Source organism: Amycolatopsis azurea DSM 43854 (assembly GCF_001995215.1).
Lineage (GTDB): Bacteria > Actinomycetota > Actinomycetes > Mycobacteriales > Pseudonocardiaceae > Amycolatopsis > Amycolatopsis azurea.
The window spans coordinates 192,169-248,693 of the sequence record NZ_MUXN01000028.1 but is presented as its reverse complement, the minus strand read 5'-3'; the positions used below and the strand labels follow the sequence as shown (position 1 = coordinate 248,693).

The window sequence follows — 56,525 nt, the reverse complement described above, 5'->3', positions numbered from 1 at the left end:
TCGGCGTGGGTGACCGGCGTCCGCCGCGTCGACGCGCCGACCCGGGCGGACACCCCGATCATCACCTGGGACGACCGCAACGGGCTGGTGAAGATCAACCCGATCGCCCCCTGGTCGGACGACGAGTTCAACGGCTACATCAGCGAACACGGGATCCTCGAGAACCCGTTGGTGTCCATCGGTTATCTGTCGATCGGCTGTGCGCCGTGCACCGCGAAGGTCGCACCGGGTCAGGACCCGCGCAGCGGCCGCTGGGCCGGGCAGGGGAAGACCGAATGCGGCCTGCACGGGTGAGAAGGGACGAAATGACCACGCTCGAACCGGCCACTGACGCCGCCACCGACAACCTGGCGGCATTGGAATCCGAGGCCATCCACATCTTCCGCGAGGTGGCGGGTGAGTTCGACCGGCCGGTGATCCTGTTCTCCGGCGGCAAGGACTCGACGCTCCTGCTGCACCTGGCGATCAAGGCTTTCTGGCCCGCCCCGGTGCCGTTCCCGTTGCTGCACGTGGACACCGGGCACAACTTCGACGAGGTCATCGACTTCCGCGACCGCGTGGTCGAGCAGCACGGGCTCCGGCTGGTCGTGGCGAAGGTCCAGGACTGGATCGACGACGGCAGGCTCGAAGAGCGCGCCGACGGGATGCGCAACCCGCTGCAGACCACGCCGCTGCTCGACACGATCGCCGAGAACAAGTTCGACGCCGTCTTCGGCGGCGGACGCCGCGACGAGGAACGTGCCCGCGCCAAGGAACGGATCTTCAGCCTGCGCAACGCTTTCGGTCAGTGGGAGCCGCGGCGGCAGCGCCCCGAACTGTGGAACCTGTACAACGGCAGGCACCGCCCCGGCGAGCAGGTCCGCGTCTTCCCGCTGTCCAACTGGACCGAGGCGGACGTCTGGAACTACATCGCGCGGGAGAAGGTCGAACTGCCGTCGATCTACTACGCGCACCGGCGCGAGGTCTACCAGCGCGATGGCATGTGGTTGGCCGAGGGCCCGTGGGGCGGGCCGCGGCCGGACGAGGTCGTCCAAGAACTGACCGTGCGCTACCGGACCGTCGGCGACGGCTCGTGCACGGGCGCCATCGAATCGACCGCCGCCACGGTGGACGAGGTCATCGCCGAGGTTTCGGCCTCCCGGCTCACCGAACGCGGCGCCACCCGCGCCGACGACCGGATGTCGGAAGCCGCGATGGAAGACCGCAAGCGGGAAGGGTACTTCTGATGTCCAGCCTCCTCAGGCTCGCGACCGCGGGCAGTGTGGACGACGGGAAGTCGACCCTGGTCGGGCGCCTCCTGTACGACACCAAGTCCGTCCTCGCCGACCAACTGGACGCGGTCACCCGCGCCAGTGTCGACAAAGGACTGTCCACTCCGGACCTCTCGCTGCTCGTGGACGGCCTGCGCTCGGAACGCGAGCAGGGCATCACGATCGACGTGGCATACCGGTATTTCGCGACGCCGAAGCGCAGTTTCGTGCTCGCGGACACCCCCGGGCACGTGCAGTACACGCGGAACACGGTGACCGGGGCGTCCACCGCGCAACTGGCCGTGCTGCTGGTCGACGCGCGCAAGGGCGTCATCGAGCAGACCCGCCGCCACGCCGCGGTGCTCGCCCTGCTGGGCGTCCCGAACCTGGTGCTGGCGGTGAACAAGATCGACCTCGTCGGCTACGACGAGGCGACGTTCACCGTGATCGCCGAGGAGTTCGCCGAGCACGCCGCGTCCCTCGGCTACGAACGGGGTTCCGTGCTCGCGGTGCCGGTTTCCGCGCTGGTGGGCGACAACGTGGCGGAGAAGTCGGACAAGACCCCGTGGTACTCCGGCCCGACCCTGCTGGAGCATCTGGAAACCGTGCCCGTGGCGCCGGATCCGCACGATTCGGCGTTCCGGTTCCCGGTGCAGTACGTGATCCGGCCGCGCACGGCCGACCACCCCGACTACCGCGGGTACGCGGGGCAGATCGCGGCGGGCACCGTCCGGCCGGGCGACGAGATCGTCGTGCTCCCGCAAGGCCTCCGCAGCCGGGTCGAGGGCATCGACACCGCCGACGGGCCGCTCGCCGAAGCCGGCGCGGGCACTTCGGTGACCCTGTTGCTCGCGGACGACCTCGACATCTCGCGGGGCGACCTGATCGCCGCCGCCGACCGGCAGCCGACGGTGACCGACGAGATCACCGCGACCCTGTGCTGGCTCTCGGCCAAGGCGCTCAAACCGGGCGCGCGGGTGCTGGTGAAGCACGGCACACGCACGGTGCAGGCACTGGTCGGCGAGCTCCACGCCCGGTTCGACGAGCAGACGTTGTCCAGTGTGGACGATCCGGCTACCTTGGAGCTCAACGACATCGGCAGGGCGACGTTGAGGCTGGCCGAAGAGATCGGCGTGGACGACTACGGCGTCAGCCCGCGGACGGGCGCGTTCCTGGTCATCGACCCGAAGGACGGCGACACCCTCGCCGCCGGACTCGTCGGCGAAAGGTTCGCATGACCCCACGCCAGACCCCAAGCTCCACTCCGCCACTGGTCGCCGTCGCCCACGGCAGCCGCGATCCGCGGTCCGCCGCGACCATCCGCGCCCTGCTCGACGTCTCCCGCGGGCTGGCACCGGGTCTCGACATCCGCGAGTCCTTCCTGGACCTTTCGGAACCGTTGCTGACCGATGCCTTGCGCGGGCTGTACGCCGAGGGACATCGCGAGGTCGTCGTGGTACCGCTGCTGCTCGGCGTCGCGTACCACGCCCGGGTCGACCTGCCCGCGCTCGTCGCCGAGGTGACCGCGGACTGTCCCGGCCTCGACGTGCGGGTTTCCGGGGTGCTGGGCATCGACCCGCTCATCGAGACGGTCGCGCTGGACCGGCTCACCGAGGCGGGCGCCGACCTCGACGATCCCAGCCTGGGTGTCCTGCTCGCCGGGGTCGGCTCGTCGAACGTCGCGGCGAACGACGCGGTCGCCGGGATCACCACCCGCTGGCACCTGCGTCGCGGACTGCTCGCGACACCGGCCTTCGCCAGCGCCGCGCAGCCGGACGTGCCCGCCGCGATCGCGCGGTTGCGGCTCAACGGCGCTCAGCGGCTCGCGGTCGCTGGCTGGTTCCTCGCGCCGGGGCTGCTGCCGGACCGGATCGCACGCCTGGCCCGCGAAGCCGACCCGTCGGTGATCGTCGCCGGGCCGCTCGGACCGGATCCGCGGATCGCCGGGCTCGTCCTGGAACGCTACGACGTCGCGGCGGCCCGGCTCGCCGCCTGATCATTCATCGACTGAGTAGCACGGCCTGTCCCGTTCGGACACTTGATGCCGATCATCGGTGGATCTCATTCCCAGTTCCGTGACGCCCCGCGTATGGGAACGGAGATTTCTTGACGAGTTACTTAACTTGCCGGTAACTCTCTAAACGCTGCGCAGCTCCCTTTCTCCCCCATCGAACCCCCTGGTAGGTGGAACATGAAGGCTGCCATCCGTGCCCTCGTCTGCGCTTCGGCCGTGCTCGTCTCGCTGGCCGGTCTAGCCGCCCCGGCTTCGGCCGCGACGACCGTCGTCTTCGACTGCGAGGCGAAGCCGCCGCTCGTCGGCAACAAGTACCTCAAACTGAACCAGGACGCCGACGTCACCGCGCCGGCCACCGTCGCGCCCGGTGCCGCGCTCGACGTCGTCATCGACCCGGCGGCCAACACCGTCCCGGCCGAGGTGAGCGGCTACAAGGTCAAGAACATCAAGGACTTCTCCCTGAAGATCCCGATCCCGGCGAACTCGACCTGGGTCGGCGCCGACCTCGCGGGCGGCTCGGGCATCGGTTCGACTCCGCCGAAGATCACCGTCTCGGGCAGCGTCGCGACGCTGAGCTTCCCCGGCCCGATCGCGGGCGGCTCGACGTTCGAACTGCCGACCGTGACCGCGCACCTCACCGCGGGCTCGTCCGGCACCATCGAGACGAAGCTGGGCGGCACCAGCTACGCCGACCCGGGCCTGACGTTCACCGCCGTGGTCAGCGCTGGCTTCGACGTTTCGGCGCCGACGGCCTGTTTCCCCAACCCGAGCCCGACCTTCACCACGACGACCATCGGCTGAGCAGCGCCTGCGCCACCACCCGCCATGGTGGCGCAGGCCACTGCCCGGCCCGACTTCGCCCGTGCGAAGGTGGGGCATGGCTGACGAACTGGTGCACTACGACGTGGTGGGCGGCACCGCCACGATCACCTTGGACTCCCCGCACAACCGCAACGCGCTCTCCGCCCAGCTGCGGCGTGAACTGAGCGAGTCGCTGGACAAGGCGCAGACCGACGACGCGGTACGGGTCATCGTGCTCACCCACACCGGGCCGGTGTTCTGTGCGGGCATGGATCTCAAGGAGGCCCGCGGCGCCGGTGCGGGCGACCAGGGCGTCAACGAGTTCCCGAAGATCCTCGAACAGCTGTGGACCAGCCCCAAGCCTGTCGTGGCGAAGCTGGCGGGCCCCGCGCGGGCGGGCGGCATCGGCATGGTGGCCGCGACCGACATCGCCGTCGCCGTGCACGAAGCGACCTTCGCCTTCTCCGAGGTGCGGATCGGCGTCGTGCCCGCCGTCATCTCGCTCACCGTGCTGCCGCGGCTCAACGCCCGCGCCGCCCACGAGCTGTTCCTGACCGGCGACACCTTCGACGCGAAGCGCGCCGTCGAGATCGGCCTGCTGAACTCGTCCGTCTCCGCCGACGAGCTCGACGGCGAGGTCGCCCGCTACGTCAAGGCGCTCGCCCTCGGCGGCCCGAAAGCGCTCGCGGCGACGAAGGACCTGCTCAGCAAGCCCCGCCCTGCGACACCCGGCGAAGGCTTCGAGGCTATGAACAAGCTGTCCGCCGGGTTCTTCGCGAGCGAAGAGGGCCAGGAGGGCATCACGGCTTTCGCGCAGAAGCGCAAGCCGAACTGGGTCCCCGAGGACTAGGACACGGCCTAATCAGGCAGGACGACGGTGAGGCGCCGGGAGTCCGTCCGATCCCCGGACGGACCCAGCGCCCGCTGCGCGTCCGAAAGCACGCTCCGGACAGCCAGGTAGGCCTTCGGGTCGCGGTCCTTGAGCACCGAGGAACCGGACCAGATCAGCACGTGCTCCCCCGCCGGGAGCCAGGACAGGTCGGTGAGGCAGTCGTAGAGCGCGTCGAGGTTCTTCCCGAAGTAGTCGGGGAAGGACAGGGCTTCGGCGATCGCGTCGAGCGCGGAGGCCTTGTCGACCGTCCGCGTGCCGTCGATCAGGTGCGGATACGCGCCCCGGGCGAACGCCTTGTCCGCCGCGTCCTTGCCCGCGCTCATCGGCTGGGGTCCACTACGACGAAGGACTTGTAGTGGTCTTCGGTGTAGTACAGCTCCTTGCCGGTGCCGGTCACCAGCCGCCTCGCCCCGCGATCCGGGCTGCCCGGCGTCTTGACCGTGTACTCCCGGTAGTAGCCGGAATCCTTGGCGGGCAGGACCTTCTCCCGGTTCTGGAAGGTGACGTCGTCATTGCGCGGATACGGGTACGGCCCGCCCGCGGTGATGAGCTTCCAGGTGTCGGAGGCCTGCGACGGCAACCCCGTGAGCGGTTTGACCGGGAGACCGGACTCCTCGCCCGCGACCTTGCCCTTGGCCGCGCCCGACGGTTTGGGCTGGGCTGACGAACTCGCCGGAGCCGAGGAGCTCTTCGTGTCGTCACCGCTGATGCCGTCCTTGACGAACCAGCCTGCGAGCACCAGCACGATCAGGCCGATCAGGGCGGCGGTGATCCGCCTACGGTTGAACATGGTTCGCCAGCTTAGGAGGACCGGTCGGAGTCGTTCGCATCGCGGGCCGCGCCGAAGACCCGGGCGACCTTCCCGAAGAGCGCGTCGAGCAACCAGGCCGCGACCAGGCACAGCGGCACCACAACCACCATGACCAGTACGAACTGCACGGGAAACGGGGCCTGCGCGAGCCACAGCTCGACGCCGTCCCACCAGTCAGCAAGCCCGTTGAACACCCGGTAAGCCTACGCTCGTGGGCCAGTGGTCCCGCCGGAAGGGCCGGGGTAGGTTGCTGGCATGTTCGCCGTTTACGCTTCCGAACCCAACGCCGAAAAGCCGCTGGACTCGCTCGTGATCGGCGAGCGACCCGAGCCCGAGGTGCCCGAAGGCTGGGTGCGGGTCAACGTCAAGGCAGCCAGCCTCAACATGCACGACCTGTGGACGCTGCGCGGGGTCGGCATCAAACCCGAGCAGTTCCCGATGATCCTGGGCTGCGACGGCGCGGGCACCCTCGACGACGGCACCGAGGTCGTCCTCCACTCGGTGATCAACGCCCCGGGCTGGCAGGGCGACGACACGCTCGACCCGAAACGCACCCTGCTCACGGAGAAGCACCAGGGCACCTTCGCCGAGCAGGTCGTGGTCCCGGCGCGCAACGTCGTGCCGAAGCCGGCGAGCCTGAGCTTCGCCGAAGCCGCGACCATGGGCACGGCCTGGCTGACCGCGTACCGGATGCTGTTCGTGAAGTCCGGGCTGCGGCCGGGACAGACGATGCTCGTCCAGGGCGCCTCCGGCGGCGTCTCGACCGCCCTCGTGCAGCTCGGGCGTGCGGCCGGATTCCGGGTTTGGGTCACTGGGCGTAGCGAAGAAAAGCGTGCGCTGGCAGAGAATCTGGGCGCACATCAGACCTTTGAGTCCGGCGCGCGGCTGCCGGAGCGGGTCGACGCGGTCTTCGAAACCGTCGGGAAGGCGACCTGGTCCCACTCGGTGAAGTCGCTCAAACCGGGCGGGATCATCGTCGTTTCGGGCTCGACCAGCGGCCCGGACGCTCACGCGGAGTTGCAGCGCGTGTTCTTTCTGCAACTGCGTATCGCGGGTTCGACGATGGGGACCAGGGACGAGCTGACCGATCTGCTCGCCTACCTGGAGCTCACCGGGGTCCGTCCGCAGATCGGCGCGGAATTGCCGTTCTCGGAAGCGGAAACCGGGTTTAAGAACATGCTCGACGGGGAAACCTCTGGAAAGGTCGTCTTCTTTCTTTGACACAGCCCGCATTGATCGGATGAGTGCGGATCTTGCCGTCGCCGTGATCAAGCGCGCACATTCGCGCACGCTCGCGCGTTCCACGCAGGTCAAACAGTCATTTCGCGGTCTTGTCAAGTGTCAAGAACGTTATGACTCAGCAAGATTCTCACGACCAAAGTTCGACCAAAATCCGACCTCTCGTGGTTAACCTGGAACCATGACCGCATCGCAGCGGCCCGAACCGGCGGACCCGGGGGGCCGGACCACCACCGACGCCGACCCGATCCGCGTCTCCTTCCGGCGCTACGCCGGTGTCCGCACCAGAGTGCTCGAGGTCGGGCCGCAGCCGCCCGCACCCGCCGACCGCACGCCTCGGCGGGTGCTCGGCAAGCGGGCCACCACGCGCGGACAGGCCAAGCCGACGGCACCGAGACTGGTGCTGCTGCACGGCTACTGCGACAGCGCCGACACCTGGCGCCCGGTCCTGGAGCTGCTCGCGGCCGCCGGTGTTCCGGCGGTCGCGGTCGACCTGCCCGGGTTCGGTGACGCTCAGCCACTCCGTCCGGGTCCGATGCTCCCGCAGCTGGACGCCTTCACCGCGGCCGTCATCAAGGAACAGGCCGTGCTCGGCACGGTGGTGCTCGCCGGCAACTCTCTCGGCGGCACGATGAGCCTGCGTGCCGCCGAGAACCACCGGTTGCCGGTCTCGGGCGTGGTGTCGATCGCCGCGCCCGGTTTCGTGGACAGCTGGCTCATCCGCACGGTGGCCCGCTACCCGCTGCCGCTGCGGATGTACTCGGCCCTGCCGCTGCCGATCCCCGGCTTCCTCGTGCGCGCCGTCGCCGAGCAGGTCGTCCCCCGGCTGCTGTACGCCGACTCCACCGCCGCGGACGCCGACCAGGTGCGCCGGTTCACTGCACTGTTCCCGGACTACCGCTCCACCACCACCCGGCTCGAACAGGCGAGGCAACTCGTCGAGGAGCTGGCGAACGCGTACCGGCTCGAAGAGGTCCGCATCCCGCTTCTGGTGGTCGTCTGCGGCAAGGACAAGCTGGTCAGCGCCGCTTCCGGGCGGCAGCTGCACGCGCTGGTCCCGCACAGCAGGCTGATGGTGCGCGAGGACTGGGGCCACTGCCCGCAGCTGGACGACCCCGTCGAGATCTCGGAGCTGCTGACCTACTTCTCCGCCGGCGCGTCCAGGCCGTCGAAGATCGCCGCTCGCGTGGCCGCCGAAGTGAGCGAGGACACCGTCGCCGGATAGGTGCGGAGTCCCGTCTCCCGCTACGGTGCCTTTCGGACTGTCGACCCGGTCCGAAAAGCACAACCCGTTGGGAGACGACGATGTCCGCACCGCGCAGCCTGGGCTCGGGATCCGGGGTATTCCGCCGCAAACCGATCGAGCAGATCGAAGAACTCAGTGGAGGCGGCGGGCTTCAACGCACGCTGGGCCTGCGACAGCTGACCGCGATCGGGGTCGGCGGCATCATCGGCGCGGGGATCTTCTCCCTGGCCGGCGCGGTCGCGAACAAGACGGCGGGCCCCGCCGTGCTGATCTCGTTCCTCATCGCGGGCATCGCCAGCGCGGCCGCCGCGTTCTCCTACGCCGAATTCGCCGGGCTGATCCCCCGGGCCGGCTCCGCCTACACCTACGGCTACACCGTGCTGGGCGAGATCGTCGGCTGGTTCATCGGCTGGGACCTGCTGCTGGAGTACACCGCGATCGTGGCGGTCGTCGCGATCGGCATCTCCGGCTACTTCAACGAGCTTCTGGGCTACCTGAACATCGACCTTCCGACGTGGATGCTGGGCGCTCCGGGAACCGAGAAGGCCGGCGTCGAACCGGGGTCCTACAAGATCAACCTGTTCGCCGTCCTGCTGTGCCTGCTGATCGCCTTCATCCTCAACCAGGGCATGAAGAACGCCGCCCGGTTCGAGACACTGCTGGTCTACCTGAAGGTCGGCCTGGTCCTGCTGGTGATCGTCGTCGGTGTCTTCCACATCAACACCGACAACTACTCGAACTTCTTCCCGTTCGGCCTCAGCGGCGCGTTCACCGGCGCGGCGACCGTGTTCTTCGCGGTGTTCGGTTACGACGCCATGTCGACCGCGGCCGAGGAATCGACCGACTCCCAGAAGCACATGCCGAAGGCGATCATCTACTCGCTCGCCATCTCGATGGTGCTCTACGTGCTGGCCTGCCTGGTCCTGACCGGGATGGTCAACTACAAGGACATCGACAGCGAAGCCGCCTTCTCCAGCGCCTTCGCCGGCCTCGGGATGAAGTGGCTCGGCCTGATCATCGCGGTCGGCGCGATCATCGGTATCACCACGGTGCTGTTCACCTTCCTCATGGGTGCGAGCCGAGTCGGCTACTCGATGAGCCGCGACGGCCTGCTGCCCAAGTGGTTCGGCAAGACCCACCCGGTGCGCAAGGTGCCGAACCGGATGACCTGGGTGCTCGGCGGAGCGTCGGCGATCATCGCCGGGCTGTTGCCCATCGGTGAGGCCGCCGAACTGACGAACATCGGCATCCTGCTCGCGTTCGTCGTCGTCTGCGTCGCGGTGATCGTGCTGCGCTACAAGCAGCCGGACCTGCCCCGGTCCTTCAAGACGCCAGGTATGCCGATCGTGCCGATCATCGGGATCGTCTTCTCGATCTGGCTGATCACGTTCCTGAACCCGGAGACCTGGCTGCGGTTCGCGGTCTGGTTCGCCATCGGCCTGATCATCTACTTCGCCTACAGCCGCCGTCACTCCGCGATGAACGCGAACAACGGCGACGCGAAGCAGGTCAGCGGAGACGACTCAAACGCGTAGCGGCTTCGCGGGCTTCGGCCTGGAGGCGTTCGATGATCGACGCCGCCGGGCCGGAGCCCGCGAGTTCGTAGGTCTGTCCCGCGTAAAGGGACATGATTTCGGGGTCCCCTGCCTTGCCCGCCGCCGCGCGGATCGGTTTGGTCAGATTGTTGACCTGCGGATACGCCGACGGCGCGGTGGCCGAGAAGTCCGCGACCGCGCGATTGACCAGCGACCGGGCGGGGCGTCCGCTGAACGCCCTGGTGAACGCCGTCGGCCTTCCGCCGTCCGCGAGTGCCCGGCGGTGCGCGGGCTGCGTCCCGGCTTCGTCCGCCCGCAGGAACGCGGTCCCCAGCTGGGCCGCGACGGCTCCCGCCGCCAGCACCGCCGCGATGTCGGCGCCGTGCACCAGCCCTCCGGTCGCGACCAGCGGCAGATCCGTCCGTGCCGAGACCAGGCGAAGCAGGCTGAGCGCGCCGTACTGCGCTCCCCCGCCTTCGGCTCCGGGCTCGTCGGCGAAGAGCCCTCGATGCGCCCCCGCCTCGAATCCCTGGACCACGAGAGCGTCCGCACCGACCGCGACGGCCTGATCGGCCTCCGCCGGGCTGGTGACGGTGACGACCACCTTGCTTCCGTTGGCATGCAGGCGTTCGACGTCCGCGGGCGAGGGGGCACCGAAGGTGAACGAAACGACCGGGACCTTCCGCTCCAGCACGACCTCGAGCTTCGCGGCGTAGGCGTCGTCATCCCAGCTCGGCTCTCCGGGCTCGACGCCGTACCGCTCGGCCTCCGCGCGCCAGCGCTCGACGTGGCCGCCGAGATCCGCCTCGCCCGCGCCACCCGGGACGAAGAGGTTCACGCCGAAGGGCTCGCTGGCGAGTTCAGCGGTCTTCGCGATCCGATCCTGGAGGGCGTCGGCACTCAAATAGCCGCCCGCCAAGAAGCCGAACCCGCCCGCCGCGGTCACCGCGGCCACCAGCTCGGGAGTGGTCGGACCGCCGGCCATCGGAGCCGCTATCACCGGGAAACGCAGGTCTTCGAACACGTTTCCGACGATAGTCCCCTCCCGGCGACACGGTATGTGACGTTCGAGTCACTCCAAGGTTCCTTCTTGGTGGTCTAGACCTTTAGGTCCGGAAGTGCGACGATCTGACCAGTCGTGACGTGGGTCACGTCCCCGCCCTTTGGAGGCCCCGGTGAAGACCTTGAGAGCGCGGCTGGGCCGCGCCTTCGTCGGGGTGGCGCTGCTCGCCGGCGTCACCACCGCAGCCGCCCCCGTCGCCGACGCGGCGACACCACCGTTGCAGGCGATCGTCCCGGTGCCGGTCTCGGTCCAAGCGGTCAACGGCTCCGACTACGCCCTGACCGGGAACACCAAGATCTACACCCAGGCCGGCTCGGCGCAGGCCAAGGCCGTCGGCGACTACCTCGCCGGGGTCTTCCGCACGTCCACCGGCTTCGCCCTGCCCGTCTCCGACGCGCCCTCGGGCACGCCCACCGACGGCATCTCACTCCTGCTGTCCGGCGCCGACGCGCGCGTCGGCGACCAGGGCTATCAGCTGAACTCGACGTCCGCTTCGGTCATCCTGCGCGCGACGACGGCACAAGGCCTGTTCGGCGGCGTTCAGACGCTGCGGCAGCTGCTGCCCGGCAAGATCGAAAGCCCCACGGTGCAGCAGGGCCCCTGGACGATCCCGGGCGCCAACATCCTGGACTACCCCCGCTTCGGTTATCGCGGCGCGATGCTCGACGTCGCCCGGCACTTCCACCCCGTCGCCACGGTGAAGCGGTACATCGACCAGCTGGCGCAGTACAAGATCAACAACCTGCACCTGCATCTGGCCGACGACCAGGGCTGGCGCATCCAGATCGACAGCTGGCCGCGGCTGGCCACCTACGGCGGCAGCACCCAGGTCGGCGGCGGCGCCGGTGGCTACTACACCAAGGCGCAGTATTCGGAGATCGTGAACTACGCGGCTTCGCGGTTCATCACGGTCATCCCGGAGATCGACATGCCCGGACACACCAACGCCGCCCAGGCCTCGTATGCGGAACTCAACTGCAACAACACCGCTCCCCCGCTGCGCACCGACACCGCTGTCGGCTACAGCTCGCTCTGCATCTCGAAGGAGATCACCTACACCTTCGTCAACGACGTCATCCGGGAGCTCGCCGCGCTGACCCCCGGACCGTACTTCCACCTCGGCGGCGACGAGGCCCAGGCGACCAGCGACGCGGACTACCGCACCTTCATGAACCGGGTGCTGCCGATGGTGGCCGCCGCGGGCAAGCAGGTCGTCGGCTGGCACGAGATCGGCAAGGCCACCCTGCCCGCCACGGCGACTCCGCAGTTCTGGGGCACGACGACGTCCAGCACGGAGGTCTCGAACGCCGTCGCCCGCGGCAGCAAGGTGATCATGTCGCCGGCGAACAAGGCGTATCTGGACATGAAGTACAACTCCAGCACGCCGATCGGGCTCTCGTGGGCGGGCTACATCGAGGTCCAGGACGCCTACAACTGGAACCCGGGCGCCTACCTCTCCGGTGTGCCCGAATCCGCCGTCCGCGGTGTCGAATCCCCGCTGTGGACCGAAACCGTGGTGACCCCGGCGAACATCGACTACCTCGCCTTCCCGAGGCTCCCGGCGCACGCGGAACTCGGCTGGTCGCCGTGGTCGACGCACGACTGGAACACCTTCCGGGTGCGCCTCGGCGCCCAGGCCCCGCGCTGGCAGGCACAGGGCCTCGGCTACTACAAGTCGAGCCAGGTGCCCTGGGAAACCGGATCCGGCAATCCGGGCACCTGCTCGCTCCCGGCCTGGGATCGCGCCGCCACCTACACCGGCGGCATGAGCGTCTCCCACAACGGGCACAAGTGGTACGCGAAGTGGTGGACGCGGGGCGAAGAGCCCGGCACCACCGGCGAATCGGGCGTCTGGCGCGACGACGGCACCTGCTGATCCCCTCCGCCCGCTCGGCCCCCTTCACCGGCCGGGCGGGCTACGGTGGATCCATGGCCGCAGACCTCGAACTCGTCCGCACTCTTTCCTTGCGCGAAAACGGACTCGCGACCGTCTCGACGGTTCGCGCGGACGGCACCGTCCACTCCTCGGTGGTCAACGCCGGGGTCTTCGAAGACCCGGTCACCAAGACACCGGGAGTAGCCTTCGTCGCGATGGGCGGGGTGAAGAAACTCGACCTGTTCCGCCGGGCGGGCCACGCCACGATCACCTTCCGGCGCGGCTGGGAATGGGCGGCGGTCCAGGGAAGCACACATCTCATCGGCCCGGACGACCCGGACGCGGACTTCCACCCCGCCGGGCTCCCCAAGCTGTTGCGCGACGTCTTCATCGCGGCGACGGGAACCCACGACGACTGGGACGAGTACGACCGCGTGATGGCCGCCGAGCGCCGCGTCGCCGTCTTCGTCACGGCGAACCGCGTCAGCGGGAATCGCTGACACGAAAGGCCGCCCGACAGCACGTCGGGCGGCCTTTCGCGGATTGAAGGCTACTTCTTCTTGGCGCCGCTGTCCTCTGTGGACAGTGCGGCCACGAAGGCTTCCTGCGGGACCTCGACCCGGCCGACGGTCTTCATCCGCTTCTTGCCTTCCTTCTGCTTTTCCAGCAGCTTGCGCTTACGCGAGATGTCACCGCCGTAGCACTTCGCGAGCACATCCTTGCGGATCGCGCGAATGGTCTCGCGGGCGATGATGCGGGCCCCGATGGCGGCCTGGATCGGCACCTCGAAGTTCTGCCGCGGGATCAGTTCGCGAAGCCTGTTCACCATGCGGTTGCCGTAGTTGTAGGCGTCGTCCTTGTGCACGATCGCGGAAAACGCGTCGACACCTTCGCCCTGGAGGAGGATGTCCACCTTGACCAGGTCCGCCGCCTGCGTGCCGGCCTCTTCGTAGTCCAGCGAAGCGTAGCCACGCGTGCGCGACTTCAGTGTGTCGAAGAAGTCGAAGATGATCTCGCCCAGCGGCAGGTTGTACCGCAGCTCGACCCGGTCCTCGGACAGGTAGTCCATGCCGAGCAGCTGGCCGCGCTTGTTCTGGCACAGCTCCATGATCGTGCCGATGAACTCCGACGGCGCGAGGATGCTCACCTTGCTGACCGGTTCGAGCACCTTGTCGATCTTGTTCCCGGTCGGCCAGTCCGAGGGGTTGGTGACGTGGATTTCCTTGCCGTCGTCCAGCACCACGTCGTAGACCACGTTCGGCGCGGTGGAGATCAGGTCGAGGCCGAACTCGCGTTCCAGGCGGTCGCGGGTGATCTCCAGGTGCAGCAGGCCGAGGAAGCCGCAGCGGAAGCCGAAACCGAGCGCCACCGACGTCTCGGGCTCGTAGTCCAGCGCGGCGTCGTTGAGCTGGAGCTTGTCCAAGGCCTCGCGCAAGTCCGGGTAGTCCGAACCGTCGACGGGGTACAGACCCGAGTAGACCATCGGCTTCGGCTCGCGATAACCGGCGAGCGGTTCCTTCGCGCCCTGACGTTCGGAGGTGACGGTGTCACCGACCTTCGACTGCCGGACGTCCTTCACTCCGGTGATGAGGTAGCCGACCTCACCGACCCCGAGCCCCTTGCTGGCTTTGGGCTCGGGCGAGATGATCCCGACCTCGAGGAGTTCGTGGGTGGCGCCGGTGGACATCATCTTGATCCGCTCGCGCGGCGTGATCTTGCCGTCGACGACCCTGATGTAGGTCACGACGCCCCGGTAGGTGTCGTAGACCGAGTCGAAGATCATCGCCCGGGCCGGCGCGTCCGCGTCACCCTGCGGCGCGGGGACCTGCTTCACCACCGCGTCGAGCAGGTCGCCGACACCGACGCCGGTCTTGGCGGACACGCGCAGCACGTCCGAGGGCTCGCAGCCGATGATGTGCGCGATCTCGGCGGCGTACTTGTCCGGGTCGGCGGAGGGCAGGTCGATCTTGTTGAGCACCGGGATGATCTGGAGGTTGTTCTCCAGCGCGAGGTACAGGTTCGCGAGCGTCTGCGCCTCGATGCCCTGTGCGGCGTCGACCAGCAGGACCGCGCCCTCACAGGCCTCCAAGGCCCGAGAGACCTCGTAGGTGAAGTCGACGTGCCCGGGAGTGTCGATCATGTGCAGGACGTGGTCCTGGCCGTCGACCTTCCAGGGCAGCCGCACGTTCTGCGCCTTGATCGTGATGCCGCGTTCCCGCTCGATGTCCATCCGGTCGAGGTACTGAGCGCGCATGGCCCGTTCCTCGACCACGCCGGTGAGCTGCAGCATCCGGTCGGCCAGGGTCGACTTGCCGTGGTCGATGTGCGCGATGATGCAGAAGTTCCGGATGAGCTCCGGGGGCGTGAAGGTCGTGTCGGCGAACGTCGTCAACGGGTTTCCTCGCGAAGGTCGGGGTGTGCCACCTCTATGGTCCCATGCCGCTCCGGGTGCGAGTGGGGGTCATCCCCGATGCGGCCCGTGGTGAGCTGTGGTGCCCTCGAAGTATGAGTACTTCACTGTCCCAAATGCTCGATCGCACGTTCGGCCATCCCAGGGGACTGCTCGGCCGGTTCGGTGGCCTGGCGATGGCGCACGGCAACGCTGCCACCGAACTTCGCGTCGTCGAACTGGCGTCGATCGAGTCCGGCGAAACCGTCCTGGTCGTGGGCCCCGGCCCGGGTGTCGGCCTGCGGGCCGCGGCCGAGAGCGCGGGCCGCGCGATCGGCGTCGACCCGTCCCCGGAGATGCTCGCCCGGGCCCGTCGCCGGTGCGGCGACCAGGTCGAGCTCAGACGCGGCACCGCGGACTCCACGGGCGAGCCGGACGAGAGCGTCGACGTGGTCCTGACCGTCAACAACGTGCAGCTGTGGGAGGACCGTGCGGCAGGGTTCGCCGAGTTGCTCCGCGTGCTGCGGCCCGGCGGCAGGCTGCTGCTGTCGTCGCACGAGAAGTGGTTGCCGGTGTCCCGGCACGAACTGGCCGACGAAGCGGCGGCCGCCGGCTTCACCGACCTCCAGACCTGGACCTGGGATCCGCCGGGTTTCGGCGCCTCCCTCGCCGCTCAGCTGCGCGCGATCAAGCCTCGGACCTAGCGCGGGTCGGTGCGCAACGGATGCTCACGCGGCACCTCGACCAGCACGATCCTGGTGCCATCCGGATCGGCGATCCACGCTTCGTCCAGGCCCCAGGGTTCACGGCGCGCTCCGCGGACCGGATCCAAGCCCTTCGCGGCGAGCTCCTCGAGCGCCGCGGGCAGGTCCCGGACCTGGAGCCATAACGCGACGTCGGGAGTCGGGCCGGTCTTCCCGGCACCGACGATCTCGATCGACCCGTTCCCGGCGAAGAACACCGTCCCGCCGGGGAACTCCTTGTCGATCGCGAGGCCCAGGGTGTCCCGATAGAACGCCGTCGACACGTCGAGGTCCTTCGGGTGGATCAACACCCTGCTGCTCAGCACGTCCATGGCTCAATCCCTACCGGATGGGTTCAGGCCATCGCAATCGCGGTGATGCCCGCCAGTACGACCGCCGACCCGAACATCCGGCGGGCGGCGTTCGCCTCGCCCAGGACCAGCCAGGCGGCCAGGCCGCCCAGGACGATGCTCAGCTCCCGCGCGGGTGCGACCAGGCTCACCGGAGCGACCTGGAGGGCGTAGAGGACCAGCAGGTAGGCGAAGGGAGAGAACAGGCCGACGATGAGGATCTCGCGCTTGTGCTCACGCCAGAGCCATGAAACCTCTTCCCGGTCCTTCAGCGCGTACGGCGCCATGAGCAGGCTCTGCACGATCGCGCCGGTTCCGAAGTAGATGATCGGCGGGACACCGAGGCCGGTGACCGAATGCGCGTCCCACAGGGTGTAGGCGGCGATCGTGAGCCCGGTCAGCAACCCGTACAGGACACCTTTGCGGCGAGCGACACGATCGGCGGCGTCGGCGTGGGCCGACGCTCGCCCGGTGCCGATGACCAGCACCCCGGCGACCACGAGGAACGCGCCCACCAGGCCGAGCACCCCGGGCCGCTCGCCGAGCAGCACGACGGCCGCGAGCACGGAGATCAGCGGCCCGGTCCCGCGGGCGACGGGATAGACGACGGACAGATCGCCGACGGCGTACCCCCGCTGGAGGACGACCCCGTAGGTGACGTGGAACACCGCGGTGACCGCGGCGGCGAGCAGCCAGGTCCACTGTGGACGTTGCGGCTCGACGGCCAGCGAGACCGCCATGACGGGGATGAGCAAGAGCGCGGAGAAGCTGTAGTAGGCCCAGACGAAGCGGGCCCCGCCGCGGCGGATCCGCTTGGCGGCCAGATTCCAGCCCGCGTGGATGACGGCGGCGATGATGACGAAGGACAGAGCGGTGACGTTCACAGCGGACCTTTCACGTTTTCCGCGCATGCGGAAAACACCGGTCCTCCAGGCTTTTGTCCCGTCAGATGAACGGCGACACTTCCGGCCTCGCCGATGGTGCCGCTCGGACCTGTCCCCCCTGCCCTGATTGTGCGTTTCGCTGAACGGGCAGGCGGCGGAACCCTAGGCACTACGATCTTCACCGTACCTCAAACACCCGCCCGGAGGTGGCCGCGATCCGCCCCGGGACGGCTGTTAAGCTTGCCCTTCACCGTCGTGTGGCATTCCGTCATGGAGGAAACCCGCGCCGCTTTCACGAGCGCGCAGGGCCGGTCACAGCGCGGCGGTGAAACCACCGAGAGATTCAAGAGGAGCGCCCCCGTGGCCAACATCAAGTCGCAGATCAAGCGCATCACCACCAACGAAAAGGCGCGTCAGCGCAACCAGGCGATCCGGTCCTCGGTGAAGACCGCGATCCGCAAGTTCCGCGAGGCCGCCGACGCCGGTGACAAGGCCAAGGCCCTGGAGCTGCAGAAGGACGCGGCCAAGAAGCTGGACAAGGCCGTGACCAAGGGCGTCATCCACGCCAACCAGGCCGCCAACAAGAAGTCCGCGCTCGCGAAGCGCGCGAACTCTCTCTGATCGGCTTTCGAAGGGCCCCGGTGACGCGAGTCACCGGGGCCCTTCGACGTTTCAGCGGCGTGCTTTCAACGACTCGTGCCGTGGGCGTCGACGACCTCCAGGACGGCGCGTTCCAGCGCGTACTCCGGATTGGCCGCGACCCCCTTGACCTCGGCGTTGAGCCGGGCGACGACCCGCATCGCGGTGGCAAGGCCGTCCTGCCCCCAGCCGCGAGCCTGCCCCTGCGCCTTGCGGACCTTCCACGGCGGCATCCCCAGCTCACCCGCCATCTGGTTCGGATTCCCGCGGCCCGCGCCCGACACCCGCGCGATCGTCCGGACGGCGTCGGCGAGGGCGTCCGCGACCAGCACGTGCGGCACACCCAGCTGCATCGCCCAGCGCAGCGACTCCAGCGCCGCCGTCTTGTCGCCGGCGACGGCCTTCTCAGCGACGGCGAACCCGTTCACGTCCGCGCGGCCTCGGTGGTAGCGCCGGACAGCCTGCTCGTCGACCGTGCCGCCGGCGTCCGCGACGAGCTGTGTCGCGGCCGACGACAACTCGCGCAGGTCCGAGCCGACGGCGTCGATCAGCGCGAGCACGGCCGCGCCGTCGATCTTCCCGCCGACCCGGCGGACCTCGTTGCGGACAAAGGATTCGCGTTCAGCGGGCTTGGTCAGTTTCGGGCACTCGACGACCTCCGCACCGGCCTTCTTCAAGGCCGCGGGAAGCGCCTTGGCGGCTTTGCTCCGGCCGCCTCCGCTGTGCACGACGACGAGCACGATGCCGTCGGCGGGCGCCTTGACGTAGGCCATCACGCCGTCGGAGAGCTCTTGCGAGATGTCGTGCGCGGATTCGAGGACGATCACCCTGCCCTCGGCGAACAGCGAGGGGCTGACCATCTCCGCGAGGGCGGGAACTGTGAGGTCCGACACCCGGATCCTGGTGAGATCCGCCGTCGGATCGGCCGCTTTGGCCGCGTCCGAAGCGGCGCGGACCGCGCGTTCGATCAGCAGCTCTTCCTCACCGAGGACCAGGACCAGCGGCGATGGGGCGGAAGCTTGCGTCGTCACGGTGACGATCCTGCCACTCGTCCTCTCGTGTGCTTTGTCCGGTGATGTGTTCCGGGCACGGTGGCCCCACCCGAGGCTCATGTCGTACGGTGTTGGCGAGGCGACGCGATCTCGCGTGCCGACAATCGAATACCGCTCATCCAGAGGGGCAGAGGGAACGGCCCGATGAAGCCCCGGCAACCGGCGTCAGCCTGTCATCCCGCGATCGCGGGGTAGCTGACGAACACGGTGCCAATTCCGGCCCGCCACGGCGGGGCAGATGAGGAAAGGACCTCGCGATGACCGCAACCCTCGGCACGACCTCCACCACCAAGACCCCGGATCTCGGACCGGCCGTCGAACTGGTGTCGAAGGAAGAGGGACACCGGCAGCCGCTCGCCCCCGAGTTCGTTTCCGCCGAAGACTTCTCGCCGCTCGAGGTCGCCTATGACTTCGGCCGCGTGCGCCGCGAGGACATCGAAGCCGGACCGAAGAACATCTGGCGCTACAAGAAGCTCCTTCCCGTTCCCTCGAACGTCGAAGAAATCCCCAACACCGAACCCGGCGCCACCCGGCTCATCCAGGCCGACAGGCTCGCGAAAGCCTTGGGGGTCAAGAAGGTCTGGGTCAAGGACGACACCGGTAACCCCACTCACTCGTTCAAGGACCGCGTGGTCGCCGTCGCACTGGCCGCCGCCCGCGAGTTCGGGTTCGACGTGCTCGCCTGTCCGTCGACCGGCAACCTGGCCAACGCGGTCGCCGCCGCCGCGGCCCGCGCGGGCTGGCGGTCGGTCGTGCTGATCCCGAAGACCCTCGAGCGCGCCAAGATCCTCACCACCGCCGTGTACGACGGCGACCTGATCGCGGTCGACGGCAACTACGACGACGTGAACCGGCTCGCCACCCAGCTCGCCGCCGAGCAGGAGAGCTGGGCGTTCGTCAACGTGAACGTCCGGCCCTACTACTCCGAAGGCTCCAAGACGCTGGCCTTCGAGGTCGCCGAGCAGCTCGGCTGGCGGCTTCCCTCGCAGATCGTGGTGCCGATCGCCTCCGGCTCCCAGCTCACCAAGGTGGACAAGGGTTTCCGCGAGTTCGGGCAGCTTGGCCTTGTCGACGAAACGCCCTACAAGGTGTTCGGCGCGCAGGCCACCGGCTGCTCGCCTGTCTCGGCGGCCTTCCGCGCGGGCCACGACGTCGTCCAGCCGGTCAAGCCGGACACGATCGCCCGGTCGCTGGCGATCGGCAACCCGGCCGACGGTCCCTACGTCCTCGACGTGGTCAACCGCACCGGCGGTGCGATCGAAGACGTCACCGACGAGGAGGTCGTCGAGGGCATCCGGCTGCTCGCCCGCACCGAAGGCATCTTCACCGAGACCGCCGGCGGGGTCACCGTCGCGACGGCGAAGAAGCTCATCGAGACCGGCAAGCTCAACCCGGACGAGGAGATCGTGCTCCTGATCACCGGCGACGGCCTCAAGACCCTCGACGCCGTCGAGGACAAGATCGGCCCGAAGGCCACCGTCAGCGCCTCGGCCGACGCGGTCCGCGAGGCTCTCGGCATCTGAGTTCCCGACGGCCCGCCTCAGGAACGAGGCGGGCCGCGGGGCTCACCCCGGCGCACCAGAGCGAGGCCTCGCGCGTCGGTGACAACAGCAGTGTCGCCATCCATGTCCGTCCTGGCGACCGCAGCACCGACAGCCGTCAGATTGTCCAAAGTGGACTTGTTCGGATGGCCGTAGGTGTTTCCGGCACCGACGCTCACCAACGCGACCCGTGGGGCGACGGCGTTGAGGAAATCCGGTGCCGTGTAGCGGCTTCCGTGGTGCGGGACCTTCAAGATCTCGGCACGCAGATCTGTGCCTTCGGCCATCAGGTCGGCCTGTGCGGCCAGTTCGACGTCGCCGGTCAGCAGCAGCCGGCCCGCCGGAGTTCCGGCACGCAGGACGACGGAACCGTTGTTGATCACCGTGCCGTCCTGCTCGTGAACCGACCGCCGGGTGACATAACGCGGCCCCAGTACGTCCAGTGACAGCCCCGGCCAGTCCAGCCGTTGCCCGATCCCCAGTTCCAGCAAGGGAATCCCGCGACGCGCGGTCTCCTCCGCGACTTGCTGCCACGCCCAAGCTGGAGCCCGGCCCGGACCGACGGCGACCGCTCCGACCGACCGGCCCTCGAAGACGGATTCGAGACCGCCGATGTGGTCGGCGTGCAGATGGCTCAGCACGATCAACGGAACGCGGTCCACGCCGAGCCTGCTCAGGCATTCGTCGACCGGCCCCGGTTCCGGCCCGGTGTCGACCAGGACCGCCCTCCCCGGCTCACCCGTGGCGAGAGCGACGGCATCACCCTGTCCGACGTCGCAGGCGACGGCGCTCCACGACGCCGGTGGCCACGCCGGGGCCAGCACACGAACCGGCACGAAGACGAGGAGTCCGCCCGCCAGCGCGACCGCCAGCAGGATCCTGGCGCGACGCAGCCGGATGGCGACGAGCAGCACGACGAGCAGTCCGGCCGCCAGAAGCCCGCCCCACCAGCCATCCGGCCAGTCCACCACCGCACCCGGCGCGCGGGCGCCGTGGCGGGCCACGGTGATGAGCCAGCTCGCCTCGGGTTCCGTCAACCGGACCAGCAGCCTGCCCGCCGACGGCCACCACGGTCCGACGACGGTGGCGAGCACGCCGAACACGGTGGCCGGGGCGACCACCGGCGCGGCGAGCACGTTGGTCACCACCGAGACGAGACTGACCGATCCCGCCATGCCCGCGATGATCGGTGCCGTCATCACGAACGCGGCCAGCGGGATGGCCAGCCCCTCGGCGTAGCCGGCCGGAACTCCGCGTCCGACCAGCCACTCGGCCCACCTCGGCGCGAGCAGGACGAGCCCCGCTGTGGCCAGCACCGAAAGGGCGAACCCGAAGTCGGCGGCCATCGCGGGATCGGCCACAACCAGCCCCGACACCGCGAACGCCAGCGCGGGCAGCGCCGAACCCCGGCGTCCCAGGGCCAGCGCCAGCAACCCGACCGCCCCCATCACTCCGGCACGGAGCACGCTGGGCGCCGGCCCGGCGAGGACCACGAACCCGGCGAGCCCCGCGGCGGCCGCGGCGGCGGACGTCCGCGGCCCGACCCGGAGCACTTTCAACAGGAGCAGGATCGAGCCGCAGACGATCGCCACGTTCCCACCGCTCACGGCCATCAGGTGGGACATGCCGGAGTCCGTGAACTCGCGCTCGACCCTCGGGGACAGCGTGCTCGTGTCCCCCACGACCAGTCCGGGCACGAGACCGGCCTGCTCCTCCGGGAGGACGGAGCACAGACTCCGGAGCCCGGTGCGCAGCGATTCCGCGGCTCGCTGCCACCAGGGCGCCGGCGAGAGGGCCGACGGCGGGCCCCACACCGAGAGGACAGCGACCGTCAGTTCGGCCCCCTTCGCCGGCGCGAGCCGCCCGGAGGTGGTGACCTGCTGCCCGGGCAGCAGGTCCAGCCACCCCTCGGCGGGGGCGAGCAGGAGGATCCGGCCGGCCGAATCCACCACCCGCTCACCCGTCACCACGGTGTCCACCGTCGCGGCGACGACCACCAGGCGGGTACCTGCCTGGCGATCGGCGTATCCGGCGCCGCGGACCGGACGTGGCCGCTCGGTGACCACCACCCTCGCGGTGGCGTCGCTCCCCCGTGCGGCGGCGGCACGGAGGTCGTCGTGTTCGGCGGCCCGGATCCGCAGCGCCACCGGGCCGGCGGTGAGCACGCCGACGACCGCGAGCGCCCCCAGGCCCGCCACCCACCGGGACGCCGTCCGGCGGGCACGGACACCGGCGATGATCGCGAGCACCACGGCGGCCGCACCGCAGAGCATCGTGATCCACCAGCCGGCGAGCAGCCCGGAAAGAGTGCCGAGCCAGGCCGTCACCGCGGCCGGTAACAACCGCAGGTCCTGACCTCGCCACGACGCGGTGTCCACTTCGGACGGATCGGCGGACGGGTTCATCCGACGGACACCAATTCCCGGACTTTCTTGAACTTGCTTTCGCCGATCCCTTCTACGTCACGGAGTTGCTCGACCGTGGTGAACCCGCCGTGCCCGGACCGCCAGTCGACGATGCGTTTGGCCATCACTTCGCCGACCCCGGGCAGGGAGTCGAGTTGCTCGGCCGTGGCCGTGTTCAGGTCGAGCTTCCCGGCCGGTGTCTCCGGTCCGGCCGCGGCCGGACCGGGGACACCGACGGCCACCTGCTCGCCGTCGGTGAGCCGCCGGGCCAGGTTCAAGCCGGTCAGATCCGTTCCGGGCTGTGCCCCACCGGCCGCCGTGAGGGCATCGGCGACCCGTGCGCCCGGAGGGATCGTGACCAGGCCTGGTTTCCGCACCCGGCCGACGACGCTGATCACCAGAGGCGCCTTGGCCGCCGCGGCGGGGACGTCTCCGGCGGCCTTGGCCGACGGCAGGGGCGGCGGGGTCTCCACCCCCGGCCGGTGTCCGAACAAAGCGATCGCGCCGATCACGGTCACGGCCACCGTGATCAGCGCGGCCGCCACGGCGAACCACCGCCTGTTCACCGGGATCCCGTCCGCCGTGAACCGGGCGGGCACCCAGCGGCGGACGAGCCTGCCCGCGGGCGGCCCCTGGGTGGGCGGCGCCAGCTGCGCGGACAGCCACGCCAGCCTGGCGTTGACGGAGGGACCCGGTGGACGGGCGGTTTGGTCGAACACGTGACCGACGCTACGGAGCGGGGGCGGCGGGCGGGAGTGGTGAATCCCGAGGCTGTGGACAAGTGGGGTGTTGTGGACAACTCGGCCCCTGCCGGGCCCGGATCGCCGGTTTCCGTCGGGGCCGTATGGGACGCTGGCGGTTTTTCTAACCCGCCCGCTGGATCACGACGCCGAGCACCCCGGGGCCGGTGTGGGCCCCGATGACGGCGCCGATCTCCGAGACCACGCACCCCTCCGGGCAGCTGATCGACTCCTCCAGCCGGTTGGCCAGTTCGACGGCGCGCTCCGGCGAGGCGAGGTGATGGACGGCGATGTCGGCGCGGCCGCCTTCGGCCGCCTTCACGGCGAGTTCGACCAGCCGCGCCACCGCGCGGTTCATCGTCCGCACCTTCTCCAGCGGCTGGATCTTGCCTTCGGACATGTGCAGCACCGGTTTCACCGCGAGCGCGGTGCCGAGCAGGGCGGCCGCCGGGCCGATCCGCCCGCCGCGGCGCAGGTATTCGAGGGTCTCGACCGCGAACAAGGTCTCCGAGCGGCTCACCGCGTCGACAGCCGCGGCTTCCACCTCGGCGGGATCCGCCCCGTCCGCGGCGGCGCTCGCCGCTCGCAAAGCGGCGAAGCCCAGCCCCATGGCGGTGCTTCTCGAATCGACCACGCGCACCTTGTCCGGCCCGACTTCCTGGGCCGCGAGCACCGCCGCCTCCCAGGTCCCGGACAACTCGCGGGACAGATGGACCGACACGACGGCGTCCGCGCCCTCGGCCAGCGCCGCCCTGAACTCCTTGACGAACTCCGCGGGCGTCGGCCTGGAGGTCGTCACCAGACTCCGTTTGCCGAGCGCTTCGGCCAGAGCCGCGGGACCCATTTCGACGCCGTCGAGGAAGACGACGCCGTCCACGAGGACGTGCAACGGGACCACCCGGATCCCGTTCCGTTCGGCGAAGCCTTCCGGTAGGTGGGCGGTGGAATCCGTGACTACGGCGACCGACACGGCAGTCAGCCTACGTTGCCGCGGGGCGCAGCACCGGAGCCATCAGGCGGGCCATTTCGTCGCCGACGGCGGCATGCCCTTCCCAGCCCCAGTGCATCCCGTCCGGATTGCCCCGGCCGCCCAGCACGTGATCGCCGACGACGGCTCCGAGATCCAGCAGCGGGACCTCCGCGCGCCGCCCCCAGGCGGCGATGGCGGCGGCGGCACCGGCCCGGGCGGTGTGCACCCGGCCGTAGGCGTCGGAGCGGTGGACGGACGGCAGGATGCCGAAGATCGGCATCTCCGGTCGCAGCACGCGCAGAGCCCCGACAGCGGTGTCGAGGTAGTGGACGGTCAGTTTCGACGGCAGGACCACCGGACGTCCCCGGAGAGCGATCGCGAGCCGCGGCTGGGCGGCGAGATACGTCTTGCGCACCACCCGTCGCAACGGATCCGGTCTCAGGTAGCGCAGGCCGGTCCGCAGATAGGTGGGCAACGGCGAAGGCAGCGTGTCCATGCTCCCGACCGCCAGCACGACGGCGTCGACGTGATGGAGATCTGCCCAGACCCGCGGGTCGCCGATCAACGACCACCAGGCGTCACGGGCCGTCCAGCCGAATCCGGCGACGAGGTCCACCCCGCCACCACCGAGCGCTTCGGCGGCGATGTTGGGCCACAGGCGCGCGTCGTCGGCGGCGAGCGGGCCGTCCGGACCGTGGAAACTGAGGGAATCGCCGAACACCAGCAGGCGCGGGGCCATGGATCAGCCGGTGATTCCCGCGTTGTAGGCGGCCAGGCGCCAGTTCCCGTCACGCCGGGTCAGCTCGACCCAGTGGCAGTTCGCGATCCCGCCCAGCGTCGGCCAGGACGTGACCGGCAGACCGAGCAGTTTCGCGGTCAGCGCGATGATCAGACCGCCGTGCGTCGCCAGCAGTACGGCGTCGCCGGCGTCGGAATTGGGCTGGTCCAGGTCCGCGACGACCTCCAGGGCGCGTTCGGCGACGTCCACCCGGGACTCGCCGCCGGGCGGCGCCCAGGTCGCGTCGACGCGCCAGCGCGCGCGTTCGCCGGGGTAGGCCTCGTCGACCTGCTGGCCGGTGAAGCCCTGCCATTCACCCAGATGGGTTTCCCGGAGGCGCTTGTCGATCCGCAGCGGGACGCCGATGGCCTCGGTGAGGACGGTGGCCGTGTCGGTCGCGCGGCGCAGATCCGAGGCGATCACCAGATCCGGTGAGAACCGGGCGAGCGCGGGTACGGCGAACCTGGCCTGGTTCCAGCCGACCGGCGTCAACGCGGAGTCCAGATGCCCCTGCATCCGGCCCGCCGCGTTGTAGTCGGTCTCACCGTGGCGCCAGAGCACCAGCCGCCGCGGGCTCACGAGGCGCCTTGCGCGTCGGCGGGGTCCTCCTCGGCGGGTGTCTCCAAACCTTCGACCTCGATCCGCGGGCAGTCCTTCCAGAGCCGCTCGAGACCGTAGAAGGAGCGCTCCTCCTGGTGCTGGACGTGGATGACGACGTCGACGTAGTCCAGCAGGACCCAGCGGCCCTCGCGGGCGCCTTCACGGCGGACGGGCTTGTGCCCGCCGAGCCGCAGCTGCTCTTCGACGTTGTCGACGATGGCGCCGACCTGGCGCTCGTTGGGCGCGGACGCGATGACGAAGGCGTCGGTGATGACCAGCTGGTCGGACACGTCCAGCACGACCACGTCGCTCGCCTTCTTGTCCGCCGCCGCATGGGCGGCCGCTACGGCCAGCTCTCGTGCCTCGGACGTGGCTGTCACAGTTCTCCTCAAACAGATGGCTTTACTCGCGGGTGCGCCCGACGAGGGTACCCGGTCAGGCACCCCGGTCTTTGCGATAGAGGTCCTTTTTGGCGATGTAGCGCACCACACCGTCGGGGACGAGGTACCAGACGGGTTCCCCGCCTTCGACCCGCTCGCGGCAGGCGGTGGACGAGATCGCCATCGCGGTCACCTCGACCAGGCTCACCTTCCCGCTGGGCAGATGCTGGGAGTTGAGCCGGTAGCCCGGCCTGGTGACGCCGATGAAATGCGCCAGGTCGAACAGCTCGTCGGCGTTGCGCCAGGTGAGGATCTGTTCGAGCGCGTCCGCGCCGGTGATGAAGAACAGCTGGTCGTCGGGGTACTCCGCGCGCAGGTCGCGCAGGGTGTCGACGGTGTAGGTCTGCCCGACGCGGTCGATGTCGACCCGGCTGACCGAGAACACGGGGTTGGACGCCGTCGCGATCACCGTCATCAGGTAGCGGTCCTCGGCGCGGGTGACCACCCTGTCGGACTTCTGCCACGGCTGGCCGGTGGGCACGAAGATGACCTCGTCGAGCGCGAACCGCGACTGGACCTCACTGGCCGCGACGAGGTGCCCGTGGTGAATGGGGTCGAACGTGCCGCCCATGACCCCGATCCTGCGTGGTGACATGGGTCGTGAGCCTATACACCGCAGGTGGCTTCACGCGCGGGTCGCCGAACCCACCGATCAGTGGTGATCTGGATCACATTACCCTCCGTTCCATGGATGAACGGTCCGTTCACGACATGCCGATCGCGACTTCGTCGGTGCCATGGGGTAGAGGTGGAGACGTGGACACATCGACTCTCCGGGACCGCGCCGAGACCCTCCTCCAGTCGTTGGCGGGCGAAGGCGCCCGGCTGCGCGACGACCAGTGGACGGCGATCGAGGCGCTGGTCGCGCACCGCCGTCGCGCGCTCGTCGTGCAACGCACCGGCTGGGGCAAGTCGGCGGTGTACTTCCTGGCCACCGCGCTGCTGCGGGAACGCGGCGAAGGCCCGACGGTGATCATCTCGCCGCTGCTGGCGCTGATGCGCAACCAGATCTCCGCGGCGGCGAGGGCGGGCATCCACGCGGCGACGATGAACTCCGCGAACCCGCAGGAGTGGGACCAGGTCCAGGCCGCGATCGCGGCGGGCGAGGTCGACGTCCTCCTGGTCAGCCCGGAACGGCTGAACAACCCGGACTTCCGCGACACCGTCCTGCCGAAGCTGACCGCGAGCGCCGGCCTGCTCGTGGTCGACGAGGCGCACTGCATCTCGGACTGGGGTCACGACTTCCGGCCGGACTACCGGCGGCTGCGGACCCTGCTGAAGGATCTGCCCGAGGGCGTTCCCGTGCTCGCCACCACCGCGACCGCGAACGACCGGGTGGCCACGGACGTCGCCGAGCAGCTCGGCATCGGCAACGGCGGCGACACCCTCGTCCTGCGCGGCACGCTGGACCGCGAAAGTCTCCACCTGTCGGTCGCCGAACTGCCGACTTCGCAGGCCAGGCTCGCGTGGCTGGCCGAGCACCTGGAGGAACTCCCCGGCTCCGGGATCATCTACACGCTCACCGTCGCGGCCGCGCACGACGTGGCGGGCCTGCTGACCGAGCGCGGCTACCCGGTCGCCGCCTACACCGGGAAGACCGACCCGGCGGACCGGCAGGCGGCCGAAGACGATCTGCTGAACAACAACGTCAAGGCGCTGGTGGCCACTTCGGCGCTGGGCATGGGGTTCGACAAGCCGGACCTGGGCTTCGTCGTCCACCTCGGCGCTCCGTCCTCCCCGATCGCGTACTACCAGCAGGTCGGTCGTGCCGGACGTGGTGTCGATCGCGCCGAAGTGATCCTGTTGCCCGGTCGCGAGGACAAGGACATCTGGGCGTACTTCGGCTCGCTGGCCTTCCCGGACGAGCTGCGGGTGACCCAGGTGCTCAACGCGCTGGCATACGCGGACCGTCCACTGTCGACACCCGCGCTGGAGCCGTTCGTCGAGCTGTCCCGGTCCCGGCTGGAGATGGTCCTCAAGGTGCTGGACGTCGACGGCGCGGTCCGCCGCGTGAAGGGCGGCTGGGAAGGCACCGGCGAGGAGTGGCAGTACGACAAGGAACGCTACGCGCGGGTCAGCGCGGCGCGGACCAACGAACAGAACGCCATGCTCGCCTACCTCGAAACCACCGGCTGCCGGATGGAGTACCTGCGCAAGCAGCTGGACGATCCCGAGGCGACGCCCTGCGGACGGTGCGACAACTGCACTGGAAAGCATTGGGACACCACGATTTCCGACGACGTCGTCGATGCCACGCGACAGCGGCTGCGCCGTCCCGGGGTCGAGGTCGCGCCGCGGAAGATGTGGCCGACCGGGATGGCCGGACTGGAGGTCCCGCTGTCCGGGCGGCTACCGGCGGGCGAACAGGCCGAAACCGGCCAGGTCGTCGGCAGGGTGACCGATGTCGGCTGGGGTACGAGGTTGCGTGAACTCGTCGGCCCTGCCGCGGCGGACACGGAACTGCCCGACGCGGTCTTCCAAGCCTGCATCGAGGTTCTCAAGGGCTGGCAGTGGACCGAGCGTCCGGTCGCGGTGGTGGAGGTGCCGTCCGCCACCCGGCCCCAGCTGGTCCACGGTCTGGCGACGAAGCTGGCGTCGATCGGGCGACTGGATTATCTGGGTGCCATCGACTCGGCGGGGCCGCCCCCGCGTCAGGCGAACAGCGCGCAACGGCTGGCCGACCTCTGGAAACGCCTCAGCCTCCCGGAGGAACTCGGCGTGAGGGTCGCCGCGGCCGAAGGGCCGATCCTGCTGGTCGACGACCTGATCGACACCGGATGGACGATGACGCTGTCCGCGCGCCTGCTGCGGCAGGCCGGGGCCCGCGCCGTACTGCCGTTCGCTCTCGCCAGCACTTCGTAAGCCGCGGACCGCACACGTGAGATCAGCGCGTGGGCGGTCGGACACCCTCCGGTCACCACGGACCGATCTCGGCATCCGACGGGTTCTTTCCCGCATCGGGACTTTCTGGCAAGGTTCCGTCCACGCGCGAGTACGGAGGTGCCGATGGCGGACTCAACGACGGAGCGGCTCGGGCATCGGCTCCCGGTGAAGAAACTTTTCGCCGCCAGTGTCGGGAACGCGCTGGAGTGGTTCGACTGGACCATCTACGCCACCTTCAGCATCTACTTCGCCAGCGAGTTCTTCCCGAAGGGCAACGAAGCCCTGGCGTTGATCAACACCTTCGCCACGTACGCCCTGGCGTTCTTCTTCCGGCCGCTCGGCGGGATGTTGCTCGGCCGGTTCGCCGACATCCGGGGCCGGAAGCCGGCGATGATCCTGACCATCGTGCTGATGGCGGGTGGTTCGGTGGCCATCGGCCTCCTGCCGACGTTCGACCAGGTCGGCTGGCTGGCCCCGATCCTGTTGCTGCTGGCGAGGGTGGCGCAAGGGCTGTCGCTCGGCGGCGAGGTCTCCAACGCGTCGGCGTACCTGGGTGAGATCGCGCCACCCGCCCGGCGCGGGCGGTACTCCGCCTTCTTCTACATCTCGACCGGTTCCGCAGTCCTGCTCGCTTCGATCCTCGGATTCGTGCTCGCGCGGACGATGTCCAAAGCGGACCTGACGGCGTACGGCTGGCGGATCCCGTTCCTGCTCGGCGGTGTTCTCGGCATCATCGGCCTGTGGCTCCGGCGCAGTCTCGCCGAGACCGAGATCTTCGAAGAGAAGAAATCGACGGCGACCCGGGTCGAACGGCCGCTGCGCACCACTCTTCGCGAGCACCCGCGCGCCGTCGTGCAGCTCGTGGGCTTCTCGATGCTGTCGACCCTTTGCTACTACACGTTCTTCAGCGCCTTGACCTCGTTCGCGGTCAAGACCCGCAAGGCCGACGACGTCGACGTGTTCCTCGCGTTGTCGATCGCGACGGCGTTGTTCGTCGCGCTGCAATACCCGATGGGTGCCCTGTCGGACCGCTTCGGCCGCAAGCCACAGCTGCTCGTCTGGGCGGCGGCGACCGCGATCCTCATCGTCCCGCTGTCCACCTTGGTCCGGCCGGGGTTGCCAGGGCTGATGGTCGTGTTCTGCGTCGGCCTTTGCCTGTACACGGCGATGACGTCGATCGCGCCCGCGATCATGAGCGAGCTGTTCCCCACCGAACTGCGCGGCCTGGGCATCGGCGCCTGGTACAACCTGACCGTCGCGCTGTTCGGCGGCACGGCTCCCCTGGTGCTCACCGCGCTGTCCGACGCCGGGTTGTCGACGCTGTTCTTCTGGTACGTGGCCGCCGGAGCGGCGATCGCGTTCTTCGTCATCCGGACCCTCCCGGAGACCAAGGGCAGCGACCTGCGCTGAAACTCCGTCGCCGGTGACACGGCGAGGTGGCTACCCTCGCGCTCCTACGACGAGCGCGAAGGAGGGACACCGTGTTGTTCGGCGATGTAAGCGAGGAATTGGCGCGACGCGTGGTGGAAGCCCTTCGCCACGTCACCGACATCGAGCCACCGTCAGCCCTGGTGCGGGTCTCCTCGCAAAGCGGGGTCGACTATCAGTGCGATCTCGCGATGGGCCTGGGCAAACGGCTCGGCAAGCCGCCGAGGGAGATCGCCGCCGCCATCGCGTCGCACCTCGCCGTCGCCGATCTCGCCGAACCGCCGTCGGTCGCCGGGCCGGGTTTCCTCAACTTCACGCTGCGCTCGTCCTGGCTGGAAGACCGGACCACCGCGCTCGACGACGACCCGCGGCTGGGCACCGCGGTGACACCGCGCCCGCGGAGGATCGCCATCGACTACGGCAGCCCGAACGTGGCGAAGGAGATGCACGCCGGACACCTCCGGTCCGCCGTCATCGGTGACGCGATCACGCGGCTGCTGCGGTTCACCGGACACGACGTCATCCCGCACAACCATCTCGGCGACTGGGGTACTCCGTTCGGCATGCTGATCGAGCATCTGCTCGACGAACGCCCGTCGGGCCCGTACACGATCGGAGATCTCAACGGCTTCTACCGGGCCGCCCGGGCGAAGTTCGACACCGACGAAGCCTTCGCGACCCGGTCACGGGAGCGGGTGGTCCTCCTGCAGAGCGGCGACGAGGAGACCTTGTCGTTGTGGCGGCATCTGGTCGACGAATCGACACGACATTTCGCCGAGGTCTACGAACTCCTCGGGATCGGCCTGTCGAGCGAGGACATCTACGGCGAGAGCTTCTACAACCCGTTTCTCGCCGCGGTCGTGGACGATCTGACCTCCGCCGGGCTGACCGAGATCAGCGACGGCGCTGTCTGTGTCTTCCCCGACGGTTTCCGCAACCGGGACGGCGAGCCGCTGCCGCTCATCGTGCGGAAACGGGACGGCGGCTACGGCTACGCGGCCACCGATCTTGCGACACTTCGCTACTGGACCGGGCAACGCGGGGTCACCGATCTGCTCTACGTCGTCGGAGCGCCGCAAGCGCAGCACTTCGCGATGGTGTTCGCCGTCTGCCGGGCCGCCGGCTGGCTCCGCGAGGAACATCGGGCCGAGCACATCGGGTTCGGCACGGTGCTCGGCGAGGACGGCCGCGCCATGAAGACCCGGGCGGGTGAGTCGATCCGCCTTTCCGGCCTGCTCACCGAGGCGGTCTCCCACGCCGCCGAAGTGCTCGACGGCCGGGACGACCTCTCCCCCGGGCGCAGGGAAGAGGTCGCCAGGGCGATCGGGATCGGCGCGATCAAGTACGCCGACCTTTCCGGCGATCGCGAACGCGACTACGTATTCTCGTGGGAACGGATGCTTTCCAAGAACGGGAACACGTCGGTCTACTTGCAGTACGCCAACGCGCGGATCCGGTCCGTGCTCGCGAAGGCCGGTCAGGACCTCACCGGCGCGCGGGTGCTGCTCAGCCATCCCGCCGAACGGGCGCTGGCGCTCGCGCTGGTCCGCTTCCCCGAGGCGGTCGGCGCGGCGACCGCCGGACATCTCCCCCACAAGCTGTGCACGTATCTCTACGAGACCGCGGTCGTGTTCTCGCGGTTCTACGAGCAGTGCCCGGTACTGGACGCGAAAGGTCCCGGCGTCCGTGACTCACGCCTGCTGCTGGCCGAACTCACGTCGAAGACGCTGACGCTGGGACTGTCCCTGCTGGGCATATCCACTCCGGTACGGTTATGAGGCGGCACGGTTATGAATCGCCGTGGTCGCTGAAGACCTTGCGCTTCAACGGAGGAACCGCCTGGAAGAAGCGGAACATCCCACGCGCCATCGTCCGGCCCGTGCGGTTCTCGGACACGAACTGGCGGGCGCTGCGTTCCGAGTCGCGCACCGCGGCGAAACCGTACTCCCGCATCCGCTGTTCGTAGTCGGCGACCGCGGCGCGCACCGCGCCGGTCTTCCGCGCCTCGACGAGGTTGCGGCAGAGCAGTCGCGCGTCCCGGAGCGCGGTGTTCGCGCCGATGCCGCGGAACGGGGTCATGCTGTGGATCGCGTCACCGAGCAGGGTGATGTTGCTCGTCGGCCAGGGCTCGACCGGCTTCGACGTGAAGATCGGCAGGCGGGACACCGACGCCGCGGGCGAACCGGCGACCAGCTCCCGGAACGCGGGATCCCAGTCGTCGATCAGGTCCAGCACCAGGGCTCGCAGGGCTTCACCGTCCAATGAGGACACGCCTTCCGGGTAGCGCCGGTTGTCCGCCGCGAACGCCCACATGACGTAGCTCGAGGTGTTGTCGAACAAGACCGGGTCGTGCTCGGCGGTCTCGTCATTGACCGACGAAGCCCCGCTCAGCTCATGCGGTGCGGTGAACAGGCCCGCGCCGGCACGCGGCATCACCAGGCTCGGGCCGTCGGTGAGCCTGGCGGGCAAGCGTTTGCGGGTCTCTTCGGTCAGCGGATGCTTGCCCGCGATCGCGATGATCCCGGTGTCCACCCGGTCGGCCTCGGGCAGGAACTGTTTGCGCACCCGGGAATTGGCGCCGTCGGCACCGATGACCAGGTCGGCTTCGACGGTGCTGCCGTCGGCGAACTCGCAGACGACCACCTCCCCCTCGCGGCGGTAACCGACGAACTCCTTGCCGTGGTGCAGAACTCCGTCGAGCCCGTCGGACAACACCTGATGCAGGCTGATCCGGCTGACCGAGTGATGGTTCGACGCGGGATCGGGGCTCGACGTCAGTTCGGCGTCGATCACCATCAGGTCCCGCAGCCGCTCGGTCACGAACGTGAACGGTCCGCTCGTGGTGCCGGTGGTGTCCAGGAACCGTTGCCAGAGTCCTGGCGGCAGGCATTCGTGCAGCGCGGCCGAGCCGTGCGGGTTGATGTGCACGCGATAGCCCTGCAGACGTTCGGTCCGAGTGCGGCTGCGCTCGTGGACGGACACGTCGATCCCCGCCTTGCGCAGCCCCTGCGCCAAGCAGAGCCCACCCGTTCCTCCACCGATGATCGCGATTCTCGTGGTCATGTGATCTCCTCTCCACGGCCCACTATCAACCATACGGATAATAACGTCAACCAAACGTTTGAAAGAGTCAGCGACTAAGGTGATCTCATGTCCGAAGCCGCCCCGCGCAGCCCTCGCCGCGCCCCCGTCGAACGTCAACGCGACCCCGAGCGCACCAAGGCGCAGCTCCTGGAGGCTGCAAAGGTCGAGTTCGGCGCGAAGGGCTACGCGGCCGCGCGCGTCAGCGAGATCGCCGCGCGGGCCGGCGTGAACAAGCAGCTGATCTCGTACTACTTCGGCGGCAAAGAAGGGCTGTACAACGCGCTGACCACGACGATGTACGACGACTACGTCGCGGCTTCCGACCACGACATGCCGTTCGCGGAGGTAGTCCGGTACTTCGCCCAGTCGGGGGTCCGGGATCACGATCTCGCCAAACTGTTCATCTGGGAGAACCTGACCGACGGCGCCCCCGACGCGGTCGGCGTCGAAGGCCAGCGCGGATTCCTCCAGCAGCAGGTGGAGTACGTCCGGGCCCGCCAGGCCGCCGGCGACTTCCCCGCCGACCTGGATCCGGCGTTCCTGCTGGTGATCTTCATGGCCGCGTCCAGTGCCGCGCTGGCACTCCCCCGCGTCGTCCGGGCCGTCTCGGGCCAGGACCCTGATTCGGCCGAGTTCGCCGAGGCCTACGGCGACCAGCTGGCACGCCTCGTCGGTCACCTCTCCGTTCCCCGGAAGCGATAGCAAAGGTCCCCTGCTGTCGCTTGAACCTTTCGGGCCTCCTCCGGACTAGAGAGGGCAGAGAAGAAGGGGGACCGGGTGGGACAAGCGAGAGACACCGACTTCAGCGAGTACTTCGAGGCCCGCGTACAGCGGTTCCGGCGGCTGGCGTTCGGTATGTGCGGTGACTGGCACACCGCCGAAGATCTGGTGCAGGCCACGTTCATCCAGCTGTACCGGCGTTGGCGCCGGGTGCGGCCGGATACCGTCGACGCCTACGCGCGCCGGATCCTGCTGAACGCCTTCCTCACCGGACGGCGCAAGCGGGGCCGCGAGCTGGTGACCTCGTCGCCGCCCGAACGGGCCGCGCCACCGGGGCACGACAGTCACGAGCGGATCGACATGGAGCTGGTACTGAGCGGCTTGACGCCGCGCCAGCGCGCGATGGTCGTCCTTCGCTTCCTCGAAGACCTCTCGGTCTCTGAAGTGGCTTCGCTGCTCGGTGTCGCCGAAGGCACCGTCAAGAGCCAGACCGCCCGTGGTGTCGAAGCGCTGCGCGCCGTCCTTCCCGCGCCGACGAGCAAGGAGTAGTCATGGATGACCTCGATGTCCGCTCCGCACTGGCGGAGTACGTGACGGAAACCGAGCCTCCGTTAGGGCTCACTGGCGACGACGTGCTCACCGCAGGCCGACGGTCGCGGCGACACCGTCTCTCGGCGGCCGGGATCGCGAGTGCCGCGTTCGCCGTGGTGGCGATCCTGGGGGTCGCTTCCCTGCTGACCACACCGGTACCGCCTCCTTCGCCGCCGCAACCCGCCAAGCCCGTCCCGGTGGCTCGCTGCGGAGAGCGAGTCACCGGCGAGACCACACAGCAGGTCGTCGCCCGGTTGACCTGCGTGATCGGGACCGCGGTGCGAGCCCGGGTCGCACCGGAGGCCCAGATCGAAAACCTCCCGCAGCCCGGCGCGACCCCGCCATCCGATCCGTTTCACCTGACGGCCAAACGCACCGAAGAGAACGGAGAGGTGGGCACGGTCTACTACATGGACGTGCGCGTGAGTGACGACCGCGGAGCGGGTTCGGTTCACTTCCGGATAATTCCGCCCTTCGTCCACCTGATGACGAGCTGCGACGACAGAACCATTCCCAAGACGGCTTCGTGCTCCGCACATCAGCTTTCCGAGGGCCCCTTGCGGGAGACCGCAGACCGCAACGCGGAAGGGATGGTCGTTCTCACGACGCTGATAAGGACATCAGCCGGCACCATCTACATCGCCGCCGAAAACACCGGTGTCGTGGCGACCGGCGATGGTGTCCACCGGCCGGTGCAACGCGCCGAGCCACCGCTGACCTCGGCTCAGCTCCAGGAGATCGTGACCATGCCGGGTTTGGCGCCTTAGCGGCGAAGCGGGACGAGGTCGTCCGCGTGGACGACCTCGCGCCGCTGTTCCGCGGGGAGGTCGTGGCTGGAGCGCCCGATGAGGTCGGGAAGTTCGCCCGAGTCGAAGGCCACGACACCCCGCGCCACGGTCCGGTGCCGGAGGTCGACCAGGTCGACGACGTCGCCCGCCTGGAAGTCACCGTCGACGCCGGTGATCCCGGCGGCGAGCAGGGAACGGCGACGGCGGACGACGGCCATGACCGCGCCGTCGTCGAGGTGCAGCTTCCCGGACGCGCCCGCGGCGTAGCCCAGCCAGAACCGGCGGGCGGACAGGCGGGAGTCCGCGGCGGCGAACGCCGTGCCGACCTCGGCGGTGGTGAGCGCGCGGGCGGCTTCGGAAGCGGCGGCGAGGAGGACCGGGATCCCGGCGCCGGCGGCGGTGCGGGCCGCGGCGAGCTTCGAGACCATGCCGCCGGTACCGAGACCGGAGCTCGACATGCCGACCGTGATTCCGTCCACATCGGACTCACCGGCGACCTCGGCGATCTTGCGGGTCGCGCCGTCACGGGGGTCCCCGTCGTACAGACCGTCCACATCGGACAGCAGGACCAGTGCGTCGGCACCGATCAGGTGGGCCACCAGTGCGGCCAGCCGGTCGTTGTCGCCGAAACGGATCTCTTCGGTGGCCACGGTGTCGTTCTCGTTGACCACGGGAACCGCGCCGAGGGCCAGCAGCCGGGTGAACGTGTTCTGCGCGTTGCGGTAGTGCGCCCGGCGCACGACGTCGTCCGACGTCAGCAGAACCTGGCCCACGGTCAGGGAAAACCGGCCGAACGACTCGGCGTACGCGTGCGCCAGCGCCAGCTGGCCGACACTGGCCGCGGCCTGCTGGGTGGCGAGGTCACGCGGTCGCTTGCCGAGCGAGAGCGGCGCGAGTCCCGCGCCGATCGCGCCCGAGGACACCAGCACGATCTGCGTGCCGCGGGAGACCCGGTCGGCGATCGCGTCCACCAACGCGTCCAGCCTGGCCACGTCGAGACCGTCGCCGGCGGTGGTCAGTGCGGAGGAACCGACCTTGACGACCACCCGCTTCGCGTCGGCGATCGCCACCCGGGTTGAGCTCACTCGTCGTCCATCTCGTCTTCGTCTTCGACGCCGTCCGGACCGTCACGACGGATCCGGCGGGCTTCCTTACGCTCGGCGGCCCCGATCCGGCTGTTGTTCTCCAGCCGCACATCCGTGCCCCGGCCCGACATGTGCACCGCGACCCCGGCCGGGGTCGACGGCTCCCATTCGAACTGGACGTCGCCGATGGTGACCGGGCTGCCGGGTACGGCGCCCTTGCGGGCCAGCGCTTCTTCGACACCGAGCCGCTGCAACCGGTCCGCGAGGTAGCCGACGGCCTCGTCGTTGCCGAAGCTCGTCTGGCGGATCCACCGCTCAGGACGGACACCGCGCACGATGAAGGCGCCTTCCTCCTCCGGATCGAGCTCGACGGTGAAGCCCGCGTCGTTGACGGCCACCGGCCGCAGCACGACCTTCTCCGGCTCCGGTTCCGGCTGCTCGGCGCGGTACTTCTCGACCACGGCGGCGAGCGCGTAGGTCAGTTCCTTCAGCCCCTTGCGGGACGCCGTGGAGATCTCGAACACACTGAGCCCGCGGGCTTCCAGTTCCGGGCGGACGAACTCGGCGAGTTCCGCGGCGTCCGGGACGTCGATCTTGTTGAGCACCACCACTCGCGGCCGGTCGGCGAGGTCGCCGCCGAGGCTCGGGGTGTAGCGGGCCAGTTCCTCTTCGAGAGCGTCCATATCGGACAGCGGGTCGCGCCCGGGCTCGAAGGTGGCGCAGTCGATGACGTGCACCAGCACCGCGCACCGTTCGATGTGGCGCAGGAAGTCGAGGCCGAGGCCCTTGCCTTCACTCGCTCCGGGGATCAGGCCCGGCACGTCGGCCATGGTGAACACGGTCGATCCGGCGGTGATCACACCCAGGTTCGGCACCAGCGTGGTGAACGGGTAGTCGGCGATCTTCGGCTTGGCCGCGGACAGCACCGAGATCAGCGACGATTTGCCCGCGGACGGGAAGCCGAGGAGGCCGACGTCGGCGACCGAACGCAGCTCCAGAACGAGGTTCCGGCTCTCCCCCGGCTCGCCCAGCAGCGCGAATCCAGGTGCCTTGCGGGTGTTGGAAGCCAGCGACGCGTTGCCGAGGCCACCACGGCCGCCCTGCGCGGCGATGAAGGTGGCACCGGTGCCGACCAGGTCGGCCAGGATCTCGCCGTCCTCGGTCATCACGACGGTGCCCGACGGGACACGCATCTCCAGCGTGTCGCCCGCCGCTCCGGCACGGTTGCCGCCCTGGCCCATCTTGCCGTTGCCGGCGCGGGCGTGCGGGCGGAAGTGGAAGTCGAGCAGAGTATGCACGTTCGGGTCGACGATCAGCAGGACGTCGCCGCCGTTGCCGCCGTTGCCGCCGTCCGGACCGCCGAGCGGCTTGAACTTCTCCCGGTGCACCGAGGCGCAGCCGTTCCCACCGTCACCGGCGGTCAGGTGGATCACCGCGCGGTCCACGAAACGGGACGCCATGACTTGCCTCTATTCACTAGCGAGAAGGGATATACAAAACAAACGAGGGGTGGGCCCGGATATTCCGGCCCACCCCTCGTCAGAGGTTCTAACTAGAAGCCGAAATTCAGGCTTCGGACGGCACGATGTTGACCGTCTTGCGGCCACGCTTCTCGCCGAACTTGACCGCGCCGGCAGCCAGCGCGAACAGCGTGTCGTCGCCGCCACGGCCGACGTTCACGCCGGGGTGGAACTTGGTGCCACGCTGACGGATCAGGATCTCGCCCGCGTTCACCTCCTGGCCGCCGTAACGCTTGACGCCCAGTCGCTGCGCGTTCGAATCGCGACCGTTGCGGGAGCTGGACGCACCCTTCTTGTGAGCCATGGCTCAATCCTCTTTCTGACGAAGATCCGGAGAAAGTCCTACTTGGAGATGCCGGTGACCTCGACGCGGGTCAGCTTCTGCCGGTGACCCTGGCGCTTGTGGTAGCCGGTCTTGTTCTTGAACTTGTGGATCCGGATCTTCGGACCCTTGGTCTGCTCGACGACCTTGCCGGTGACCGAGACCTTCGCCAGCGCGTCGGCGTCCGTGGTGACGTCGCCACCATCCACGAAAAGGACCGCGGGGAAGGTGTGCTCGGTACCCGGCTCGCCTTCGAGCTTCTCGACCTCGACGACGTCGCCGACGGCCACCTTGTACTGCTTGCCGCCAGTCTTGACGATCGCGTACGCCGACACGGAAGTCTCCTGCTTACTCGACAACGGGTGGGGGCTTGCGTGACCGGCCCACCGGGAAGTCTCGGCGGTCCGGATTCTGCGCAAGGTGCCCGCCGCTAAGTGGCGGGCCGTTCTATAGGTTACGTGGGGCTCCCCGGTGCGATCACACCGGGGTGCCCCACGGTGTTCACTAGCTCTTTTCCGACGCCTTGACCGGCGGACCGGCCGGCCGTGAGGCCGCCCGTCGCGGACGACGGCGGGTGGTGGAGCGCCCGGCCGGGGCCGGGACGTCCACCTCGGGTTCGGTCTCCTCCGGAGCCGCGGGGGCCTCGGGCTCGGAAACCTCTTCCATCACAACTGCCTCCGGAGTCACCGGAACCTCGGGAGCTTCGGGCTCCGGGCCCGATTCCCCGACGACTGCGATCTCTTCCGCACGCGCGGCCGGAGCCTCGTCGTCCGGCGTCGTCACCGCCTCACCGGCGACCTCGGTCGCGGGCGCCTCGGCGACCGGCTCGGAAACCGGCTCGGCCGCGGCCTCCGCCGCCTGTTCGACGGTCGCTTCGGCAACAGGCTCGGAAGCCTCCTTCACCGGCTCAGCGGGCTTCTCCGCCGCCTGCTGGGCGTGCCCGTTGAGCGCGGCGCCTTCGACGTTCTCGGTGACTTCGTGCGGGTGCTCGCCCTTGGCCGCCTTGGCGGCGTTGGCCACGGCCTGGACCGCCGAAACCACCGACTCACGCTGACCGGAGGCCTGCGGAGCCTCGGCCTTGGCCGAGGCGGGCTCGTTCTGCCCCTGGTCCTCGCCCTTGTTGCGACCGCGGGACCGGCGGGAGCCCTGCTCCTTGCCGCCACCGCCACCGCCACCGCCGCCGTTTCCGCCACCGCCGTGGTTGTGACCGTTGCCGCCGCCACCGGTGCGCTGCGGCTCGGTCGAGACGACCACGCCGCGGCCCTTGCAGTGCTCACACGGCGTCGAGAACGCTTCGAGCAGCCCGGTGCCGATCTTCTTGCGGGTCATCTGCACCAGGCCGAGCGAGGTGACCTCGGCGACCTGGTGGCGGGTGCGGTCGCGGCCGAGGCATTCGGTCAGGCGGCGCAGCACCAGCTCACGGTTGGATTCGAGCACCATGTCGATGAAGTCGATGACGATGATGCCGCCGATGTCCCGGAGCCGGAGCTGGCGGACGATCTCCTCCGCCGACTCCAGGTTGTTCCTGGTCACCGTCTCTTCGAGGTTGCCACCCGATCCGGTGAACTTGCCGGTGTTGACGTCGATGACGGTCATCGCTTCGGTGCGGTCGATGACCAGGTAGCCGCCCGAGGGCAGCCAGACCTTGCGGTCCAGCGCCTTGGTGATCTGCTCGTCGATCCGGTGGTCGGCGAAGGCCGAGCCGGTGCCCGTGTACCGCTTGACCCGGTCCGCCAGGTCCGGCGCCACGTGCTGCACGTAGTCGTAGATGGTGTCCCAGGCCTTGTCGCCCTGGATCTCCAGCTTGGCGAAGTCCTCGGTGAACAGGTCGCGCACGACCTTGACCAGCAGGTCCGGCTCTTCGTAGAGCATGACCGGGGCGCTGTTCTTCTTGCCGCCGTTGCCGGCTTCGGCCTTCTCCTTGATGACGTCCCACTGCGCCTTGAGACGGCGGACGTCGCGGTCCAGCTCCTCCTCGCTGATGCCCTCGGACGCGGTGCGGATGATCACACCGGCGTCCTCGGGGACGATGCGCTTGAGGATGTCCTTCAGGCGGCGGCGCTCGTTCTCCGGGAGCTTCCGGGAGATGCCGGTGGCGCCGCCCGCGGGCACGTAGACCAGGAAGCGGCCCGGCAGCGAGATCTGCGTGGTCAGCCGGGCGCCCTTGTGCCCGACCGGGTCCTTGGTGACCTGGACCAGCACGGAGTCGCCGGTGGAGAGCGCCTGCTCGATCTTGCGGGCCTTGCCCTCGAGACCGGCGGCGTCCCAGTCGACCTCACCGGCGTAGAGCACGGCGTTGCGGCCGCGGCCGATGTCGATGAAGGCGGCCTCCATCGACGGCAGCACGTTCTGCACGCGGCCGAGGTACACGTTGCCGACGATCGAGCCGGTGCCCGACGAGGTCACGAAGTGCTCGCACAGGACGCCGTCCTCGAGGACGCCGATCTGCGTGGACTCGCCCTTCTCGGCGACGACCATGGTGCGCTCGACCGACTCGCGGCGGGCGAGGAACTCGGCCTCGGACAGGATCGGCGCGCGGCGGCGACCGGCCTCGCGGCCGTCCCGGCGGCGCTGGCGCTTGGCTTCGAGCCTGGTCGAGCCGCGCACGCTGCGGACCTCGTCCCGCGCGGGACGCTCGGTCTCGGCGGCCTTGGCCTGGCGCACGTGGGTGACCGTGTTGGGCGGGTCGTCGCTGGTGGACTCGGCGCTGTCGTCGTCCCCGCCCTTGCGGCGGCGTCGGCGACGGCGGCGCTTGCTGCCGTTGTCGGAATCGCCGTCGTTGTCCGAATCGGACTCCGTTGAACTAGACGCGGCTGAATCAGCCGCGGTGGACGCCTCTTCGGCGTTCTCGGTGGCGGCCTCGTCGGCGTCGGCGTCCTTGTCCTTCGCGCGCTGCTGACGGCCACGCGGGGCTCGCGGCTCTTCGGGCTGCTCGTCCTCGTTCTCGGGCTCGGCCGAGTTCTCGTCGCCGCCCTTGCCCCGGCCGCGACCACGGCGGCCGCGACGACGACGGCGACGGCCGTTGGCGTCGTCACCGTCCTCGTCGGTGCCGTGGCCCTCGGCCTCGTCGGTCTGCGTCTCGTCCTCGTCCGAAGTGGTCTCTTCGGCCGGGGTGAAGGCCGGCTCCGGCTTGCGGACGGGCTTCGCCGTGACGGGCTCCGGCGGCAGGAACACCGGCGACGGCGCGGCGAACACCGGGACGTGCGCGGCGGCCTTCGCGAGCCTTGTCGTCGGCTGCGGCGGCTCCGGGGTGACGGGGGCGGCCAGCGCGGGCGGGACACGCCGCGAAGGCGCCTCCACCGGCGCGGCGGGCTCCGGCTCAGGCTTCGACTCGGCCTTGACGGCCTTGACCTCGGGCTCGGCGGCCTTCGGGGCCTCGGCGGCGGGCGCTTCGACGGCCGGGGCCGCCTCGGCTTCGGGCTCGTCTCCGCTGGTGAGGGCTTCGGCGAGCTTGAGGGCCACATCCCGGGTGACGCTGGACTGCGCGCTGCGGACGGTCTCGCCGAGCTCACCGAGCTTGGCCATCAGTTCACGGCTGTTGGATCCCAGGAGCTTCGCCAGCGCGTGCACCCGGATCCGGGGAGGCAGTTCGGCCAGCTGGCCTGCGATGGGTGTGGCGGTATTCCCGCCGGTGACGGCGGGTGTGTCCGCGTTCGACATATATCTCCTCCGCCCCCGGGCGCGTCGGCTGGCTCACACCGGCTCGACGCGGCCGCGCAGGGGCCCCTTTCTGTTCGTTCCGCCGTGGTGGTCACCAGCAGCGGGAATCCTTGCCCGGCACCGCGACGGCGCCGGGATTGTCCGGGCGCCGCGTACGGCAAAAGGTCTGCTCGGCGGAGCGCTGGCCACGTTCGCGACATCGGGCCGCCCGCCACGTCGTCGAGCCGCATGCAGCGGCGACGCGTGTGGAGGATGTGCAGCACACCACCGGGCCACAGGACCGCGAGCGCCACCTCTCACGTGTGCCCGTCGGCCAGCGGCCACCGCGAGTATCCCACACCCGGGCCTCACTACGGTGTACTCGGTGCCACAGACCTGACTCCCGGGCGCGCCGCGGCCACCGGCCGAGGGAACTTCGCGGAAGAGCTTGTCGGCCCGGCCGAGGGTGGCTAGCGTGCCGCTCGGGGGTGCCGAACTCCAGCCCAGCCCAGGCCGCGGTGCTCTCGTTGTCCCCCTGTTTCTCCGGTGGGAGGTCCGGTGTCCCTGACGGGACGGTCCCTGCGAGCGGCCGTATGCGCCTTCCTGGTGCTCTGCGGCTCGGTCGCCGCTGTCCCGACGGCGGACGCGGACCAGTCTTGTCATCCCGAAGGACGGGCGCTGCGTTACGTCGTCGCCTTCGACCGGGGCACCTCCGAAGCCGAGGCCAGGGCGGCCATCACCGGTGGTTGCGGCAGCACGACGATCTACTACCCGCAGATCGCGGTGGCCGTGGCGAGCTCGGCCGACCGGGACTTCACGGAGCTGGTCCGGCCCGCCGCCGCGTTCAGCGCGCAGGCGGAACGGCTGGCGGTGCAGCGGGCCAACGGCACGCCTTCCGCCAAGGCCGCGCCCGCGCGCGCCGAACTCGAACCGACGGACCCGGCGAAGGTGCCTTCCGCCGACCGCACCGGCGAGCAGTGGGACATGCGCGCGATCGGCGCCGACAAGGCGCACGCGATCGAACCGGGCAGCCCGGACGTCGTCGTCGGTGTCCTCGACTCCGGCGTCGACGCCACCCACCCGGACCTGGCGGCCGCCCTCGACCCCGGCAAGTCCGCGGGCTGCCTGACCGGCGCGCCCGACCGGAACTGGGCCGCGACGACGTCGGTGCACGGCACCCATGTGGCGGGGATCATCGCCGCGGCCGACGACGGCAAGGGCGTCACCGGGGTGGCGCCCGGCGTGCGGATCGCGTCGGTGAAGGTGATCGACGACCGCGGCTACGCCGACCCGGAGGCCGCCGTCTGCGGGCTGATGTGGGCGGTTTCACAGGGCATGGCCGTGACGAACAGCAGCTACTACGTCGAGCCGTGGTCGCTCTCGTGCTCTCACGCCGACGAACGGGGCGTGGTGAACGAGGTCATGGCCCGCGCCGCCGAGTACGCGACCTCGGCGGGCACGCTCAACGTCGCGGCGGCGACCAACGAAGCCGTCGGGCTCGTGCCGTCGCCGCAGTCGGGCGCCCGGCCTCAGACCACCGGCTGCCAGGCGTTGCCCGCCGGCCTGCGGGACGTGGTCGCGGTGTCGTCCGTGAGCTCTGAACGGGTCAAGGCCGGCTACAGCTCGTACGGGCTGGGCGTGATCGACGTGACCGCACCCGGCGGCGAGACCGGCGAGTGCGTGCTTTCGACCGTTCCCGGCGGGTACGCGCCGCTGTGCGGGACGTCGATGGCGGCGCCGCACGTCGCCGGTGTCGCGGCGTTGCTCGCTTCGAAGCACCCCGGCCACGGTGCCCGCCAGCTGAGGCGGTCGCTGGACGCCCAGGCGACCCCGATCGCGTGTCCGGCCGACTACGACCTGACCGGCGACGGCACGCAGGACGCGTACTGCACCGGATACGCCGGGTTCAACGGCTTCTACGGGCACGGGATGGTCGACGCGCTGGCCGCGGTGGCGCCCCGGCGGACCGGCTCCAACCCGGCCCGGTGAGCTAGCGCAGCAGGAGCTTGCCGAACCGCTTCGACGACGCGTAGATCCCGACCGCCGCGAGCGCCAGCAAGTACGCCACGTTCCCGACCATGCTCCACGACAGGACGCCGACCGACAGCCCGCGCATCAGCTCGATCCCGTGGTAGAGCGGGAAGATCTGCACGATCCACTGGATCGCCGTCGGGTAGACCGACAGCGGGTAGAACGTCGTGGAGAACAGGAACAGCGGCATCAGCACGAGGTTGATGTAGTCGAACTGCGAAACCGACCGCAGGAAGGTCACCAGCACGATGCCGACGGCCGAGAACGCCATCGCGACCAGCAACGCCGCCGGGATCATCAGCACGGCCCACCAGGAGCCGGGCAGGCCCATCGCGGTCATCACGCCGAGGAAGGTCACCGAGTAGACCCCGCCGCGCAGCACCGACCAGCCGACCTCGCCGAGCGCGATGTCCAGCGGCCCGATCGGGGTGGCGAGCATGGCGTCGTACAGCTTGGCGTACTTCAGTTTGAAGAACAGGTTGTACGTCGAGTCCATGATCGCGCCGTTCATCGCCGACGCCGCGAGCAGGCCGGGCGCGACGAAGGCGACGTAGCTCATCACCTGGCCGCCGGGACCGACGACCTCGCCGACGAGTTTCCCGAAGCCCAGCTGGAAGGCCATCAGGTAGAACAGCGGCTCGAAGGCCCCGGACACGAACAGCATCCAGACGTGCGAGTAGGTCAGGAAGGTGCGTTCCAGCACCGCCTTCGACCGGCCGCTGTACAGCGACGGCGGCAGGACGCGCAGCAGCACTCCGCGCCGCGGGTCACCGGTGAGCACTGTCATCTCAGACCACCAGCCGTCGGTAGAAGTACTTGTGCGCCAGCGCCCAGCCCGCCCCGGCCAGCACGACCAGGAAGGCGAGGTGCCCCAATGTGGCGAGCGGGCCGACGGTGCCGAGACTGACCGCCCTCGCGGCCTCGTTTCCGTGCCACAGCGGGGAAAGCCAGGCGATCCACATCAGCGGCGCCGGCAGTTCGGTGATCGGGAAGAACGTGCCGGAGAACAACGTCATCGGGATCAGGACGAAGCGGAACACCAGGCCGAACCGGGAGCCTTCGTCGTAGGTGGTCGCGGCCAGCGCCATCACCGGGGTGCCGCAGGCGATGCCGGTGAGCGTCCCGATCAGGATGACCACGAGCGCGCCGAAACTCGTCCAAGACCCGAAGAGCGCCGCGATGACGGCGTAGATCGTGCCCGCGAGCGTCAGCCGGAGGCTGACCCACATGATCTGGCTGCCGAGCACCTGGCCCGGTGTGATCGGGGTGGCGGTGACGGCGAGGTAGTCCTGCTGCCACTTGAAACCCGACAGCACCGGATAGCTCGACTCGCCCACCGCCAGCTGCGCCGCGCCGGCGACGAGCAGCGCGGGGGCGACGTACTCCAGGTACGAGAACCCGCCCGTCGCCGCGCCCGCCTGGACCTGCGAGCCGAACCCGAGCCCCATCGCGGCCAGGAACAGCACCGGTTGCAGGCCGGTCGAGTACAGGGTGGACAGCCAGTACCGGCGATACCACATCCAGTGGCCCTCGACCCGCAGCCAGGCTCCCGCCCAGCGCGAGACCACCCGGCCCGTCGACGCCTTCGTCTGTGCCGTGGTCATCAGTCGACCAGCGTCCGGCCGGTGAGCCGGAGGAAGACGTCCTCCAGTGAGCTCCGGCGGACCAGGCTCGACAGCGGACGCAGCCCGCGCGCGTGTGCCTGTTCGAGGGTGGACTCGCCGGTCATCGTGTAGAGCAGGACGCGGTCGGGCAGCACCTCGACGCGTTCGGCGAGGCCCTCGATCTGCTTCGCGGCCGCCTCCTGCTCGCCGTTCGGGAAGCGGAGTTCGACGACCTCGCGGGTGGAGTACCGGCTGATCAGGTCCGCGGGCGAGCCCTCGGCGGCGATGCGGCCGTTGTCCATCACGACCAGCCTGTCGCAGAGCTGCTCTGCCTCGTCCATGTAGTGGGTCGTGATGATCAGCGTGGTGCCGCCCGCCTTGAGCCGGAACAACCTGTCCCACAACAGGTGGCGGGCCTGCGGGTCCAGCCCCGTGGTCGGCTCGTCGAGCAGGAGCAGTTCCGGGTCGTTGACCAGGGACCGCGCGATGGTCAGCCGCCGCTTCATCCCACCGGAGAGCGAATCGACCTCGGCGTTCGCGCGGTCGGTGAGCTGGGCGAACTCCATCAGCTCTTCGGCCTTGCTCCGCACGTGCGCGCGGGAGAGGCCGAAGTAGCGGCCGTAGATCTGCAGGTTCTGCCGGACGGTCAGCTCGGTGTCCAGGTTGTCCTGCTGCGGCACCACACCGAGCCGGGCGCGGATCTTCGGCCCCTCGACGTCCGGATCCATGCCGAGGACCCGCAGATCACCGTCGGTGCGCGGGGACACGCTCGCGATCATCCGCATGGTGGAGGACTTGCCCGCGCCGTTGGGCCCGAGGAAGCCGAACGCCTCCCCAGGGCGGACCTCGACGTCGATCCCGCGTACGGCCTCGAAGTCGCCGAAACGCTTGACCAACGCCTTCGCCTGGACCATCGCCGATTCGTGCTCTGAGTCACCCACGGTAGGCACCCTAGAACCTGGCACCGACAAAATTCGACCGGTTTATCCGGCCTCTTGTTGGACGATGCCCGCTCGTCGATACTCACCGACCATGAGTCTCAAGTCCCGAATCGCCCTGTTGTCCGTTTTTGTCAGCGCCGGGCTCTTGGTGGCGCCCGCCGCCCAAGCGGTCGAGAGCACCGCTGCCGAGACCACTGTGGACGGTCGGACCGTCGACCCGCGGCCCTCCACCGCCAAGCTGGCCTTCGAACTGCACAAGCTGGCCGTGCTCAGCCACGGCAAGATCCGGGTGGACCGGATCGGCCGCAGCAACGAGGGCCGTCCGGTGTGGGCGGCCAGGGTCGGCCACGGCAAGACGCGGATCCAGTACGTCACCCAGCAGCACGGCGACGAGCCGCTCGGCACTCCGGCCGCGCTCGAGTTCCTGCGCAAGGTCGGCGTCGAAAACAGCTCGTGGGCCAGGAAACTGCTGGCGAAGGTCACCGTCGACATCGTCGTGCGCGCCAACCCCGACGGTCACGAACGCGACTGGCGCTACAACTACGACCCGGACGCCACTCCCGAATACGGGGAGAAGGGCAAGGGCTACGACATCAACCGCTACCACGATCCGGCCGTGGCGCCGAAGGACAACCCGGCCACCGAGGCGGGCCTGATCCAGCGGCGGAACGCGTCGTTCCGGCCGGACATCATGGTCGACTACCACATGCAGGGCCGTTATCGGGATGCGAACGGCAAGGAGATCACCGCTTCCACGCTGTGGCCGACGAACGCGGGCGTCGAACCGTCCGATGTGGACTTCGCGAAGCAGATCTCGGTCGTGGTGCAGCGGTCGATCGACGGCAACGGCGGCTACGTCTCGCAGTACCCCGGCGGTGACTACCAGGGCATCGCGCGCAACGGGTACGGGCTGCTCGGCAACGGCAGCGTGCTGATCGAACTGAGCCTCATCCCGGAGCGGGAGCAGCAGCAGATCCGGGACGCGCTGGCCTCGATGCTCGCGATCGCCCGGAGCGCGGCCGACGGTTCGGTGCGGAAGGTGGATCCGGCCGCCGCGGACGCGATCCCGCCGCGGGGTCCGGCGCTGCCTGGCACGGTCGAGGAGGCGCACGAAGCCGCCTGACGCGGTGGGTGGTCGCGGGGTGGCGATTCGGATTGGAAAGGGGTCGTGCCAGTCCGGCAGCCGGGGCATTCAGATGATCACTGTGCCGTGTCGCCGGGACCGCTGGGTCGGGGTGGTTGTGTTGTGAAAGCCACTTTCGCAACCTTCAACGTTGCGAAAGTGGCTTTCACAACTCCGCGCTGGGCTGATCAAGGCCGTGCCGACCACGTCCGGTGTTAGGCGACGTGACGGACCCAGTAGGTAGGTGAATGCGAGTCCGCTAGAACCCGAATCGCCACTCACGACCCACTTGACCGAGGCGGGGAAGTCCCCTTCTCACCTCACGGTGACCGACAGGCTCCGCGTCACCCCGTTGACGGTGACCGAAAGGTTCGCCACCCCCGGCCGCAGCGCGGTCAGCACCCCGGTCGCCGGGTCGAAGGACGCGACGTCCCACGGCATCGCGGGCAGGAAGCCGTCGGCGACGTGCGTGCCCCAGCCGCCCTTCCAGTCCGCGCTGACCGGGTACGAAACCGGCACCTGACGTGCTCCCTGCGTCACCACGGCCCGGACGTCCGCCTTCTCACCGCGCGCCAGCGACGACGGCCCGGAGATCGCCAGCGAGTCGACGTTCGGCCGCGTCTCGAACCGCACCGGCTGCGCCTTGTCCCCCGGCTCGAACCGGACCATCGTCCAGCCGACGAACCCGCCGTCGCCGGGGGCCGCCGCGGGCGACTTCCCGGAGTTGCCGTTCACCAGGTACGGCACGCCGTCGACGCGCGACAGGTTGAACACGCCGGCGTGCGAGGCGATCGCGGCCGCCTGCTTCCCCGATTCGCGCTCGAAGGCGGTCAGCCAGCCGGTCAGCATGGCGGCTTCCTTGCGGTCGGCCAGCTGCGAGTTCCCGGTGGGGCTGGGGTCCTTGACCGGATGGTGCATCGCGACGACCACGCCGCGAATCCGCCTGTCCGCCTTCGCGCCGTCCAGCGCCTCGCGCAGCATCCGGATCTGGTCGAACCCGCCCGCGCGCAGCGAACCGCGCGAGGAGTCCATCAGCACCAGCCTGATCCCGGCGATGTCGGCGACGCGGTGCGTCTCCCCGAACGCCGCCTGAAACTCCGTGATCCCGTGCCCGCCGTCGGCCTCGTGGTTGCCCGGGACGTAGTACCAGGGCGCCTTGCCGACCAGTTCCTGATCGATGACCGAACGAGCCAGCGCGAAATCGGCGGCCGTGCCGCGGTCGACGAAATCGCCGTTGATCAGCACGAGATCCGGTTTCGCCGCCACCGCCTCGCGCAGCGCGCGCCGCGCCTGGGCGACCAGCGGGCCGTCCGGCTGGTCGGCGGTGAACTGCGCGTCGCTGACCACGGCGATCCGCAGGCCGCCGGTCGCGACGCCGTCGGTGATCAGCGCGGGATCACGCGGCGCCGGGTCGGCGGGGACGGCGGCCGCGGGCGCGACCTCGAAGGTGAGGTCGTCGAAGACCAGCCGTCCTTCGTACTGCTGGTCCGGAACGTTCTCGACGGCGTAGAACTTCGTCAGCCGCTGCCCGTCGGGGAGCCCGGCCGGGATCGCCGCGCGGATGTAGCGCCAGCCCGTCCAGTCGACACTCAGCGAAAGGTCCACAATGGACGGTACGTTGGCGGCGTCGCGGAGTTCCGCCCGCAGCCAGGCGCCCTTCGCGTCGCCGTTGACCCACAGGCCGACACGCTGGGTGCCGGGCGGCAGCGCGATCGGCGCCGCCGAGTTGACGTAGGCCGCGCGTGTGGCGTTGGTCCCGGTCAGCCGGTAGTCCAGCGCGAGACCGCGTCCGCCGTCACGGCCGGACGCCTCGGAAAGCGCGGCGCCGACGACGGCGGGGAAGACACTGGCGGACCAGCCCGCCGGGCCGTCCAAGGGCGCCGCCACGCGGGATTCCGTGCCGACGGACGCCGCCAGATGCGTCACCTTCCCGCCGGCGGTGGCGGTGATCGCCGAAGCGCCCGAAGCCTTCAGCGCGGTGACCGCGAACCCGTCGCCGGACGGCTCGATCCGCACCACCGAGGGGTCGTAGTCGAGTTTGACGTCGTCGGGCTCGACCCACGTGCCGTAGCCGTCGGCGTCGTAGCCGAAGACCTTGAAGGTGCTCTTCGCGCCTTCGCCGGACAGCGCGACCTGCTCGGTGCTGGTGCCCAGCCGGACCGGTGAGCCGAGGACGTTCAGCGTCGTCTTGCCCAGGACGCCGCCGCGCTTCGCCAGGACGTCGACGTTCGCGGGCGCGTCCGGCCGGAACCGGTCGGCGTGCGCGGTGAAGACGTCGCCGGTCACGGTGCCGCGGAAGGGGTTCGTGCTGATCCACTGGGCCCTGCCGTCGACGGCGGCGCCGGTCTCGTCGTGTCCCCCGGCGACGAGTTTCCGGGTCAGCCCGGAAAGCACTCGCGTCGCGTCGGTGGTGTCCTGCGCGGGATGCGGCGAGAACCCGGTCAGCCGCCCGCTGCCGGGCACCGTGGCGACGCCGATCCCGTTGGGCACCAAGCGTTCCCCGCCGTCCGACGGCGAGTTGCGCACCAGCGGCGACTTCTCGCCCTCCTCGCGGGCGAGCATGGTCGAGGACCCGCCGCCGTCGAGGTTGAGGGCGTCGTCCGCGCCGAGCGACTTCATGTGGCGGGCGAGTTCCAGTTCCGTCATGCCACGACTGTCCGCCTGACGGCCGTCGACGGTGGCCAGCCACATCTTCGTGCCGTCGGCGGAGAACCCGACCGCGGTGCGGGGGTGCATGGCGACGTTGTCGACCGGCTGGATCGCGCCGTCGCGCAGCAGGACGATGTTGCCGCCGACGGAGACGGACAGCTTCCCGGCGTCGCTCTTCGGCGCGTACGAAACGCCCACGCGGTCGCCGGTCTTCAAGGCGGACAACGCGTCCACGCCGCCGTCACGGGCGAGCAGGACCGTGCTCCCGGCGGCGATCGGTCCGTCCGCGGGCTGCGGCCGCACCTGCGTGACGACCCCGTCCCGCAGCTCGATCTCGACGACACGCTGCGCGCCCGCGACCGAGGTCCGGCGCGAAGCCGCGCCCCACAACGGCGTGTAGACGCCGATCGCGCCTCCGCTCAGCACGGGGCTGTTGAAGTTCGACGCGGGAACGACCTTGCCGTCGGGCAAGGTGATCGACGCGTCGAGGAACACCTCCGCGAGGCGCGCCTTGCCTTCCTCGGTGATCGACGCGGTCAGGTTGTGGCCGCGCGCGGGCGCCGTCTGGAGTTTCCCGGCGTCGACGCCGACGCCGATCGGCGCGCCGCTGGCGTTGATGTCGAAGAAGTCCCCGTTGACCCCGGCGACCGCGCCCGCCCTGGCGACCTGCTGCGAAAGCGGTGTCCGCGCGGAAACCGTGCCAGGGCTGAGATACGTCGGCTTGAGCGTCTTGCTGGTCAGGTCGACGGCGAGGGTGTCGCCGCGGATCCAGCCCGCCGGGTCGTACCGGTCGAACTCGGTGAGGCTCAGTCCCGGCGCCACGCGCGAAGTCGCGCTGGTGGTGACGAGACCGTCGTCGGGCGCGGCCACGGCGTACGCGGACGGGCCCTCCTTCGCCGAGGAGCCCTCGGGGGCGGCTTCGACAGGTGCCGGACCGAGCGGGGCGGTCAGCGGATCGGCGTGCACCGGTGCGGCGACGAGTAGTCCGGGCAGCAGGGCAGCGAGCAACAACAGGCGTGATCTTCTCACGAAAAACCCCACGATCGAGTGACAGACGGCTCAGCTCAGCACAGCGGACGCGAACCGCCAGGAGAAGACCCCGAGGTGAACGTGAACCGAACGGCGTAGGGCGCCGAAGCTCAGGGCGTGAACGGTCCGGCGAGGAAGGTTTCCGCCGCGTCGACGTCGCCGGTGATCTTCAGGCCCGAGCCGTCGAGCTCGACTCGTTGCCACAGCAGCAAGTCCAGCCCTTCCGCGGGCCCTTCGACGACGGCGCCCGCCGCTTCCGCGGGGTCTGCCCGCCGGGAGCTGGGGACGTCGTTTTCGCCCGGCGGTGTGATCAACCAGGCGTGTCCGGTGTCGGACGTCTTCAGCAGCAACGGAACGGTGACCACGGGCGGGGTGTGCCAGCGCTTCACCTTCGGCAGCATGCCGAGGAGGACCTCGTCCGCGCCGTCGGCGGCGATGAACGGGTCGAGGGTGTGTTCGGTCCCTGCCGCGCGGTGCGCGTCGAGCAGATGCACCGCGGTCTCGTGGACCTGGCGGCGGAACCAGAAGGCCTTGGTCTTGGCGGCGGCGGTGAAGTTCCAGGCGCCGTCTTCCGGGGACGCCTCGCGCATGGCCTCGACGAGACCGTCCGCGCATCCGGCGTACCAGGTGGCGAGATCCGCGTCCGGTTCGACGGCGAAGTCCTGCGGGGCGGGCTCGCCGGTCCGGACGATCACCGTCGCCCAGCGGTGGACGTTGCCGAGGTGGACGACCAGGTCACGAAGGCTCCAGTCACCGCAGCACGGGACGGGTGCGGCGTGGTCCCCGGTGCGCGCCACCTCCGCGAAACCGGTGGTGAGCTCCCGCAGTCGTGCCAGGTACTCGTCCGGTGTCATCGACAACCCCCAGGTCCGTGGATGACGCGGTCTTCCCGCGCCATCCACGAGTGTGTCAGACCTCGGGGAACCAGAGCTTGAGTTCGCGCTCGGCCGACTCCGGGGAGTCCGAACCGTGCACCAGGTTGTACTGGGTCTCCAGCGCGAAGTCGCCGCGCAGGGTGCCCGGGGTGGCCTTCTCGACCGGGTCGGTGCCGCCGGCGAGCTGACGGAAGGCGGCGATGGCGCGCGGGCCCTCGACGGCGATCGCGACCAGCGGGCCCGAGGTGATGAACTCGAGGAGGTCGCCGAAGAACGGGCGCTCCTTGTGCTCGGCGTAGTGCTCCTCGGCGACCGAGCGTTCGACGGTGCGCAGTTCGAGGGCGGCGAGCTTCAGGCCCTTGCGCTCGATGCGAGCGATGACCTCGCCGACGAGGCCGCGCGCGACGCCATCGGGCTTGACGAGGACCAGCGTGCGTTCAGTCACGGCGGTATTTCTCCTTGGGTGGGTTTCGTGCTATTCGCCCGGAGCCTACTGGGTGCTTCGACGCTCACTTCACGTCGGACCAGGGAATGGCCTCGATCCGCTCCATGTGCTCCTCGCCCCACGCCCCGAGGACGGCCATCGCGCTGTTCAGCGAGTCCCCGAACTCGGTCAGCGAGTACTCCACCTTCGGCGGGACCTGGTGGTACACCTCGCGTCGCAGCAGTCCGGTGGCCTCCATCTCGCGCAATTGCAGGATCAGCACCCGTTCACTGATACCGGGTACCGCGCGCCGCAACTCCCCGAAACGCACCGGCCCCTCCTGAAGCGCGAACAGGATGAGCCCTTTCCATTTGCCGCCCATGACGGCGATCGCGGCATCGAGCCCGCAGGTGAACGTGCGGTTCTTGATCATCGCATCACTTACCTTTTTGTCAGTACCTGGCAAATTAGTAGGTACTTGATCGAATGTACGCGACGCCTCAGCCTGGAGTCATCCGAAGATTTCCTTTGACTGGAGCGAAAAATGTCGAAAACGCCGGTGACCGTCGTCGGACTCGGTTCGATGGGCTCGGCCCTGGCACGGGCCTTCCTCGCGGCGGGACATCCGACCACCGTGTGGAACAGGACGGCCGCGAAGGCCGATCCCCTTGTCGCGCTGGGAGCGCGCCGGGCGGGAACGACCGAAGACGCGGTGCGCGCGAGCCCGCTGATCATCACCTGCCTGACCACCTACGAGAACACCCGCGAGGCCTTGGCGCCGGCTTCACTGACGGGACGCGCTTTGGTCACCTTGAACACCGGCTCACCGGCGGGGGCCCGCCGGATGGCCGAATGGGCGGTGGGTCGTGGCGCGCGATTTCTCGACGGCGCGGTCAAGAACATCCCGTCGGCCGTCGGCGCGCCGGACACCCTGCTGTACTACGGCGGAGACAAGGCGGTCTTCGACGAACACGTGCACACGTTGCGGGTACTGGGCGGTGACACCGTCCACCTCGGTGAGGAGACCGATCTCGCGGCGCTGTACGAAATAGCCGTCGGCGGCACCCTGCTGCCCGCGCTGGTCGGGTTCTTCCAGGGTGCCGCCGCGCTGCGGTCGCGCGGGCTCGAAGCCGAAACGCTGCTGCCGTACGCGACCAAGTGGTTCGAGATGATCATCTCGGCGCTTCCCATGTACACCAAGGAAATCGACAGCCGCGACTACTCGGAGCCGTCTGCGTCGGTGAACATCTTCCACGCCGGCGCCGCCGCCGACCTCGAACTGGCCGAGGAAGGCGTCGACGTCGACTGGCAACGCCCGTTGCACGACCTCGTGCGGCGGGCCGCCGAGGCCGGGCACGGCGACCGCAGCATCGCGGTCCTGACGGAACTTCTCAGCGTTGGGGTTGAATGGTCTTCGACCACAGCGAAGCGCCCGTAGCGTCCCGCAGATCGACCGTGAGCGCGCCACTCCGCCCGTCGATGTTCACCTCGCCGAAGTGCTGGAAGCCGTCGGCGGGCGAGGTGTTCGCGGCGGGCGGGGCGTGCACGAACACCGCTTCCGGCCCGAAGGTGGGGTCGAGCGTGTTCGGGCCGAACGCGCCGGCGTTGAGCGGACCGGAGACGAACTCCCAGAACGGGTCGAAGTCGGTGAAGGAAGCGCGATCCGGCGAGTAGTGGTGCGCCGCGGTGTAGTGCACGTCGGCGGTCAGCCAGACGACGTTGCGCACCCGGCGCCGCGCGATCTCCCGCAGCACCCAGGCGAGTTCGGTCTCGCGGCCGCCGGGTGCGCCGGGCAGGCCGTTGGCGACGCCTTCGATGCCCTTGCCGTCCGGGACGGTGAGGCCGATCGGGAGGTCGGCCTGGACGATCTTCCAGGTGGCGGTGCTGCGGTCGAGCGCGTCGACGAGCCAGCGCGCCTGACGGTCGCCGAGGATGCGGCCGGGCTGGGTCTGGTCCGCGGTGTTGGCGTCCTTGTAGGTCCGCATGTCCAGCACGAAGACCTCGGCGCGGGAGCCGTGCCGGAAGTTGCGGTACACCCGGCCGTCGACGGCCTGGCGCCGGTCGATCGGGTGCCATTCGTGAAACGCCTGGAACGCCCGCGCGGCGAGCACGTCGACACGTTTCTCGGTGTATTCGGGGCGGTCGTTGAGGATCTCACCGGGGTACCAGTTGTTCACTACTTCGTGGTCGTCCCACTGGACGTAGGCGGGCACGTTCGCGGTGAAGCGCTTGAGGTTGTCGTCGAGGAGGTTGTAGGCGAACTGGCCGCGGTACTCGTCGAGCGTCTCGGCGACCTTCGACTTCTCCGGGGTGACGATGTTGCGCCACACGCGACCGCCGGGCAGCGCGACGGTCTCGGTGAGCGGCGCGTCGGCGTAGACCGTGTCTCCACAGTGGAGGAACAGGTCCGGACGGCGGTCGGCCATCGCGCGGTAGATCGTCATCCCGCCGCGTTCGGGGTTGATGCCCCAGTTCTGCCCGGCGACGTCACCGGACCACACCAGGCGGACGTCCGAGCGGCCGATCGGCGCCGTGGCGAACCGGCCGGTGACGGCCTCGCTGCACGTCCGGCCGTCGAGGGATTCGGCGGTCACGCGGTAGTGGACCTCGGTCCCCGGCAGCAGACCGGCGACGCGGACCTTGCCGGTGCCGCCGGTCTCCGGGCTCATCACCGGCCCGCGCACGCGGCGCGCGCGGCGGAACGAAGGGTCCCTGGAGATCTCCACGATCAGCCGCGAGGGCCGGTCGGCGCGCGACCAGACGATGCCGGAACCGGTGGTGACGTCGCCGGACTGGACACCGTGGGTGAGCACCGGGCGGCCGCCGCGGATCAGCGGGACGGGGTTCGCGGTCGCGGTCTCGGTGGCGGTCGCGGTTCCGGGGAGGATCAGGCCGCCCGCGACGGCTCCGGCGCCGGTGAGACCGGCCTTGAGCAGCGTGCGGCGATTGTGGTGGGAAGCGGTCATGGCGCGGTTCTATCCCGCGGCCACGGCCGGTGGGCCAACTGCGGTTGGCCTGGTGATGAACGAACACGGCGTCCACTCACGGCCACTCAGCGTGGGGTCTCGTGAGTGGTAAGCGGGGACGGGCTGGGGAACGCAAGGAGGTCAAGTGCTGTGAAGGGCCCTTTCGCCGCATCGCTTGCGGCGAAAGGGCCCTTCACCTCGCGGCTGCTGTTACGGGCGCCACGAGTGCGGATCGGGGTGAGCGACGGGTGTTCTTGTGGTCGATGTGTCTGGTGGGGCGGGTGAGGTGTCGGTCGAGGGGGTCGTGAGCGGTGAATGGGGCCAGGGCCAAGTGTGTGTCTTAGGTACCTACTGGGTTCGGCCGCGGTCGGTCGCAGGCATGGTCCGTGAAGGCCTCCTTGAGGGACCCTGGGTCCCTCAAGGAGGCCTTCACGGACTCGGGATCGCCACTTTCGCCCCATATGCACCAGCAGTCACAGCGCCGCGAGTGAAGGCCCCCTTCCCTCTCGGCTCAGCCGAGGAAACTCGACCTTCACACCTTGCCAAGTACATGAAGGCCGCCTTC

The 56,525-nt window shown here is 69.5% G+C and carries 52 protein-coding genes and 1 riboswitch (1 of these 53 running past the window's edge); of the genes, 23 read left to right on the top strand and 29 right to left on the bottom strand.

Annotated elements, in window-relative coordinates:
- The 6 genes from B0293_RS38440 to B0293_RS38415 form a co-directional block, all read left to right on the top strand.
- Window positions 1-294 carry the final stretch of a phosphoadenylyl-sulfate reductase gene (locus B0293_RS38440; RefSeq protein ID WP_005158647.1) on the top strand. Its footprint begins 402 nt before the window's first position, so the window shows 294 of its 696 coding nt (coding positions 403-696); the start codon falls outside the window, past its left edge; its stop codon occupies window positions 292-294.
- 11 nt (window positions 295-305) lie between these two features.
- Entirely contained in the window at window positions 306-1,226 is a 921-nt protein-coding gene (cysD, locus tag B0293_RS38435) for a sulfate adenylyltransferase subunit CysD (protein ID WP_039918307.1), read from the top strand.
- Complete coding sequence (locus B0293_RS38430; RefSeq protein ID WP_005158643.1) at window positions 1,226-2,488, top strand: sulfate adenylyltransferase subunit 1; 1,263 nt, start codon at window positions 1,226-1,228, stop codon at window positions 2,486-2,488. The genes cysD and B0293_RS38430 overlap by 1 nt, the downstream gene beginning before the upstream one ends.
- The gene (locus B0293_RS38425) at window positions 2,485-3,246 is read left to right on the top strand and encodes a sirohydrochlorin chelatase (protein ID WP_005158641.1); all 762 of its coding nucleotides are present in this window, start codon (window positions 2,485-2,487) and stop codon (window positions 3,244-3,246) included. Before B0293_RS38430 ends, B0293_RS38425 begins: the two co-directional genes overlap by 4 nt.
- Before the next feature lie 195 nt (window positions 3,247-3,441).
- Complete coding sequence (locus tag B0293_RS38420) at window positions 3,442-4,065, top strand: hypothetical protein (protein ID WP_005158639.1); 624 nt, start codon at window positions 3,442-3,444, stop codon at window positions 4,063-4,065.
- A 76-nt stretch (window positions 4,066-4,141) separates the two neighbouring features.
- Window positions 4,142-4,915 (top strand): enoyl-CoA hydratase-related protein, encoded by a 774-nt coding sequence (locus B0293_RS38415; protein WP_005158637.1) that lies wholly within the window; start codon window positions 4,142-4,144, stop codon window positions 4,913-4,915.
- An 8-nt stretch (window positions 4,916-4,923) separates the two neighbouring features.
- Here the strand turns inward: B0293_RS38415 and B0293_RS38410 are convergent, their stop codons facing one another.
- The 3 genes from B0293_RS38410 to B0293_RS38400 are packed head-to-tail and all read right to left on the bottom strand — an operon-like array spanning window position 4,924 to window position 5,962.
- Window positions 4,924-5,280 carry a barstar family protein gene (locus B0293_RS38410; protein WP_005158635.1) on the bottom strand — a complete coding sequence of 119 codons (357 nt, stop codon included), beginning with the start codon at window positions 5,278-5,280 and terminating at the stop codon, window positions 4,924-4,926.
- Window positions 5,277-5,747: a ribonuclease domain-containing protein gene (locus B0293_RS38405; RefSeq protein WP_005158633.1), complete on the bottom strand. Its 471-nt coding sequence runs from the start codon at window positions 5,745-5,747 to the stop codon at window positions 5,277-5,279. The genes B0293_RS38410 and B0293_RS38405 overlap by 4 nt, the downstream gene beginning before the upstream one ends.
- An 11-nt stretch (window positions 5,748-5,758) precedes the next feature.
- The gene (locus B0293_RS38400; RefSeq protein ID WP_005158630.1) at window positions 5,759-5,962 is read right to left on the bottom strand and encodes a hypothetical protein; all 204 of its coding nucleotides are present in this window, start codon (window positions 5,960-5,962) and stop codon (window positions 5,759-5,761) included.
- Window positions 5,963-6,023: 61 nt separating this feature from the next.
- On the opposite strand from B0293_RS38400, the gene B0293_RS38395 reads away from it, so the two are divergent.
- The 3 genes from B0293_RS38395 to B0293_RS38385 all read left to right on the top strand — a co-directional run bounded on the left by B0293_RS38395 (window position 6,024) and on the right by B0293_RS38385 (window position 9,788).
- Entirely contained in the window at window positions 6,024-6,989 is a 966-nt protein-coding gene (locus tag B0293_RS38395; protein WP_005158628.1) for a zinc-binding dehydrogenase, read from the top strand.
- A gap of 199 nt (window positions 6,990-7,188) precedes the next feature.
- On the top strand, window positions 7,189-8,232 hold the full coding sequence (locus tag B0293_RS38390; protein WP_005158624.1) for an alpha/beta hydrolase: 1,044 nt from the start codon (window positions 7,189-7,191) through the stop codon (window positions 8,230-8,232).
- An 80-nt stretch (window positions 8,233-8,312) separates the two neighbouring features.
- Window positions 8,313-9,788 carry an amino acid permease gene (locus B0293_RS38385; RefSeq protein ID WP_005158621.1) on the top strand — a complete coding sequence of 492 codons (1,476 nt, stop codon included), beginning with the start codon at window positions 8,313-8,315 and terminating at the stop codon, window positions 9,786-9,788.
- Here the strand turns inward: B0293_RS38385 and B0293_RS38380 are convergent.
- Window positions 9,763-10,812: an NAD(P)H-dependent flavin oxidoreductase gene (locus B0293_RS38380; RefSeq protein WP_005158619.1), complete on the bottom strand. Its 1,050-nt coding sequence runs from the start codon at window positions 10,810-10,812 to the stop codon at window positions 9,763-9,765. The two genes, B0293_RS38385 and B0293_RS38380, sit on opposite strands and share 26 nt — an antisense overlap.
- Window positions 10,813-10,963: 151 nt before the next feature.
- Between B0293_RS38380 and B0293_RS38375 the strand changes: the two genes are divergently transcribed.
- Together B0293_RS38375 and B0293_RS38370 are read left to right on the top strand one after the other, a co-directional pair.
- Window positions 10,964-12,727 (top strand): family 20 glycosylhydrolase, encoded by a 1,764-nt coding sequence (locus B0293_RS38375; RefSeq protein ID WP_005158617.1) that lies wholly within the window; start codon window positions 10,964-10,966, stop codon window positions 12,725-12,727.
- A gap of 53 nt (window positions 12,728-12,780) precedes the next feature.
- Window positions 12,781-13,227, top strand: a complete 447-nt coding sequence (locus B0293_RS38370; RefSeq protein WP_005158614.1) for a pyridoxamine 5'-phosphate oxidase family protein — start codon at window positions 12,781-12,783, stop codon at window positions 13,225-13,227.
- A gap of 50 nt (window positions 13,228-13,277) precedes the next feature.
- Here B0293_RS38370 and lepA read toward each other — a convergent pair whose 3' ends face one another.
- Window positions 13,278-15,119, bottom strand: a complete 1,842-nt coding sequence (lepA, locus tag B0293_RS38365; RefSeq protein WP_005158612.1) for a translation elongation factor 4 — start codon at window positions 15,117-15,119, stop codon at window positions 13,278-13,280.
- A 113-nt stretch (window positions 15,120-15,232) separates the two neighbouring features.
- Here lepA and B0293_RS38360 point away from each other — a divergent pair, with 113 nt between their 5' ends.
- The gene (locus B0293_RS38360) at window positions 15,233-15,820 is read left to right on the top strand and encodes a class I SAM-dependent methyltransferase (protein ID WP_052014480.1); all 588 of its coding nucleotides are present in this window, start codon (window positions 15,233-15,235) and stop codon (window positions 15,818-15,820) included.
- On the opposite strand, the gene B0293_RS38355 is transcribed toward B0293_RS38360, so the two are convergent.
- The gene (locus B0293_RS38355) at window positions 15,817-16,191 is read right to left on the bottom strand and encodes a VOC family protein (protein WP_005158604.1); all 375 of its coding nucleotides are present in this window, start codon (window positions 16,189-16,191) and stop codon (window positions 15,817-15,819) included. The two genes, B0293_RS38360 and B0293_RS38355, sit on opposite strands and share 4 nt — an antisense overlap.
- A gap of 23 nt (window positions 16,192-16,214) precedes the next feature.
- Window positions 16,215-17,120, bottom strand: a complete 906-nt coding sequence (locus B0293_RS38350; protein WP_039918301.1) for an EamA family transporter — start codon at window positions 17,118-17,120, stop codon at window positions 16,215-16,217.
- Between the two features lie 333 nt (window positions 17,121-17,453).
- On the opposite strand from B0293_RS38350, the gene rpsT reads away from it, so the two are divergent.
- Entirely contained in the window at window positions 17,454-17,714 is a 261-nt protein-coding gene (rpsT, locus tag B0293_RS38345) for a 30S ribosomal protein S20 (protein ID WP_005158599.1), read from the top strand.
- A 65-nt stretch (window positions 17,715-17,779) separates the two neighbouring features.
- Here rpsT and holA read toward each other — a convergent pair whose 3' ends face one another.
- A complete protein-coding gene (gene holA / locus B0293_RS38340; RefSeq protein WP_005158597.1) occupies window positions 17,780-18,763 on the bottom strand; it encodes a DNA polymerase III subunit delta in 984 nt (327 codons plus the stop codon).
- A gap of 133 nt (window positions 18,764-18,896) precedes the next feature.
- Window positions 18,897-19,029, top strand: a riboswitch (SAM riboswitch).
- A gap of 12 nt (window positions 19,030-19,041) precedes the next feature.
- Between holA and thrC the strand changes: the two genes are divergently transcribed.
- Complete coding sequence (thrC, locus tag B0293_RS38335) at window positions 19,042-20,307, top strand: threonine synthase (RefSeq protein WP_005158594.1); 1,266 nt, start codon at window positions 19,042-19,044, stop codon at window positions 20,305-20,307.
- A gap of 17 nt (window positions 20,308-20,324) precedes the next feature.
- Here the strand turns inward: thrC and B0293_RS38330 are convergent, their stop codons facing one another.
- The 7 genes from B0293_RS38330 to nadD form a co-directional block, all read right to left on the bottom strand.
- On the bottom strand, window positions 20,325-22,730 hold the full coding sequence (locus tag B0293_RS38330) for a ComEC/Rec2 family competence protein (RefSeq protein ID WP_005158584.1): 2,406 nt from the start codon (window positions 22,728-22,730) through the stop codon (window positions 20,325-20,327).
- Entirely contained in the window at window positions 22,727-23,449 is a 723-nt protein-coding gene (locus B0293_RS38325; protein WP_005158583.1) for a ComEA family DNA-binding protein, read from the bottom strand. Before B0293_RS38325 ends, B0293_RS38330 begins: the two co-directional genes overlap by 4 nt.
- 145 nt (window positions 23,450-23,594) lie before the next feature.
- The gene (locus tag B0293_RS38320; protein ID WP_005158581.1) at window positions 23,595-24,440 is read right to left on the bottom strand and encodes a DegV family protein; all 846 of its coding nucleotides are present in this window, start codon (window positions 24,438-24,440) and stop codon (window positions 23,595-23,597) included.
- A 10-nt stretch (window positions 24,441-24,450) separates the two neighbouring features.
- Window positions 24,451-25,179: a diglucosylglycerate octanoyltransferase gene (gene octT / locus B0293_RS38315; protein WP_005158579.1), complete on the bottom strand. Its 729-nt coding sequence runs from the start codon at window positions 25,177-25,179 to the stop codon at window positions 24,451-24,453.
- A 3-nt stretch (window positions 25,180-25,182) separates the two neighbouring features.
- On the bottom strand, window positions 25,183-25,797 hold the full coding sequence (locus tag B0293_RS38310) for a histidine phosphatase family protein (RefSeq protein WP_005158578.1): 615 nt from the start codon (window positions 25,795-25,797) through the stop codon (window positions 25,183-25,185).
- Window positions 25,794-26,198, bottom strand: a complete 405-nt coding sequence (gene rsfS / locus B0293_RS38305; protein WP_005158575.1) for a ribosome silencing factor — start codon at window positions 26,196-26,198, stop codon at window positions 25,794-25,796. Before rsfS ends, B0293_RS38310 begins: the two co-directional genes overlap by 4 nt.
- A gap of 55 nt (window positions 26,199-26,253) precedes the next feature.
- Window positions 26,254-26,853 carry a nicotinate-nucleotide adenylyltransferase gene (gene nadD, locus B0293_RS38300; protein WP_077241496.1) on the bottom strand — a complete coding sequence of 200 codons (600 nt, stop codon included), beginning with the start codon at window positions 26,851-26,853 and terminating at the stop codon, window positions 26,254-26,256.
- A 161-nt stretch (window positions 26,854-27,014) separates the two neighbouring features.
- On the opposite strand from nadD, the gene B0293_RS38295 reads away from it, so the two are divergent.
- The 3 genes from B0293_RS38295 (at window position 27,015) to argS (ending at window position 32,347) form a co-directional block, all read left to right on the top strand.
- Window positions 27,015-29,120, top strand: a complete 2,106-nt coding sequence (locus B0293_RS38295) for a RecQ family ATP-dependent DNA helicase (RefSeq protein ID WP_039918294.1) — start codon at window positions 27,015-27,017, stop codon at window positions 29,118-29,120.
- Between the two features lie 144 nt (window positions 29,121-29,264).
- Window positions 29,265-30,551, top strand: a complete 1,287-nt coding sequence (locus tag B0293_RS38290; protein WP_005158563.1) for an MFS transporter — start codon at window positions 29,265-29,267, stop codon at window positions 30,549-30,551.
- Between the two features lie 71 nt (window positions 30,552-30,622).
- The gene (argS, locus tag B0293_RS38285) at window positions 30,623-32,347 is read left to right on the top strand and encodes an arginine--tRNA ligase (RefSeq protein ID WP_005158560.1); all 1,725 of its coding nucleotides are present in this window, start codon (window positions 30,623-30,625) and stop codon (window positions 32,345-32,347) included.
- A 10-nt stretch (window positions 32,348-32,357) separates the two neighbouring features.
- Here argS and B0293_RS38280 read toward each other — a convergent pair whose 3' ends face one another.
- Window positions 32,358-33,632, bottom strand: coding sequence for an FAD-dependent oxidoreductase (locus B0293_RS38280; protein WP_005158558.1), 1,275 nt, complete (start codon window positions 33,630-33,632; stop codon window positions 32,358-32,360).
- Between the two features lie 87 nt (window positions 33,633-33,719).
- On the opposite strand from B0293_RS38280, the gene B0293_RS38275 reads away from it, so the two are divergent.
- From B0293_RS38275 to B0293_RS38265, 3 genes are all read left to right on the top strand, one after another.
- Window positions 33,720-34,355: a TetR/AcrR family transcriptional regulator gene (locus tag B0293_RS38275; RefSeq protein ID WP_005158555.1), complete on the top strand. Its 636-nt coding sequence runs from the start codon at window positions 33,720-33,722 to the stop codon at window positions 34,353-34,355.
- A 75-nt stretch (window positions 34,356-34,430) separates the two neighbouring features.
- On the top strand, window positions 34,431-34,922 hold the full coding sequence (locus B0293_RS38270; protein ID WP_005158551.1) for a SigE family RNA polymerase sigma factor: 492 nt from the start codon (window positions 34,431-34,433) through the stop codon (window positions 34,920-34,922).
- Between the two features lie 2 nt (window positions 34,923-34,924).
- On the top strand, window positions 34,925-35,731 hold the full coding sequence (locus tag B0293_RS38265; protein WP_005158549.1) for a hypothetical protein: 807 nt from the start codon (window positions 34,925-34,927) through the stop codon (window positions 35,729-35,731).
- On the opposite strand, the gene proB is transcribed toward B0293_RS38265, so the two are convergent.
- The 5 genes from proB to B0293_RS38240 all read right to left on the bottom strand — a co-directional run bounded on the left by proB (window position 35,728) and on the right by B0293_RS38240 (window position 42,339).
- Window positions 35,728-36,837: a glutamate 5-kinase gene (gene proB, locus B0293_RS38260; protein WP_039918291.1), complete on the bottom strand. Its 1,110-nt coding sequence runs from the start codon at window positions 36,835-36,837 to the stop codon at window positions 35,728-35,730. The genes B0293_RS38265 and proB overlap by 4 nt on opposite strands.
- Complete coding sequence (gene obgE, locus B0293_RS38255; protein WP_005158542.1) at window positions 36,834-38,297, bottom strand: GTPase ObgE; 1,464 nt, start codon at window positions 38,295-38,297, stop codon at window positions 36,834-36,836. Before obgE ends, proB begins: the two co-directional genes overlap by 4 nt.
- 106 nt (window positions 38,298-38,403) lie before the next feature.
- A complete protein-coding gene (gene rpmA, locus B0293_RS38250; RefSeq protein ID WP_005158540.1) occupies window positions 38,404-38,661 on the bottom strand; it encodes a 50S ribosomal protein L27 in 258 nt (85 codons plus the stop codon).
- A gap of 38 nt (window positions 38,662-38,699) precedes the next feature.
- A complete protein-coding gene (gene rplU / locus B0293_RS38245; protein WP_005158538.1) occupies window positions 38,700-39,014 on the bottom strand; it encodes a 50S ribosomal protein L21 in 315 nt (104 codons plus the stop codon).
- 169 nt (window positions 39,015-39,183) lie between these two features.
- Window positions 39,184-42,339 carry a translation initiation factor IF-2 N-terminal domain-containing protein gene (locus tag B0293_RS38240; protein WP_005158534.1) on the bottom strand — a complete coding sequence of 1,052 codons (3,156 nt, stop codon included), beginning with the start codon at window positions 42,337-42,339 and terminating at the stop codon, window positions 39,184-39,186.
- Between the two features lie 537 nt (window positions 42,340-42,876).
- Between B0293_RS38240 and B0293_RS38235 the strand changes: the two genes are divergently transcribed.
- Window positions 42,877-44,307 carry a S8 family peptidase gene (locus B0293_RS38235; RefSeq protein WP_005158531.1) on the top strand — a complete coding sequence of 477 codons (1,431 nt, stop codon included), beginning with the start codon at window positions 42,877-42,879 and terminating at the stop codon, window positions 44,305-44,307.
- Between the two features lies 1 nt (window position 44,308).
- On the opposite strand, the gene B0293_RS38230 is transcribed toward B0293_RS38235, so the two are convergent.
- Genes B0293_RS38230 through B0293_RS38220 form a run of 3 tightly spaced genes read right to left on the bottom strand, consistent with a single transcriptional unit; the run spans window position 44,309 to window position 46,867 of the window.
- Window positions 44,309-45,136: an ABC transporter permease gene (locus B0293_RS38230; protein WP_005158527.1), complete on the bottom strand. Its 828-nt coding sequence runs from the start codon at window positions 45,134-45,136 to the stop codon at window positions 44,309-44,311.
- A gap of 1 nt (window position 45,137) precedes the next feature.
- A complete protein-coding gene (locus tag B0293_RS38225) occupies window positions 45,138-45,953 on the bottom strand; it encodes an ABC transporter permease (RefSeq protein ID WP_005158524.1) in 816 nt (271 codons plus the stop codon).
- A complete protein-coding gene (locus B0293_RS38220; RefSeq protein ID WP_005158523.1) occupies window positions 45,953-46,867 on the bottom strand; it encodes an ABC transporter ATP-binding protein in 915 nt (304 codons plus the stop codon). Before B0293_RS38220 ends, B0293_RS38225 begins: the two co-directional genes overlap by 1 nt.
- Window positions 46,868-46,985: 118 nt before the next feature.
- Here B0293_RS38220 and B0293_RS38215 point away from each other — a divergent pair, with 118 nt between their 5' ends.
- Window positions 46,986-48,017: a M14 family zinc carboxypeptidase gene (locus tag B0293_RS38215; protein WP_039918279.1), complete on the top strand. Its 1,032-nt coding sequence runs from the start codon at window positions 46,986-46,988 to the stop codon at window positions 48,015-48,017.
- Window positions 48,018-48,332: 315 nt separating this feature from the next.
- Here B0293_RS38215 and B0293_RS38210 read toward each other — a convergent pair whose 3' ends face one another.
- From B0293_RS38210 to B0293_RS38195, 4 genes are all read right to left on the bottom strand, one after another.
- On the bottom strand, window positions 48,333-51,677 hold the full coding sequence (locus B0293_RS38210; protein ID WP_077241495.1) for a phosphodiester glycosidase family protein: 3,345 nt from the start codon (window positions 51,675-51,677) through the stop codon (window positions 48,333-48,335).
- 128 nt (window positions 51,678-51,805) lie between these two features.
- Window positions 51,806-52,549: a maleylpyruvate isomerase family mycothiol-dependent enzyme gene (locus B0293_RS38205; protein ID WP_039918276.1), complete on the bottom strand. Its 744-nt coding sequence runs from the start codon at window positions 52,547-52,549 to the stop codon at window positions 51,806-51,808.
- A gap of 55 nt (window positions 52,550-52,604) precedes the next feature.
- On the bottom strand, window positions 52,605-53,015 hold the full coding sequence (gene ndk, locus B0293_RS38200; protein WP_005158515.1) for a nucleoside-diphosphate kinase: 411 nt from the start codon (window positions 53,013-53,015) through the stop codon (window positions 52,605-52,607).
- A 64-nt stretch (window positions 53,016-53,079) separates the two neighbouring features.
- The gene (locus tag B0293_RS38195) at window positions 53,080-53,427 is read right to left on the bottom strand and encodes a winged helix-turn-helix transcriptional regulator (protein WP_005158513.1); all 348 of its coding nucleotides are present in this window, start codon (window positions 53,425-53,427) and stop codon (window positions 53,080-53,082) included.
- A 111-nt stretch (window positions 53,428-53,538) separates the two neighbouring features.
- Between B0293_RS38195 and B0293_RS38190 the strand changes: the two genes are divergently transcribed.
- Complete coding sequence (locus B0293_RS38190) at window positions 53,539-54,432, top strand: NAD(P)-dependent oxidoreductase (protein WP_005158512.1); 894 nt, start codon at window positions 53,539-53,541, stop codon at window positions 54,430-54,432.
- Here the strand turns inward: B0293_RS38190 and B0293_RS38185 are convergent.
- Window positions 54,386-55,960, bottom strand: a complete 1,575-nt coding sequence (locus B0293_RS38185) for an alkaline phosphatase D family protein (RefSeq protein WP_005158509.1) — start codon at window positions 55,958-55,960, stop codon at window positions 54,386-54,388. The genes B0293_RS38190 and B0293_RS38185 overlap by 47 nt on opposite strands.
- Window positions 55,961-56,525 lie beyond the last annotated feature (565 nt).

Excerpts from the sequence above, each read along its gene's own strand:
- B0293_RS38275 (WP_005158555.1), top strand. The coding sequence starts at position 33,720 with ATGTCCGAAGCCGCCCCGCGCAGCCCTCGCCGCGCCCCCGTCGAACGT.
- B0293_RS38350 (WP_039918301.1), bottom strand. The coding sequence starts at position 17,120 with ATGCGCGGAAAACGTGAAAGGTCCGCTGTGAACGTCACCGCTCTGTCC.
- B0293_RS38290 (WP_005158563.1), top strand. The coding sequence starts at position 29,265 with ATGGCGGACTCAACGACGGAGCGGCTCGGGCATCGGCTCCCGGTGAAG.
- B0293_RS38185 (WP_005158509.1), bottom strand. The coding sequence starts at position 55,960 with ATGACCGCTTCCCACCACAATCGCCGCACGCTGCTCAAGGCCGGTCTC.
- B0293_RS38225 (WP_005158524.1), bottom strand. The coding sequence starts at position 45,953 with ATGACCACGGCACAGACGAAGGCGTCGACGGGCCGGGTGGTCTCGCGC.
- B0293_RS38240 (WP_005158534.1), bottom strand. The coding sequence starts at position 42,339 with ATGTCGAACGCGGACACACCCGCCGTCACCGGCGGGAATACCGCCACA.
- B0293_RS38265 (WP_005158549.1), top strand. The coding sequence starts at position 34,925 with ATGGATGACCTCGATGTCCGCTCCGCACTGGCGGAGTACGTGACGGAA.
- B0293_RS38355 (WP_005158604.1), bottom strand. The coding sequence starts at position 16,191 with ATGGACGTGCTGAGCAGCAGGGTGTTGATCCACCCGAAGGACCTCGAC.
- obgE (WP_005158542.1), bottom strand. The coding sequence starts at position 38,297 with ATGGCGTCCCGTTTCGTGGACCGCGCGGTGATCCACCTGACCGCCGGT.
- B0293_RS38395 (WP_005158628.1), top strand. The coding sequence starts at position 6,024 with ATGTTCGCCGTTTACGCTTCCGAACCCAACGCCGAAAAGCCGCTGGAC.
- B0293_RS38195 (WP_005158513.1), bottom strand. The coding sequence starts at position 53,427 with ATGATCAAGAACCGCACGTTCACCTGCGGGCTCGATGCCGCGATCGCC.
- rpmA (WP_005158540.1), bottom strand. The coding sequence starts at position 38,661 with ATGGCTCACAAGAAGGGTGCGTCCAGCTCCCGCAACGGTCGCGATTCG.
- B0293_RS38205 (WP_039918276.1), bottom strand. The coding sequence starts at position 52,549 with ATGACACCGGACGAGTACCTGGCACGACTGCGGGAGCTCACCACCGGT.
- B0293_RS38425 (WP_005158641.1), top strand. The coding sequence starts at position 2,485 with ATGACCCCACGCCAGACCCCAAGCTCCACTCCGCCACTGGTCGCCGTC.
- B0293_RS38230 (WP_005158527.1), bottom strand. The coding sequence starts at position 45,136 with ATGACAGTGCTCACCGGTGACCCGCGGCGCGGAGTGCTGCTGCGCGTC.
- B0293_RS38370 (WP_005158614.1), top strand. The coding sequence starts at position 12,781 with ATGGCCGCAGACCTCGAACTCGTCCGCACTCTTTCCTTGCGCGAAAAC.
- B0293_RS38280 (WP_005158558.1), bottom strand. The coding sequence starts at position 33,632 with ATGACCACGAGAATCGCGATCATCGGTGGAGGAACGGGTGGGCTCTGC.
- B0293_RS38190 (WP_005158512.1), top strand. The coding sequence starts at position 53,539 with ATGTCGAAAACGCCGGTGACCGTCGTCGGACTCGGTTCGATGGGCTCG.
- cysD (WP_039918307.1), top strand. The coding sequence starts at position 306 with ATGACCACGCTCGAACCGGCCACTGACGCCGCCACCGACAACCTGGCG.
- B0293_RS38360 (WP_052014480.1), top strand. The coding sequence starts at position 15,233 with ATGAGTACTTCACTGTCCCAAATGCTCGATCGCACGTTCGGCCATCCC.
- B0293_RS38420 (WP_005158639.1), top strand. The coding sequence starts at position 3,442 with ATGAAGGCTGCCATCCGTGCCCTCGTCTGCGCTTCGGCCGTGCTCGTC.
- B0293_RS38415 (WP_005158637.1), top strand. The coding sequence starts at position 4,142 with ATGGCTGACGAACTGGTGCACTACGACGTGGTGGGCGGCACCGCCACG.
- B0293_RS38385 (WP_005158621.1), top strand. The coding sequence starts at position 8,313 with ATGTCCGCACCGCGCAGCCTGGGCTCGGGATCCGGGGTATTCCGCCGC.
- B0293_RS38390 (WP_005158624.1), top strand. The coding sequence starts at position 7,189 with ATGACCGCATCGCAGCGGCCCGAACCGGCGGACCCGGGGGGCCGGACC.
- thrC (WP_005158594.1), top strand. The coding sequence starts at position 19,042 with ATGACCGCAACCCTCGGCACGACCTCCACCACCAAGACCCCGGATCTC.
- B0293_RS38330 (WP_005158584.1), bottom strand. The coding sequence starts at position 22,730 with ATGAACCCGTCCGCCGATCCGTCCGAAGTGGACACCGCGTCGTGGCGA.
- B0293_RS38215 (WP_039918279.1), top strand. The coding sequence starts at position 46,986 with ATGAGTCTCAAGTCCCGAATCGCCCTGTTGTCCGTTTTTGTCAGCGCC.
- B0293_RS38430 (WP_005158643.1), top strand. The coding sequence starts at position 1,226 with ATGTCCAGCCTCCTCAGGCTCGCGACCGCGGGCAGTGTGGACGACGGG.
- B0293_RS38220 (WP_005158523.1), bottom strand. The coding sequence starts at position 46,867 with ATGGTCCAGGCGAAGGCGTTGGTCAAGCGTTTCGGCGACTTCGAGGCC.
- B0293_RS38405 (WP_005158633.1), bottom strand. The coding sequence starts at position 5,747 with ATGTTCAACCGTAGGCGGATCACCGCCGCCCTGATCGGCCTGATCGTG.
- nadD (WP_077241496.1), bottom strand. The coding sequence starts at position 26,853 with ATGTCACCACGCAGGATCGGGGTCATGGGCGGCACGTTCGACCCCATT.
- B0293_RS38410 (WP_005158635.1), bottom strand. The coding sequence starts at position 5,280 with ATGAGCGCGGGCAAGGACGCGGCGGACAAGGCGTTCGCCCGGGGCGCG.
- octT (WP_005158579.1), bottom strand. The coding sequence starts at position 25,179 with ATGGCCCCGCGCCTGCTGGTGTTCGGCGATTCCCTCAGTTTCCACGGT.